The following is a 57,476-nucleotide window of genomic DNA, read 5'->3' on the forward strand; positions in this document are numbered from 1 at the left end:
GGAGTCGCCGGGTTCGCCTTCCCAGTGGATGGCGACCTGGTCGCCGTGTCCGTCCAGGACGTGGCGGTCCAGGCAGTTGTAGGCGACGTTGAGTTTGCCGCCGACGAACCATTTCGCCACCGGCGCCGCACTCCAGTCCAGCACCCGGGTGAACGGTTCGTGCCAGTGCAGCCGCCCGGCCTGTTCGGCCCAGAACGCGTCACGATCGGCCGCCGCCCGCTCATAGAGCGTGGCGTCGGCGTTCGCCTGCGCGGCGAACTCCGCGGTCGGCGGGTACGAGTCCCTGTGGTCGGCGCTGGTTTCAGTCATCTCGTCTCTTCTTTCCACGTAGCCTGAGCGCACGATTCGACGCAGCCGAACTCGACAGTAATCAACTGTGACCCATGCCGCGTGCGGTGTGCCGAGCGGGTTCGGTGGGCGGGCGCACCGCCTGGCGCCCGACCCGCAGCGGGGCTGTGGTCCCCGCCGTTGCGGAAGCAATGTTCCGGCCGGACGCGCATTTGCGCACGAAACTTGGGGTGTTTCGGCAATGTTGCCGGATCGGTAACAAGTGCGACGAACTCGGATCAATCAGGTGACAGTGCCCGCCCCGGTGGCTACTCTGCCAACCACACAGGGGGATCGTGTCGGCATGCGCTGATGGATCTCGCGCGGGTGCCGGTCGGCTCCCCCCTTCTCGCACCGGGAGGACGCGTTGAAATTCCACAGAGCGATGGCGTTGACCGCGGCGGTCGTCCTCGCCACGAGCTTCGGGCTGTCCGCATGTTCCTCGGGCGACGGCGCGGATGCCGACATCGTCACCGTCAACGCCGGCGAACCGCAGAACCCTTTGGTGCCCACCAACACCAATGAGAACATGGGCGGGCGCGTGGTCGACCGCCTGTTCGCGGGCTTGAAGTACTACGACTCGGACGGTCGGGCGCACGACGAGATGGCGGAATCGATCCAGACGACGGATCGGAAGAACTACCGGGTGACCATCAAGCCCGGTTGGAAGTTCACCGACGGCACCCCGGTGACGGCGAAGTCGTTCGTCGACGCATGGAACTACGGCGCGCTCGGCGCCAACGCGCAGTTACAGAGTTATGTGTTCGGTCCCATCGTCGGTTTCGACGAGGTATCCACGGAAAAGCCGACAGCGCAGACGATGTCGGGCCTGAAGGTCCTCGACGACCGCACTTTCACCATCGAATTGAAAGCGCCTTCGATCGACTTCGAGACCGAACTCGGGTACGCGCCGTTCTATCCGCTGCCGGAGGCCGCGTTCAAGGACATGAAAGCGTTCGGGGAGAACCCGATCGGCAACGGCCCCTACAAGTTCGCCCGGACCGGGGCGTGGGAGCACAACGTCAAGATCGATCTGGCGCCCAACCCGGACTACCCCGGTGGCCGCCCGGCCAAGAACAAAGGACTGCGGTTCGTGATGTACCAGTCCTTCGACACCGCCTACGCAGACCTGCAGGCGGGCAATCTGGACGCGCTCGACACCGTGCCCGACAGCGCGCTCAGTTCCTATCAGCAGGATCTCGGCGACCGCGCGATCACCAAGCCGACGGCGCAGAACCAGCACATCGGCATCCAGTCCAATGTCGCGCATTTCGCCGGTCAGGAAGGGCTGCTGCGCCGCCGTGCGATCTCGATGGCGATCAACCGGGAACAGATCGCGCAGAACATCTTCCACGGCACGCGGATCCCGGCGCGCGACTTCACCGCCAGCACGTTGCCCGGCTTCGACCCGAACCTGCCCGGCTCGGAGGTGCTGAAGTACAACCCCGACGAGGCCAAGAAGGTGTGGGCGCAGGCCGACGCGATATCGCCGTGGTCGGGCCGCTACGAGATCGCCTACAACTCCGACGGCGGCCACCAGGCATGGGTGGAAGCGGTGGCCAACAGCGTCAAGAACACCCTCGGCATCGATGCCGTCGGCGCGCCGTATCCGACGTTCAAGAACATTCGCGACGAGGTGAACGCGCGCACGATCAACAAGGCGTTCCGCTACGGCTGGCAGGGTGACTACCCGACCATGCTGCAGTTCCTCACCTCGCAGTACTACAGCTACTCCGACACCAACAACGTCGACTACAAGAACCCTGAATTCGACCGCCTGCTCGACGCCGCCTTGGCGGCACCGACCCAGGAGGAGTCCTACAAGACCGTCGCGCGGGCGCAGGCGCTGCTGATCAAGGACCTGGCCGACATCCCGGTGTTCGACTACGTGGCCGCCGCGGGCCGCTCCGACCGGGTCCGCAAGGCCGAACTCGCCTGGAACGGTCTGTTCGACTTCGAGAACATCGAGAAGTAGCCGCTGGCCGCCGGGCCCGATGGTGCTCGGCGGCGCTACCCAGGAGGCGAAATGGCCTGGTATGTCGTACGGCGTCTGCTTCAGATGATCCCCGTGTTCCTCGGTGCGACGCTGCTCATCTATGCCCTGGTGTTCCTCGTCCCGGGCGACCCGATCCACGCCCTGGCCGGTGACAAACCGATGACGCCCGCGGTGGAAGCGCAACTGCGGGCGCGCTACCACCTGGATGAGCCGTTCCTCGTGCAGTACCTGCTGTATCTGAAGGGAATCGTGACGCTGGACTTCGGCACCGCCTTCTCCGGCAGGCCGGTGCGGGACGAACTCGCCCGCGCGTTCCCGATCACGATCAAGTTGGCGTTCATGGCGGTGCTGATCGAGTCGGTCTTCGGCGTGCTGTTCGGTTTGATCGCCGGGCTGCGTAAAGGCAGGTTGTTCGATTCGACGATGCTGGTGGTGAGCCTGGTCGTCATCGCGGTCCCGGTCTTCGTGGTGGGCTTCCTCGCGCAGTATCTGCTCGGCGTGAAGTGGGGAATCGCTCCGGTGACCGTCTCCGGGAAGGCGACGGTCGGGGAACTGCTGGTGCCCGCGATCGTCCTCGGCTCGCTCTCGTTCGCCTACGTCCTGCGGTTGACCCGTAATTCGGTGGCGGAGAACATGTCCGCCGACTACGTGCGCACCGCGACCGCCAAGGGGCTCGGCAGGCCGCGCGTGGTGACCGTGCACATCCTGCGTAACTCGATGATCCCGGTGGTCACCTTCGTCGGCGCCGATCTGGGCGCGCTGATGGGCGGCGCGATCGTTACGGAGGGCATCTTCAACATTCCCGGCGTGGGCGGCACGCTGTATCAGGCCATCATCAGGGGCGAACCGCCCACCGTGGTCTCGTTCGTCACGGTGCTGATCGTCATCTTCCTGCTCACCAACCTGATCGTCGATCTGCTCTACGCCGCACTCGACCCGAGGATCCGCTATGCCTGACCCCATCCAGGGCGCCGCCCGCCGCGGCCAGGAGCACTTCGTCGCACCGCCCGGCGAGGTAGAGGTGCTGGGGACCGACGCCGTGCTGGATGCGGGCGCGCCGACCAGCATCTGGCGCGACGCGTGGCGGCAGCTGCGACGCAACCCGATCTTCGTCGTCGCGGTGGCGCTGATCGCCTTCGTGCTGCTCGTGGTCATCTGGCCGGGACTGTTCACCGACCAGGATCCCCAGTACTGCAACGGCGACTTCAGCATGGATCCGCGCAGCGCGGGCCACCCGTTCGGCTTCGACAAGCAGGGGTGCGACATCTACGCGCGGACCGTCTACGGTGCGCGCGCCTCCGTCCTCGCCGGGATCGGCGCGACGCTTCTGTTCGTGCTGATCGGGGGAACGCTCGGGGCGCTGGCGGGGTTCTACGGCGGGCCCCTGGACTCGATCGTCTCCCGCGTCGCCGAGATCTTCTACGCGATCCCGTTGATGCTGGCCGCCATCGTGATCATGCAACTTCTGGATGCCCGCACGATCTGGACCGTGATCGTCATCCTCGCCGCGTTCACCTGGCCGCAGGCGGCGCGGATCGCCCGCGGCGCCGTGATACAAGCGAAGAACAGCGACTACGTCATGGCGGCGAAGGCGTTGGGCGTTTCCCGGATACAGACGCTCTTGCGTCACGTGCTGCCCAACGCGGCGGGCCCGCTGATCGTGGTGACCACGCTCTGGCTGGGCGTCTTCATCGTGACCGAGGCGACGCTGTCCTACCTCGGCGTCGGGCTGCCGCGCACGGTGGTGTCCTGGGGCGCGGACATCGCCACCGGTCAGAAAGAGATCCGCACGTCGGCCATCCTGTTCTACCCGGCGACGGCACTGGCGCTGACCGTACTGAGCTTCATCATGCTGGGCGACGCCGTGCGGGACGCCCTCGATCCGAAGGCGAGGAAGCGATGAGCGACGCCGACCGGCCGCTGCTGGAGATCACCGATCTGAACGTCGGATTCACCGCCGACGGCAGGCCGGTGCCCGCGGTCCGGGACGTGAGCCTGTCGGTCTATCCGGGGCAGACCGTGGCCATCGTCGGCGAATCCGGATCAGGAAAGTCGACCACCGCGCACGCCGTCATCGACTTGCTGCCGGGCACGGGCCGAATCACCTCCGGCTCCATCAGGTTCGACGGCAGGGAGCTCACGACCGCCTCGAAACGCGAGATCGTCGCGGTCCGCGGCAGCGGCATCGGCTTGGTCCCGCAAGACCCGATGTCCAACCTGAATCCGGTGTGGAAGATCGGCTTTCAGATCCGGGAGACGTTGGAGGCCAACGGTATCGCGAAGGGCTCGGCCGCCGCGAGACGGGCCGTGGAACTGCTCGAGGAAGCGGGCATGCCCGACGCCGAACGCCGGGTGAACCAGTATCCGCACGAGTTCTCCGGCGGCATGCGCCAGCGCGCGCTGATCGCGATCGGCTTGTCCTGCCGGCCGAAGCTGCTCATCGCCGACGAGCCGACCTCGGCGCTCGACGTGACGGTGCAGCGGCAGATCCTCGACCATCTCGAACGGCTGACCGCCGAACTCGGCACCGCGGTGCTGCTGATCACCCACGACCTCGGCTTGGCCGCCGAGCGTGCCGAACACCTGGTGGTGATGTATCGCGGTCGCGTCGTCGAATCAGGGCCCGCCTTACAGATATTGCGGGATCCCCAGCACCTGTATACGAAGCGGTTGGTGGGCTCGGCGCCGTCGCTGGCCGCGCGGCGGCGGTCGGCGCGCCGGGCGGAGATCCGCGCGCAGGCCGTGCAGGTGGCCGAAGAGGTGGCGGCGGCCGACACGGAACTCACGGCGGCTCCGGACGAGGTGCTGGTCGCCGAGCGCCTGACGAAGGCATTCCGCATCCGTGAACGGGCGCCATGGAAGTCGGCCGAGTTCGTCGCGGTGGACGATGTGTCGTTCCGGCTGCGGCGCGGGTCGACCACGGCGATCGTCGGCGAATCCGGCTCGGGTAAGACGACGGTGGCGCAGATGGTGCTCGGGCTGCTCGCGCCGAGCTCCGGCACAGTCACCTTCGACGGCAAGGACGTGACCACCCTGGAGCGCAAGAGCGCCTTCGCTTTCCGGCGCCGGGTGCAGCCGATCTTCCAGGACCCCTACGGCTCGCTCGACCCCATGTACACGATCTACCGCACCATCGAGGAACCGTTGCGCACCCATCGCATCGGTACTCCCGGGGAACGAGAGGCCACCGTGCGGGAACTGCTCGACAAGGTCGCGCTGCCGGCCGGCGTGCTGCGGCGCTACCCCAACGAGCTGTCCGGGGGACAGCGGCAGCGCGTGGCGGTCGCGCGTGCGCTCGCGCTGCGGCCGGAGGTGGTGGTGTGCGACGAAGCGGTGTCCGCGCTCGACGTGCTGGTGCAAGCGCAGATCCTCCGGCTGCTCAACGACCTGCAAGCCGAGCTGGGGCTGGCGTATCTGTTCATCACCCACGATCTGGCCGTCGTCCGGCAGATCGCCGACGACGTGCTCGTCATGCAGCGCGGCAAGGTGGTCGAAGCGGCGACGACCGACGAGGTGTTCGACCGTCCCCGGCAGGAGTACACGCGCAAGCTGCTCGACGCGATTCCGGGACGCGACCTGCTGGCCGGGTAGGCGGATCGGCCCACGCGGGCGCAAGTAGCCTCGTATGCCGTGACCGATCCGCTCCAGCCCCTCGTCGATCTTCCCGGTGTCCGGGACGCGGCCGACCGCGCCCGCGACGCGCTCGCCGCGGTGCATCGGCACAAAGCCAACCGGCGCGGGTGGCCGACCACGGCGGCGGAAGCCGCGGTTCGCGCGGCCCGGTCGTCGGCGGCCATCGACGGTGGCAGCACCGACATCCCCGCCGACGGGCGCGTGGCGGACCCGATCCTGGCCGGGGCGCTGCGCGTCGGTCAGGCATTGGACGGCGACGCGCTGCGGAACCTGGTCGGCACCTGGCAGCGCGCTCCGCTGCAGGCATTGGCACGGCTGCATCTGCTCGCCGCGGCCGATCTGGTGCCGCAGGAGGAATCGCTCGGCAGGCCGCGTTTCGACGGGGGCGTGGCGCAGCGGCTGGATCTGCTCGCGCAGACGGTGCTCGGCTCGCGCGCGCCCGCCCCGGTGCTCGCCGCCGTAGTACACGGTGAGCTACTGGCGCTGCGACCGTTCGGAACGGCCGACGGCGTGGTCGCGCGGGCGGCTTCCCGGCTGGTCGCGGTGTCCAGTGGGCTGGACCCACACAGCCTCGGCGTGCCGGAGGTGTTCTTGTTGCGCAGGCGCCAGGCGTACCTGGACGCGGCCGCCGGTTTCGGCACCGGTGATGCGGAGGCCGTGGGCGGTTGGGTGATCTTCTGCTGCGGGGCTTTCGAGGACGGCGCCCGCGAGGCCACATCGATCGCCGACTCGGCGGCAGGATAACCCCCGACACACCAAAGCGGGCGGCGTTGTCTGTCGACCTCACCGCCCGCTAGCACGGACTACCCGGTTACCAAGCGTGCTAGGTGGGTTGTGTTCTGCGGCCTCGGCGATAATCCGGATATCGGCCGGTTCATCCCCGCAACCTGTGCGAGGCCTTCGCCGTCGACTACCCGTATTTCGCAGGCCCACAACGCTTCTGCCCTTGTCGCGGCGCGCTCCGCGTGGGTGCCTGGTGTCCGTGCTGGGAAGGAGGGTCGGGAGACAACGCCTTCTCTTCCGGTGCTGCCTTGGCCTTCCGTCCTTCCGTAGTTACCTTTTTACACTGTGACTGCACTCACAGCAAGGGGTCACAAGACATTGAATAATCGGCGTTTTTCCCGGCGTTTCGTGGTTAAATGCCTGGTCCGCTGCTCTGTCTGCCCAGTCGGCGAAGTGCCCCGCAAGCATCTGGCGACCGGCCATGCCGAGGAGTTGCGGCCGTCCGGATCTCAACGCTTGCGGCGCAGCATCCGGTAGCTGATCGCACCGGCCAGTACCGCGCCCAAGCCGACCGCGGCCGTGGCCGCGAGGGTCGTCGAGGACGGCGTCTGGAAGCGCGCCCACAGCGAAACCGGGTTGGAGAAGGTCAGGATGGGCCATCCGCGCGCGGCGGCCTCGCGGCGCAGATTGCGATCCGGATTCACCGCGGTGGGGTGTCCCACCGCGCCGAGCAGCGGCAGGTCGGTGATCGAGTCGGAGTAGGCGTAGCAGCGCGACAGGTCGTAACCCTCGCTCGCGGCGAGCTTTTCCACGGCCGCGACCTTGCCCTCGCCGTAGCAGTAGAACTCCACCTCGCCGGTGTATCTTCCGTCCGCCACGACCATCCGGGTGGAGGCGGTGTGCGAGGCGCCGAGTGCTTCGGCGATCGGGGCCACGATCTCCTCGCCGGAGGCCGAGACGATCACGACGTCGTGGCCCCGGATCCGGTGGTCGGCGATCAAGTCGGCCGCCTCCGCGTAGATCAGCGGATCGACCAGCTCGTGCAAGGTCTCGGCGACAATGGATTTCACCTGTTCGACGTCCCAGCCCGCGCACATGCTGGTCAGGTGGGCGCGCATCCGTTCCATCTGATCGTGGTCGGCGCCGGACAGCAGGAACAGGAAATGGGCGTAACTGCTCTCCAGGACGGCGCGGCGGTTCAACAGCCCTTGCGCGTAGAAGGGCTTGCTGAACACGTACGTGCTCGACTTCGCGATCACGGTCTTGTCCAGATCGAAGAAGGCCGCGACGCGTGCACCGGTGGTGGCTGAGTGGTCCACCCGACCAGGATAGGCGGGGGCGCCGCCTCCGCATCGTCCCGGCAGCCCGGCGCGACTCTCGGCGGGCGGACGGATGCGCCCCGCCGCGCCTGTCGTGTGGTCTCGTTGCCTTCGATCGGCCGCAGGTGGGCGGCGGATGGACTGCGCCCGCCTCCCGTCGGCACGTGTGTCCCGAGCGGCGGCGTGGCTGCGACCGGCGCGTCCGTGAAGTTTGCCCCGTAGACGCCGACGCCACGACGGCCGCAAAGATGTCCGTCAGCAGACTTGCGTTCTGGGCGGGGCTTGGGTGTAGTATTGCTGGCACCTGGACATGGTCCAGGCGCGTTCAGCCCGACCCCCCGGGGCTGAACCCGACGGCCCCAGCCTCCTCCCCCCCCGGCTGGGGCCGTCCTCTATTTCCGGGACAGTGCGGTAGGACGCCGGCCCTGGAGGGTTGTCCACAGCCCCGGAGTTATCCCCATCCGGCATATCGCCCCTTCTTTCCCAGCCCGCGTTCGGCGACGCTGACCTGCATGAACCTCGAAGCATCGGAGCCGCCCGGGCTGCCGCCCGCCCTCGTGCTCATCGATGACGACCGCCTGCGCGACGAAGTCCGCCGTATCGCGGCGGCAGCGGAACGGCCGCTCGACGAGCGAGCGCAACCCGTCGGCCGGCATGCGTGGACGGGCGCTCCGCTGGTGATCCTGGACACTGTCGCGGCGCGAGCGGCGGCCGCCGCGGGCTACCTGCGCCGGACCGGCGTGGTGGTGGTAACCGATGGTGAGCCAGGTTTGCTCGACTGGCAGTCCGCCGCCGCGGTCGGCGCGGAACGGGCTATCGCTCTGCCTGGCGCGGCGGTGGGGCTTATCGAGATGTTTGCTGAGTACGGCGAGCGGCGTGCGGGCGACGGTGTGGTGGTCGCCGTCGCGGGCGCGAGCGGCGGGGCGGGGGCGTCCACCCTCGCCGTCGCGGTCGCGCTGCGCGCCGCCGCGGAAGGGTTCCGCCACGACACCTTGCTGGTCGACGGCGCACCCTTCGCGGGCGGCCTCGACCTGCTGCTCGGTATCGAGAACACGGCGGGCCTGCGCTGGCCCGAGCTGGTCGTCGAGGACGGGCGTGTCTCCGCCACCGCCCTGCACGGCGCGCTGCCCCGCGCGGCGCCCGGGCTTGCGGTGCTGTCCTGCGGGCGTTGCGGTGCGGGAAGATTGCCACGCGAACTCGGCGCGGCCGGAGTCCGCGCCGTGATCGAAGCGGGCCGGGCCGCAGGCGATTTCGTAGTTTGCGACATTTCCGGTGAGCGGGGGCCGCATGCCGACCAGATGCTCGACTCCGCGGACCTCGTCGTGCTGGTCGTTCCGGCGCGGCTGCGGGCGATCGCCGCCGCCGAAGCGGTGTCCGCGCACATCGCGCGGCGAAACCCGAACCAGGGCCTCATCGTTCGTGGCCCGGCGCCCGGCGGACTGCACGGATCCGAGGTCGCCGAAGTACTCGATATCCCGCTGGTGGCCGCCGTCCGCGCCCAGTCCGGGCTGGCGCACCGGCTGGAGCGCGGAGGGCTTTCGGTGCGTCGTCGCGGGCCGCTGCGCGATGCCGCGGACGCCGTTCTCGGTGTGCTCAGCGCGCCACCCGGGCAACGACGGTGAGGAGGGGACGATGAGCGCGATACTGACCAGCGAGCTGCTGGATCGGGTGCGGGAGCGCCTGGCCGGCGAGACCGGTGATCCGGATCCGGCGCAGGTCGCTGCCGCGATCCGCGCGGAGGCCGGCGGGGTCCTCGGGGACACCGACTTGCTGCGTGCCCTGCGGCTGTTGCAGACCGAGCTGACCGGCGCGGGCGTACTCGAACCGCTGCTGCACGACCCGCACGTCGCGGACGTCTTGGTGACGGGTCCGGACGCGGTGTGGATCGATCGCGGGCACGGCCTGGAACGGACCTCGATCACCTTCGCCGACGAGGCCGCGGTCCGGCGGTTGGCGCAGCGCTTGGCACTTTCGGCGGGGCGACGACTCGACGACGCACAACCATGGGTGGACGGCCGTCTATCCGGAACTGGTACGGCACTGGGTGATTCGTTCGGTGTCCGGCTGCATGCGGTCCTCGCCCCGGTCGCGCACGGCGGCACCTGTCTGTCCCTACGCGTACTCCGTCCGGCCACCCAGGGGCTCGACGCACTCGCCGCGGCGGGATCGATGCCCGCCGACGCGAAGCTCCTGCTGGAGCGCATCGTCCGGGCGAGGCTGGCCTTCCTCGTGGTCGGCGGCACGGGAGCCGGGAAGACGACGCTGTTGTCCAGCCTGCTCGCCACGGTGGACCCGGCGGAGCGGATCGTCTGCGTCGAGGATGCGGCTGAGCTCGCGCCACCGCATCCGCATGTGGTCCGGCTGGTCGCCAGGACCGCGAACGTGGAGGGCGTCGGCGAGGTCACCGTGCGCGACCTGGTCCGCCAAGCGCTGCGCATGCGTCCGGACCGGATCGTGGTCGGCGAGGTCAGGGGGGCGGAGGTGGTCGACCTGCTGACCGCGTTGAACACCGGTCACGACGGCGGGGCCGGCACCGTGCACGCCAACTCGCCGCAGGAAGTCCCGGCCCGGCTGGAAGCCCTCGCCGCCCTGGGTGGAATGGCGCGAGCCGCCTTACACAGTCAACTCGCCGCCGCGGTGCAGGTCGTCCTGCATGTGCACCGCCGGGCGGACGGCTCGCGCGGCCTGCGCGAAATCGGTCTCGTGGACCGCTCGGGCGACGGCTGTGTGCGGATCACGCCGGCCTGGCGCCACACCGGCGCGGCCCCCGCCGCCGCAGACCTGGCCGGCCTGCTCACCGAGCGGCTCGACCGATGAGCGGCGCGGTGTTGTGTCTCGCGCTGGCGATGGTCGTGGTGCCCGCGCCGCGATCACGCCGCCGGTTCGGACAGCTGTTCATCGCCAGGGCCGCGTATCGAATGCCCGAGCCGGAGCTGGTGTTCGGCCTCGGTGCGGGCATCGGCATGGTCTTCGCGCTCGTGGTCTTCGGGCCGGGTCCTTTTCTCGCTGCCTGCATGATCGCCGGAACGGTAGGGCTGCGGGCTCGCCGGGTGGCGCGGGAGCGCCGCAGGAACCTCGAGCAGGGGCGCCTGCTCGATGCGTTGGAGGCGGTGATCGCCGAACTGCGGGTGGGAGCGCACCCGAGTGCCGCCGCCGAGTCCGCCGCGCGTGAGGCGCAGGGCGCTTCGGCACAGGCGTTCGCCGTCGGTGCCGCCCGCAGCCGCCTCGGTGGATCGGCGGCGGCGGGTCTGCGCCGGCCGGATTCCCCGATCTCGGCGGAACTCGCCCGGGTCGCGGGCGCGTGGCAGGTGGCCGAGCAGCACGGCCTGGCACTGGCCGAATTGCTGTCGGCGGTCCGGACGGATCTTGCCGGGCGCCTCCGATTCCACGGCCGCACGACCGCCGCGCTGGCCGGGGCGCGCGCCACCGCGGCGGTTCTGGCCTGTCTTCCGTTTCTCGGGATCGCACTCGGCCAAATGATGGGCGCCGCGCCGCTGCACGTTCTGTTCGTCTCGTCGGCGGGGACCGTGCTGCTCCCACTCGGCGCAGGTTTGGCCTGCGCCGGCTTGCTGTGGACCGATGTGATCACGCGAAAGGTGCTGCTATGAGGTCACTTTCCTCGGTCGGGCGTGGGCGGTCGAAGCAACTGCCGCCTGCGAGCCCGGCTCCGGTCGGTAAACAGCGAAGGTTCGCACACCTGCCCGTTTCGGCGGTGTCGGCCGACCTCGTCGGCTCGCTCGCAGGAGGCCGTACCTGCGATGCCTGCGCCTCGGTGACGCAGGGTGTGCCGCCGCGCCGCCCGACGGCGGCTTCTGCAAGTGGTTCCCGCGCAATACATTCGGGGAGGAAGGTCGATGATGGGATGCACCCCGGGAGCGGCACTGCCATTGCTGCTGGTGGCGGCCGCGCTCGTACTTCCGCCGGGACGGGTGGCTGTGAACCGGCGGCTGCATGCCCTCGGCCGAAGGTCGAACGCACCGGCCGAGCCATCACACCGAGCGAACCACGGGACGGATCCGCTGGCTGTCGCCTCCGTCCTCGACCTGCTGGCGGCCTGCCTGCGCGCCGGGCTGCCCATGGCAGGGGCCGCCCGGGCCGTGGCGCCGGAAGCACCGGAAGGGCTCGGCGACGCACTGCGACGGGCGGCGGACTTGCTCACACTGGGAGCGGACGCGTCCACGGCCTGGACTCAGGTGGCTCGAGATGCCAACGGGCGTTCCGGAGCCGAGGAGGTCGAGTCGCTGGCGCGGATGGCGTGGCGTTCGGCCCGATCCGGGTCGTCACTGGCGGCCGCGGTGTCGGAACTGGCCGAGCAGCGCCGGTCCGCGGTCGAAGACGTGGCAGCCGCGAAGGCGGAGCGGGCGGGCGTCCTGATCGGCGGCCCCTTGGGTCTGTGCTTCCTACCGGCCTTCGTCTGCTTGGGCATAGTGCCGGTGGTCATCGGCTTGGCCGGCCGCGTGCTGGAGGGCGGCCTGCTGTAACCGCACACCCACCCACGCCCGAAGCTCGTACGAGGCCGGCCATGCCACGTTCGCGCGGAACATCCGCCCAGCTTCGTTCGGGCACGGCTGGACGGCCAGCTCCGGCGGCTGTCCCTCCCGCTGGATCGGGGAACATCCGACGCGGCGCCACCCCGCTGATCTCCGGTGAGCCGCAACTGGTGAAAACCGCCCCGGCGCCGCGTCGCGACAGATGTTCGCTTCCGCGGCAGCCCGCTGGCACGTACAACGCGAGCGGTGCGGCCGCCCGGCACATCGGTTCCACGCCGGTTCCGCGGGCGGGCGAGATTCTGTCGTCGGGGGCACCACCGGGCGCGTACTCGCCGGACGTGGACGTGCCGCTTATCGGCGGTCGCGGTGTGGTCCCTCGGCGCGTTGGGTCGTCGGCGATTGAGCGGTTGGGCAAGAAGCCGTCGGTTGACCCGCAAGGCGCGGACTGGCCGGATGCGGGTGCGTGGGTTCCCCGTGGGCGCGGAGTGGTCGCTTGGCGCGTTGGCTCCTCGGCGGGTCTGCGGGAGGGAGAGGTGCTGTCGTCAGGGTCGTCGCAGCGTGAGTGTTCGCCGAATGTGCCGGTTTCCGGAGGGCTGTGTGCGGTCGCGTGGTGCGTGGACTCATCGACGGTCAGGGAGCGGGGCGGGGTTCTGTCGTCGGGTGTGTCGCGGGGCATGCGCTTGCCAGTTCTGGACCTAGGGGTTGGCGGTGGGCAGCGGGGTTCGGGGCAGCGGTGTGCGGTCGCGACGCATTGTTCATCGGGAGAAGCGTGCTCGTGCGGAGCGGCCGCACGGGCTGGAAAGGAGGAATCGGGTGCGTATCCAGGGGGTAGCGAGGTCCGTGGGCCGGCGGATGAAGGCTGTATATATGGCCTTGCGTGCGCGAGTGCTACGGGCGGCGGTCGCGGAGGACGGCATGAGCACGGCCGAGTACGCGATCGGCACGATCGCGGCGGCAGCGTTCGGCGCGGTGCTCTATGGCGTGGTGACAGGCGACAGCATCGTGAACGCGTTGACGAAGATCATCGATCGGGCGTTGAACACCTCGGTGTAGCCGTTGACGCGGTACGGCCGTGCCGTCGCGCGCCGGGGCCGGGTTGTGATCGGGGAGCGGTGACGATCGAGGCGGCGCTCGCCCTCGTCGCGGTCGTCGCCACCGTGGTGCTCTGTCTCGGGGCTTTGCTGGCGGCGTCGGCCCAGGTCCGCTGTGTCGACGCCGCCCGCGAGGCCGCCCGCCTCGTCGCACGGGGCGATGAGGCGAACGCCCGCCCGGCGGCCGCGCGCATCGCGCCCCCCTCGGCCGACATCGTGCTCCGCATCGAGGGCACTCGTGCCGTAGCTGTGGTTTCCGCGCGAACCCCCCTGCTACCCCTGCTCACCCTTCGTGCCGAAGCGGTCGCGACCCTCGAACCGGGGGCTGCCGAATGAAGGCCGCGGCCGCGGTCGGCCTCGCGCGAAGACCGACGCGCACCGCCCACGGCGCTCTGGCCGCGGGTACGGTGCCGACCGGTCGCCCGGGAGGCTCGAGCGAAGGGCCCGATCATGGAAAGGACGTCACGCGGTCGGCCCTACCGACTGCCATCCTGTCGGCTGTCGACCAGGTTGTCGTCACCGATGCCGTCGGAACGTGCTCGGGCGCTGATCCGTCCTTTTTGACAGCTGGCAGTGACGATGCGCTCGGAAGCCGACGTCGCGGTCACCGAGCGCCGATGCGCGGATCATGGCGGGGTGGGCGCGTGAGTGGTCGGAGCGGTTGCAGTGAGTGGGGTCGTCGTGGTCGGCATCCCGCGCTGTTGGTACCGGTGCTGTCGGTGGTCGAGGGGGTCGGTGTGCGGGTGCCGAAGCGCGGATCATGGCGGGGTGGGCGCGTGAGTGGTCGGAGCGGTTGCAGTGAGTGGGGTCGTCGTGGTCGGCAGCTCGCGCCGTCAGTACAGGTGCGATCACTGGCCGAGGGCTCGGTGACGACGGGTGGACGATGGCCGGGTTGGCGCTTGACCGGTCGGATGGGCGGTGCTGAGTGGGGGTTGTTGTCGGTAACCCGCGCTGGCAGTACCGGCGTGGTCGGTGGCCAAGCGGGTCGTGGTGACTGGGTGCCGACGCGCGGACGGTGGCGAGGCCGGCGGTTGTGCCGAGTGGATGGTTGTCCTTGTCGGCAGCCGTCGGTACCGGTGCGGTCGATGACCGGCGCCGATGCGCGGTATACGTCAGCGTGTGACGTGGATGCGCGCGGTCGCGGTGAGTCGGTCGAGGTCGGTGGCCGCAGCGACCGGGCCGGGTGGCGCATGCGCCTCGCGTACGGGCTCCGTGTATCCGGGGACGAGGGGGTGGCCACCATCTTCGTGTGTCTGGCGCTGGTCGCGCTGATCGGTGTGACGCTCCTGATCGCGCAGGTGGGCGTCGTGGTGGTCGCACGGCATCGGACGCAGGCGGCCGCCGATATGGCAGCGCTGGCCGCGGCGGGTGCACTGGTCGAGGGCGTCGACGCCGCGTGCGCGGAGGCGGACGGGGTGGCGCGGCGGATGGGGACGCGAATCCGCGTCTGCGAGGCCGCGGAGTGGGACGCCACGGTCACCGTGGAAAGGAATGTACCAATAGGTCTGTATGGGGATCGCGTCGTTCGGGCGAGCGCGCGTGCCGGACCGGTGGAAGAGTGACGGAGTTCGATACACGATCGCGCTTACGTCGCTTCTGCTAGCGGAAATCGGCAATTCTACTGGCTGGTTAAAAAGCGGGCTCGCAGAATTCCGTGCACGGACCGGGATATCAAAAACCGATGAATGCGCATGTCCGCAATGGAGGGGGTGGCAATAGTCTAGTTAACATGAATCCAATCCTTTTTATTCCGGCGGGGTGAAGCGGAGCCATTCCACTGGGAGATCTCACGGCTTGTCCAGCATGTGCGCTGGCAAGGTCGACAATTGGTCACATGTCCGGCTCTGCGTCGTCACGAATCGGCGGCGCGTTCTGCTCAGGGGGCAGCTCGGCCAGCACGGCGGTGAGCAGGCGCGCCGCTGCTGCCTTGTCCAACGGGTGGTTCCCGTTGCCGCACTTGGGGGATTGGACGCAGGACGGGCAGCCGGCCGCGCAACCGCACGACTCGATGGCCGACAGGGTCGCCGAAAGCCACTGTCGCAGTAGCGCGAACCCGCGTTCGGCGAACCCGGCCCCACCGGCTTGGCCGTCGTAGACGAAGACGGTGGGCAGCCCGGTGTCCGGATGTTCCGCGGTGGAGACGCCGCCGATGTCCCACCGGTCACAGGTCGCCACCAGGGGCAACAGTCCGATCGCGGCGTGCTCGGCCGCGTGCAGCGCTCCGGGTACGTCCTGCGGCTCGATACCCGCCAGCCCCAGCAACTCCGGCGTCACGGTGTACATGACGGCCTTGGTGGGCAACGTCTGCGGCGGCAGGTCGAGTTCGACCAGGTCGAGCACTTCCCCGGTGATCAGCGTGCGCAGGTAGCCGATCACCTGGCTGGTGACCCGCACCTGGGCCAACCCGGCCGTCACGTGACCGTGCGCGCGGTATTCGGTCACCGCGTCGACGGCGATCGAGGTCACCTGACGCGCGCTGGTGGTCCACCCTGGCTCGGCGGCGTGCACGAAGGCCACACCGTCCTCCATATCCAGCTCGTCGACCACATAGGTCTCGCCCTGGTGCAGGTGAACGGCGCCCGGGTGCAGCGTCGCCCGGGCCCGTCCCGCGTCGGCGGTGCCCAGCAGCCTGCCGGTTTCCCCGTCCACGATGGCCACCGGAGCGCCGATTCCGCCCCGGACGTCCACCCCGTCGTGCGGCTGCGTCTCCGCGGTCACGTACCAGCGTGCGCGTTCCCCGGTGCCGCGCCGCCTGATCAAGCCCTTCTCGGCCAGCTCGCCCAGTACCGTGCGAGCGCCGAACTCCTCTACTTCGCCGTCGGTGAGCGGCAGTTCCAGCGCGGCGCACAGCAGTTGCGGACCCAGCACATAGGGATTGCGCGGATCGGTGATCGACGCCTCGACCGGTTTCTCCAGCAGTGCTTCGGGGTGGTGGACCAGGTAGGTGTCCAACGGATCGTCCCGCGCCACGAGCAGCACCAGGGAACCCTGCGTGCGTCGTCCCGCCCGTCCTGCCTGCTGCCAGAACGACGCCACCGTTCCGGGAAAACCCGAGACGACCACGGCATCCAGGCCCGCGATGTCGACCCCGAGCTCCAACGCGCTGGTCGTCGCCGCACCCAGCAGCGATCCGTCCGACAGAGCCGCTTCCAGATCGCGTCGATCCTCCGCGAGATATCCCGCTCGATAGGACGCCACGCGCGCGGCGAGATCCGGATCGACCTCGAACAACAACCTTTTGGTCTCCATCGCGGTCACCTCCGCGGCCCGCCGGGAACGCACGAAGGTCAAGGTCCGCGCACCTTCGGCCACCAGGTCCGCCATGATCCGCGCCGACTCCGCGGTGGCGGGTCTGCGCACCGGTGCGCCGTTCTCGCCGGTCATCGCGGTGAGCAACGGCGGTTCCCAGAAGGCGACGGTCCGTGGCCCCTGCGGCGATCCGTCCCGGGTGACCGCGGTGCAGGATGCGCCGACCAGGCGCGACGCGGCGGTCGCCGGTTCGGCTGAGGTCGCCGAGCACAGCACGAACACGGGATCGGCGCCGTATCGTGCGGCGATGCGTCGCAGCCTGCGCAGCACCAGCGCGACGTGCGACCCGAAAACGCCGCGATAGGCGTGGCATTCGTCGACCACAACGTAGCGCAGCCTGCGCAGTACGCGCGCCCAGCGCTGATGTGATCGCAGGATGCCCAGGTGGAGCATGTCCGGATTGGTGAAGATCCAGCGTGCGTTGGCGCGCACCCACTGCCGGATCTCGGCCGGCGTATCGCCGTCATAGGTGGCCGGATGGATATCCCGCAACGGCCCTTCATGGGTGATGGCGCCGATGGCACGCAGCTGATCAGCGCCGAGCGCTTTCGTCGGGGACAGATACAGCGCGGTCGCCTTCGGATCTGCTTGCAGTGCGGTGAGTACCGGAAGCTGGTAACCAAGGGATTTGCCGGACGCGGTACCGGTACTCACCACCACGTGCTGTCCCTGGAACGCCCGATCCGCCGTCTCCACTTGATGGCTCCACGGCGCCTCGATGCCCGTCTCCCGCAACGTGGCAACCACTTCCGGCGATGCCCAGGCAGGCCAGGCGGAGTGGTCGGCGGCTCGTGCTGGGAGTTCGACCACTTGGGTCAGCCTGGGGTCGTTGTCCGGCGCCCCGGTCAGGACACGATTCAGCAACGATGTCCCATAGCTGAGCTCGGTTCGCGGCCGTCCGCGCAGCGCTGAGTCGGGTGGATTCACCGCTGGAACCCCGCAACACGCTCGGGAAGTGTGAAACGTGTGTGTCCCGGAACCTCTACCTGCCATTTCGATACCAAATAGCGACCTGGGTCACAGCTTCTTTGCTGAACGTCCACTCGGTTATCACCAAGCAAACGAACCCCGAGTCCGGATTCCGCCATTGTGTCCCTCACCTGCGCATTCGCAAGATCAACTTTTTTGCAAATTGTCGGTAACTCGACTGTTGAATTGCCCGGAGACATGGTTCACTGGTTCCTGGTCGCAAGCTTCTGTGTTCGAGGGACGGATCCAAAGTCCAAACCGTCAGCAGGATCGATGTTGCGAACGGTGTGCTTGGTGCTTTCCTGCAGGGGGAACCAACAGTACAGCGGTCGGAACGGACCCGGTGGACGAACCCAGTTGTCCGCCGTTCCGGTAAGAAAAGAGAAGGAACAGAATGGCACAGGGAACTGTGAAGTGGTTCAACGCGGAGAAGGGGTTCGGCTTCATCGCGCCGGAGGACGGCTCCGCTGACGTCTTCGTCCACTACTCCGAGATCCAGGGTTCGGGTTTCCGCACCCTCGAGGAGAACCAGAAGGTCGAGTTCGAGGTCGGCCAGGGCACCAAGGGCCCGCAGGCCACCGGAGTGCGTGCGCTCAGCTGAGCGGCGCAAGATCCACAGCTCGTCCCTCACCACCGGCAACGGGGTGAGGGACGAGCTATATCTGGGGTAGTCACGGCCCGTGTGAGCCGGCGGTGCGGACCGCCGAAGCATGCCGCGGCGCAGGTGTGGCGAAACGACAAGGCATACTGATTCGAACTGACGGGCGTACGCTCGGTGGTTCGAGTCGCAAGCACTCGACCACCCGCGGCGTCACGGTATAAACGTGTCTGGTGCGACATTCAGCCGTCGCAGCCGCTCACCCCAAGCCGCGCACAGCGGAAATACGCAGCGCGGGTCGATCAGGAAAGGTGTATTCGCCGGTGGCAACACGAGACCGCGGTGCAGCCGACCAGGGCCGTCCCCTGCGTCGTCTCGTGATCGTCGAGTCCCCGACCAAGGCCCGCAAGATCGCGCCGTACCTGGGTCGCAACTACACGGTCGAGGCGTCGGTCGGTCATATCCGGGATCTGCCGCGCGGAGCGGCCGACGTCCCGGCCAAGTACAAGGGCCAGTCCTGGGCGCGGCTCGGCGTGGACGTCGACAACGACTTCGAACCCATCTATGTCGTGAGCCCGGACAAGAAGGCCAAGGTCACCGAGCTCAAGAGCCTGCTGAAGGACGCGGACGAGCTCTACCTGGCCACCGACCCCGACCGCGAGGGCGAGGCGATCGCCTGGCACCTGCTGGAAACGCTCAAACCCAAGGTGCCGGTCCGGCGGATGGTGTTCCACGAGATCACCGAACCCGCGATCCAGGCCGCCGCCGCGGACACCCGTGACCTCGACAACGATCTGGTCGACGCCCAGGAGACCCGCCGCATCCTGGACCGGCTCTACGGCTACGAGGTCAGCCCCGTCCTGTGGAAGAAGGTCATGCCGCGGCTGTCGGCGGGCCGCGTGCAGTCGGTGGCCACCCGGGTGATCGTGCAGCGCGAGCGTGACCGGATGTCGTTCCGTTCGGCCGAGTACTGGGACATCGCCGCGAAGCTCGACGCGGGCAATGGCGAGGAGAGCGACGCGACCAACCCGAGGACCTTCGGCGCGCGTTTGGTCAACGTCGACGGCGCGCGGGTCGCCACGGGGCGCGACTTCGGATCGGACGGGCAGCTCAAGGTTGCCAACGGCGTTGTCGTGCTGGACGAAGGCCACGCGCGGCGGCTGGCCGAGGCGCTGGACGGCGCCGACCTGATGGTCTCCTCGGCAGAGGCCAAGCCGTACACCCGTAAGCCCTATCCGCCGTTCATGACCTCGACGCTGCAGCAGGAGGCGGGGCGCAAACTCCGTTTCACCTCCGAGCGGACCATGCGGGTCGCGCAGCGACTGTACGAGAACGGCTACATCACCTATATGCGCACCGACTCGACGACGTTGTCGGAGTCGGCCATCGCTGCGGCGCGCGCGCAGGCGACCCAGCTCTACGGGTCGCAGTTCGTGCACCCGACCGCGCGGCAATACAACCGCAAGGTGAAGAACGCGCAGGAGGCGCACGAGGCGATCCGTCCGGCGGGCGACACGTTCGCCACGCCCGGCGAACTGCACGCGCGGTTGGACAACGACGAGTTCCGTCTCTACGAACTCATCTGGCAACGCACCGTCGCCTCCCAGATGGCCGATGCCAGGGGCACCACGCTGACGTTGCGCATCACGGGCGTCGCGGGCACCGGTGAGGAGTGCGTGTTCTCCGCTTCCGGCCGCACCATCACGTTCCCCGGCTTCTTGAAGGCCTATGTGGAGAGCGTCGACGAGGAGGCCGGCGGGCAGTCCGACGACGCCGAGTCCAGGCTCCCCGCATTGGAGGAAGGCCAGGCTGTCACCGCGGTCGAGTTGAATCCCGATGGGCACAGCACGAATCCGCCGGCGCGTTACACCGAAGCGTCGCTGATCAAGACGCTCGAAGAGCTCGGCATCGGCCGTCCGTCGACGTATTCGTCGATCATCAAGACGATCCTCGACCGCGGTTACGTCTACAAACGCGGCAGCGCGCTGGTGCCGTCGTGGGTGGCGTTCGCCGTGATCGGTCTGCTGGAGGAGCATTTCGGCCGACTGGTCGATTTCGACTTCACCGCTGCCATGGAGGACGACCTCGACGCCATCGCCGGTGGACGCGAGCAGCGGGGAAACTGGTTGTCCAGCTTCTACTTCGGCGGCGATCACGGCGTGGAAGGGTCGGTCGCGCGCTCCGGCGGTTTGAAGAAGATGGTGGGGGAGCGACTCGACGACATCGACGCGCGCGAGATCAACTCCATCAAGCTGTTCAACGATGCCGCCGGGCGCGACGTCGTGGTCCGGGTGGGCAAGTACGGGCCGTACCTGGAGCGGATGGTCGCCGATCCCGATGACCCCGAAGGCAATTCGGTATCCCAGCGGGCCAATCTCCCGGACGATCTGCCACCGGACGAACTGACTCCCGAGGTCGCCGAGAAGCTGTTCGCGACCCCGCAGGAGGGCCGTTCGCTCGGTGTGGATCCCGGGACGGGGCACGAAATCGTTGCCAAGGAAGGCCGTTTCGGTCCGTACGTCACCGAGATCCTGCCCGAACCGCAGGCCGAGGAAGGGCAGGAACCGGCCAAGAAGACCGCGAAGAAGGCCGCTGCGCCCAAGCCGCGCACCGGTTCGCTGTTCAAGTCCATGGACCTGGCCACGATCACGCTCGACGACGCGCTGAAGCTGCTGTCGTTGCCGCGCGTGGTGGGCACGGACCCGGACAGCGGCGAGGAGATCACCGCCCAGAACGGACGCTACGGGCCGTACCTGAAGAAGGGCACCGACTCGCGTTCGCTCAACACCGAGGACCAGATCTTCACCGTCACGTTGGAGGAGGCGCTGAAGATCTACGCCGAGCCCAAGCGCCGTGGGCGGCAGGCTTCCAGCGCCGCCCCGCTGCGGGAACTCGGCAACGACTCGGCCTCCGGCAAGCCGATGGTGATCAAGGACGGCCGCTTCGGCCCGTACGTCACCGACGGCGAGACCAACGCGACGCTGCGCAAGGGCGACGAGATCGAATCGATCACCCCGGAGCGGGCCATGGAGTTGCTCGCCGACCGGCGGGCGCGGGGACCGGTGAAGAAGACCGCGAAGAAAGCCGCGGCGAAGAAGGCGCCCGCGAAGAAGACGGCGGCCAAGAAGACCGCGACCAAGAAGGCGACCACTACGAAGACGGTCGCCAAGAAGACCGCGGCGCAGAAGACGGCGGCGAAGAAGACCGGCGTCGGAAAGTCGTGAGTTCTCGCTCGTGGCGACAGCCGTAGCCTGAGCGGCATGGCTACCGAACAAGAGCGCGAGGATCTGATCGCGATGCTCGCCGACCAGCGTGCGCTGTTCCGTATCACGCTGCGCGGCATCGATGACGAACAGGCGCGGCGGCGGACCACTGTGAGTGAGCTGACCCTCGGCGGGCTGCTGCACCACCTGGTCAGCTGCGAACGGCACTGGACGACGGTGATCGTGCGGCGGGACGAGAACGCGGAACTGGACGTCTCGAAGTTCGGCGGCGAGTACGTCATGGCGGCCGACGAGACCGTGGCGGGCTTGTTGGCCGACTGGGACGAGGTGGCCGCGGCGACAGCGGAGCTGATCCGCACGGTGGACGATCTCGACGTCTCGATACCGACTCCGACCTCGCCGTGGGTCCCGGAGCGGATCTGGCAGTCGGTCCGCTACACGGTGCTGCACATCCTGCGGGAGATCGCGCATCACTCCGGGCACGCCGACATCATCCGCGAGGCGCTGGACGGGGCGAACAGCACGCACCAGCGCGCGTCTTAGCTCAGGGTTGTCGAGGGGCTGTCCGGTTCGCCGGAACGGCCGGCAGATCACGGCGGCGCGGTGACGAAGGCGTTGTCCAGTGAATGAGACCCGCAAAGGCCCCCTGGGCGGGCGCTCCATGTCCGGCCTGCTCGCGCGGCCGGTTTCGCTGCGGGCCGATCCGAGTAGTTCACCGAACGGTGGGCGGGGACAGACGCGATCCGCGTACGGATGGCTCGCCATGCAACGGGTTCTTCGGGCCGGAAAGTCGAGGTCGGCTGCCCGCTGGTGATTCGCGCACATCTCGTGGCAGGGGCCAGGATCCGTCGCCCCGCAGGCTGTCGGGAGCCGGACCCGGGGTGCGGGGAGTGCGCACGTCGCTGTTCTAGCGGAGGGCCGTCCGCCGCGGACCCGGAACTGTCGGGAGGGGCCGATAGGGTGTACGCCGTGGCGGGAGTCTTCGATCGGTTGGTCGGCCAGGAGGCGGTCGAGTCCGAGCTGACGGCTGCCGCCGTCGCGGCGCGCGGGGGAGCGGTCGAGGGCGCGATGACGCACTCCTGGTTGTTCACCGGCCCGCCGGGGTCGGGCAGATCCGTCGCGGCGCTGTGTTTCGCGGCGGCGTTGCAGTGCACCGACTCGGGGACGCCCGGGTGCGGCAGGTGTCACGCCTGCACCACGACCATGGCGGGCACACACGGCGACGTTCGCCGCGTGGTGCCCGAGGGGCTGAGCATCAGTACCAAGGAGATGCGCGAGATCGTGCAGGTGGCCTCGCGCAGGCCGAGCACCGGCCGCTGGCAGGTGGTGGTCATCGAGGACGCCGACCGGTTGACCGAGGCGGCAGGCAACGTGCTGCTCAAGGTCGTCGAGGAGCCGCCGGACCGGACGGTGTTCCTGCTCTGCGCGCCCTCGGTCGACCCCGAGGACATCTCGATCACGTTGCGCTCCCGCTGCAGGCACGTGCACCTGGTGACGCCGTCGGTGCCCGCCATCGCGCGGGTGCTGCGCGAGCGCGACGACCTCGACGAGAAGACCGCGAGCTGGGCCGCCTCCATCAGCGGCGGCCATGTCGGCCGCGCGCGCAGGCTCGCCACCGACGCGGAGGCGCGCGCCCGCCGTCAGCGCGCGCTGGCCTTGGTCACCGCGGTCGGGAAACCCGGCGCGGCCTACGCCGCCGCCGACGAGCTGGTCCGTGCGGCCGACGACGAGGCCAAACAGATGAGCGCGGCCCGCGACGAACGCGAGCGCGAGGAACTCGCGACCGCGCTGGGTGCGGGCGGCACCGGCAAGGGCGCGGCGAGCGCGACCCGCGGCTCCGCCGGCGTACTGAAGGATCTGGAGCGGCGCCAGAAGTCCCGCGCGACCCGCACCGGCCGCGACGCCCTCGACCGCGCCCTGATCGACGTGGCCGGCGTCTACCGGGACGCACTGGCCGTCCGCTTCGGCGCCACTCGGCTGGGCTCCGGCGTCGCCCTCACCCACCCCGACCTCTCCGACGAGATTCACGACTTGGCCGACCGCATGCGACCCGAGGGCCTGCTGCAGTCCATCGAAGCCGTTCTCGCCTGCCGCACGGCGCTCGACCTGAACGTCAAACCCCGTTTCGCCCTCGCCGCCATGGCCGCCGCCCTGATCGCGGCCCGCGCACAGTGACCGTGACCTCCCGTTTTCGCGATCGGGCCGCGAGACGATAGACTGCCCTGGCCGAAAGGCACGCCGCCTTAGCTCAGTCGGTAGAGCGCTTCACTCGTAATGAAAAGGTCGGGGGTTCGATTCCCCCAGGCGGCTCAAACACAAGTCCAGGTCAGCAGTGGTTTCGGTATCCTGGAACGGACCTGGTCTCATCTACCGACACCCGCCGCGGCCCGTAGCGCTCGGGCAGGTCCCGCCACGCGACGCCGGCCTCGGCCTGTACAACATGCCGTTGATCACCCGTCGGTCATCCACGCGCGGACGACCCGTCGCCCGGACACCGGCTCGATCACCCCCGCCACGGTTCTTCGGTCAACTCATGCCTACGCAACAACCGAGACACACCACACACCACGTCAACCGCACCGACTTCGAGGACAGCTAGGAGCACATCTGGTAGGCGGCAGTCCAGAAGTCCTGGTGCAGGCGCGGTGTGTCGGCCGAGTCCATGGCGGTCTGGGTCAGCAGGATGCCGACCAGATCCTCCGCCGGGTCCGCGTACGCGGTCGTGCCGAGGCCGCCGTCCCAGCCGAACTGGCCGGGGGAGGCCAGGTCGCGGCGGTGTGTGCGCACGGCCATGCCGAAGCCGAAACCGCCGTGGCGGCCGAAGTGGTCGCCGAACTGGTCTTTCTCGACCTTCTGCGCCGGCGTGAGGTGGTCCATGGTCATCAGCTCGATCGAGGCCCGCGACAGCACCCGCTCGCCCTTGCCCAACAGCATGCGGAAGAATGCGTGGTAGTCGTCCACGGTGGACACCAGGCCGTCGCCGCCCGCCTCGAATGCCGGTGGGCGGCTGTATTTCCCGGTCGGCCGGTCCCACACGGTCAGCTCGCCGGTGGTCGGGTCGTGGGCGTAGCTGGTGGTCAGCCGGCTGAGCTCGGCGGCGGGCACGTGGAAGCCCGTGTCCACCATGCCGAGCGGCGCGAACAAGCGCTCGGCCAGGAACGCCCCGAACGGCTGGCCCGCCACCCGCGACACGAGAACACCGAGCACGTCGGAGCCGACGTGATACTGCCACCGGTCCCCGGGCTGGTACACGAGTGGGAGCGTGCCCAGCCGACGCAGCCACTCGTCCTGGTCGATGGCCGGCCAGTTCGCGGTGCCGTCGCCGACGACGCCGAGCTCCACCATCGCCGCCTGGATCGGGCTCGGCGTGAACACGAGCCCGAAGCCGAAGGTCAGCGTCAGCAGATCCCGCACGGTGATGGGCCGGACCGCGGGGACGGTGTCGTCGAGCTCGGCGTCGACGCGGCTGAGCACCCGGCGGTTGGCCAGTTCCGGCAGCCAGGTCTGCACCGGGTCGTCCAGTCTCAGCCGGCACTCCTCGACAAGGATCATCACGGCGGCGGCCGTGACCGGTTTGGTCAGCGACGCCATGCGGAAAATCGTGTCCCGGCGCATGGGGGCGTTCACGTCGTCGTGCAGGCTGCCGAGCGCCTCGACGTGCACGTCGTCGCCCCTGCTGACCAGCGCGACCAGCCCGGGAACGGTGCCGACCTCGACGTGGCGCGACAGCACGTCCCGCAGCCTGCCTGCGTTCGCCAGCCCCCTGCCGCCGGCCATCGTCCAGTTGCCCTGCCGGTCCCAGCTCACAGTCTGTGACATCTCGTGTACTCCTTGCCTTCCGGTTTGAGACAAGCTTTGGCTCCCACCGCGTTCGAAACAACGAGAGTTCTCGTATCGTGGCGATAACACGGCGGTTATAGATCAAGGAACACGTTGGAGCTGCGGGACATCGAGATCTTCCTGACGCTGGCCGAGGAGCTTCATTTCGGAAGGACGGCACAGCGGCTGCACGTGAGCCAGGCGCGGGTCAGCCAGGCGATCAAGAAGCAGGAACGCGGCGTCGGCGCGGCGCTGTTCGACCGCACGAACCGGTCGGTCCGGCTGACCGCCGTCGGTGAGCAGCTGCGCGCGGACCTGCTGCCCGCCTACCGCGGTCTGCGTGAGGGCATGGCGCGGGCGAGGCTGGCGGCCGAAGGCAAGACGGGTGTGCTGCGAGTCGGGATGCTGCCCGGCAACGCTCACGACCTGCGCCCGTTCTGGGAGGCGTTCCACGCGCGGAACCCGCAGTGGGGCCTGAGAATCCGGCACAACCCATTCGCCAACGCGTTGAGCCCCATCCGCAGCGGTGACATCGACGTGCTGGTCGCGTGGCTGCCAGTGGAGGAACCGGACCTGACCGTGGGCCCGATGATCTACACCGAGCACAGCGTGCTGCTGGTGGCGGCCGACCACGAGTTGGCTGAGGAGAAGTCGGTGTCGATCGAGGTGTTCGCGGGCCGGGGCATCATGCAGGGTCCGGAAGGCCCCGAATACTGGGGCGACGCGTTCACCCCGTTCTACACCCCGAGCGGCCGGCCGATCGAACGCCATCAGCCGAACATCGCGAGTCTGGACGACATCTTCCTCCACGTGGCCAACGGCGAGGGCATCCACAACCTAGGCGCGCACGTGGCACGGTACAACGCCCGCCCGGACATCGTGTACCTACCGATCCACGACTGGAACCTGCGCTGGGCACTGGTTTGGCGCGAGGAGACGGAGATGGTCCGCGCGCTGGCCGACGTGGTCCGGGACCTGGGCACCGCGACAAACCTGTACACGTAACGTCAACGGAGGTTCCGAGCGCTGAAACATGCCGGGTCTGATCGTCGTAGTCGGATGGCCAGAAGATCATGGCGAACACCACCGCCAAGGGGACGGCGATCGCAAACACCAGGCCGACCTGCGCCCAACTCATCGGCGCACTCCGCGGACGACCGCCCACCGGCCGAAGGATGCACGGGGCGCGGCGCATTCGACGTCGACCACGACCATCAGCCGATCCAAGGTCACCGCGTCGATGTGCGCCGAAGACGGCAGCAACACCACGTCGACACCGTAAGCCGTGACCTGCTCGACCAGACCCAGGACCGAACTGGTGTCGGCCCAGTGCAGTGCGTAGCCCAACCGCCGCGCCAGGCGCCGCACCTGGGCCGCGTCCCATTCCGGTATCGGCGAACACGGATCTATCCAGCCGATCGCGTCCAACGCATGCCTCCCCTGCTGTTCCGGTGGATGGTTCGCACCCACCGCCGGGGACCGAGTCGACCCAGCGGCGGGGCTGGGAATCAGCTTGACGTTCCTGCACGGAAACGCCCTTGCCCTAGGGTTTTCCTATGTTTACCGATGGTGGGTCGGTTTCGGGGGGACTGTTGCGGGAGCTGCGCACCCTGGCGGGTATCGGGCTGCGCACGATGGCAACACGTACCTGCTTCACACCCGGCTACCTGTCTTTGGTGGAGACCGGAAACAAGCCGATCACCACGGCCGTGCTCGACGCCTACCGCAGGGTCCTGGGCGATCCAACTTTGGGGCTGGCGGGTGTCGATCCTGAACGGCTGGCGGCAACGGTGACCGATCCTGCCGCCGCCGGGCGGTCCAGCCTCGAGGACGTGTCGGTGATTCTGGAACGCACACGGCACCTGGAGGACTCGGCAGGCGCGGCACTTGTGGCCCCGGTGATACGGGGCATCGACGGCGTAGCGCGGGCGCTTGCGGGGGAGCGGGTCGGTGGGGCCAGCGCTGCCGCCCTCGCCTCAGAGGTCGCCCGCTACCGGGGGTGGCTGGAGCACGCGGTGGGCTCACCTCATACCGCGAACCGGGCACTCGAGCACGCGGTACACCTCGCCGAGGCTGCGGGAGACCGCGACCAGCTCGCGCACTCGGTGAGCTTCCGTGCCTACACCGCCCGTCATCAGGGCGATACCGCGCGAGCTGTCGCGCTCACCGACGCGGCCATTGCCGTAGACGGTGCGCACCCGATCCTGGGGGTATACGACCGCTATCAGCGCGCCGAACTGCTGGCGGTGCGCCGTGAGGCGCGGCAGGCAGGTAGGGCGCTGGCGGCGGCCGACAAGGCGGCGGAGGCGGCGGCCGAGGTCCCGTTGCCCAGCTTCGGCTACTGGTACACCGGTGGGTTCTGGGGCGTGCAACGCGGCATCGTGTTGGCATTGCTGGGGCGGCAGGCCGACGCGGTGAAGGAAGCCGAGCAAGGGGTGGCGGCCATGCCTGCCGAGCATCGCACCGCCGGGTGGCTGGCGTCGATGCTGCGCCAAGTCCACCCGGAGATGGACGCGGGCGGCGGTGCGTGAACGGCGGCAGTGGATGCGCTGAGTCAACGCAGCAATCACCGCTCGGCGCGGCGACTGGTGAAGTCGAAGGATCCGCCGTCGATGCCCCAGGAGATGATCCGGTCGGGGTGGATCCGAATGATCGAGCGTTCCTGGGGAGGGAACGGCGGTTCCTGGTCCTCGAGCGCCTCGGCCGTGCCGCGTACTTCGATGCCGCGAATCACGTAAGGCTCCAACGAGACTTGCTGATCGACAACGAAAGACACTCGACTGCCCGCTTCGACGTTGCGGTACTTGCGGCTGTTGCGCATGCGCATACCGCCGATGTCGATGGTGCCGTCGGCATTCACTCGATAGCTGGTCGGGTTGTTCTGCACAACGCCGTCAGGCGACACCGTGGCCAGCCGACCGATCCCGGCCTCCGCGAGAAACTGCTGTTCATTGATGGTGAATGTCATGTCGGTATTCCTCAGTGAATTCGATATCAGGCCTGCTCCCGGCGATCAGCCGGAAGCTGTCGGGTATGGGAAACGCAAGCTGCCGCCTGCCGCGCGCTGTGAGATCAGAACAGAATCAGCGCTGCGCACAGGCCGGCGATGGCAATGAACTGCAGGCTGACCCGGTACTTCAGAATGCTGTCCCACTTGTCTTGCAGCGCACGGGCATCGGCCGGGATGATGCCGCTCTGCGCAGCGGCGGTCTGCTGGGAATTGATCGGCTTGGCGATGCGGACGTAGAACGCGAGCCAGGTGAGCAGTGCCGCCACCGTGATCCCCGCCGCGACAGCAGCGCCGATTTCCCCGGCCCACAGCGCGATCAGCAGCGTGAGCACCGCGGTGACCACACCGACCGCCCCGACGACCGGCATGCGCTTGTCGCCGTAGTAGTGACCCCATCCCGCGCTGATGGTCACGGTCGCGTCATCGAGCTTGCGGTACACGGACCGGGTGATCACGGCGACGGAGACATCGGTGCCATAGACGATGGCGTTGGAAAGAACGGCTGCGGCGGCGATGAGCTGGCCGGTGACGATGAGCATTGTAGGCTCCCTTCAAAAATTCTAGCATCGTTAGAATCTGGAGCAACGGTAACATTAGGTCGCTATATTGTCTAGCCTTGCTAGATTTTGCATCGCTGCTCAGGGAGCGCGCTCGGTGTCAGCCGCGCATGCCGTTCCGGCCGAGCGGACGTCGTCGCCCGGCAGGCCGGTCATCGAACGCCGGCAGATTCGGTCTGTGGATCCCTGGGCTGGGGCTCGATTGCGGCCCCGTTCTCGTCGCCGGGTTTCGGGCAGCTGGCCGCGCCGGGGTCGGCAATCGACGGCGCCTCCCAACCCCTGCCTCGACGCCGGTGACCTGACCTATTGCTCCGCTGGTATCGCCGCAGCTCAGTCGGCGGCACTACTGGCACGCGGAGGCTACCCGTAGAAACGCGCACACGAACGGGGGTGTCTGCTCTGAGGCTGAGCGTGTCCAAAATCTAGTGACACTAGATTGTCAAGCGATGCTAAAGTCGGCTTCATGGGGATCCAGACGCGGCGAGAGCGGGAACGCGCCGAACGGCACCGGCTGATCATCGACACCGCTCGGGAATTGGCCGAGTCGCAGGGCTGGGACGCGGTGACCGTGCGCAGGCTGGCGGAACGGATCGAATACAGCCAGCCCGTGCTGTATTCACACTTCGCGGGCAAGGACGAGATCGTCACGGCGGTCGCCGAGGAGGGCATCGCGGAGATGGCCGCGTGGAGCCGCGCGGCATTGGAGTCGGCGGGCGGCGAGCCGCGCGCAGCGTTGGCGGCGGTGGCGCGGGCTTACCTCGACTTCGCGACCGCGCGGCCCGCGCTCTACGACGCGATGTTCCTGATGAAGGTGAACCTCACGTTCGGCGAGAATGCCTCGCAGCCGCTGCGGGACGCGTTCGCCGTCATGTTCGCCGCCTTCTCGCCGTTCGCGGGCGAGCACGATCCGGAGACCTTCACCGAGGTCGGCTGGAGCGCCCTGCACGGCCTGGCGACCCTGGACCGCGGCGGACGTCTGCGGCCGGCTCAACGGGACGCTCGCCTGGCGGTGTTGGTCGACCAGTGGACCCGGTAGACCTCTGTCGTACCAGTCACTGTGCCACCGGCGGCGAGGCCCGCATACGGCGCATGGCCCTGATCGCGAGATTCGATCGAGCACACGGAGGAGGAGGACGGCGAGGTGGTTGCGCTCGGTAGCCGATAAGGCGTTGAGCAAGTCGTCCTGAACCGCCGAGAGTGCCGAGTCGAGTTCTTCGAGCCGCCGTTTCCCCGTTCGGGTCAGGGTGATCAGGTTGCGGCGTCGGTCGCGGGGATCCGAGGTGCGTGTGCCATGACCCTGCTCGGTCGGTTCCGCGAGCATGGTGTGCATGTCGCTCTGGTCGATTCCGCACCGTTGACCGATCCGTACCTGACTGTCCGGACCGAACTCGTCGAGCGCGGCGAGGATCGCGAAATGGTAGGCGCGTCCGCCGACCGTGGCCGTCGTCTCGCCGATGAGCCGGTGCGCGCGTGCCGCAGCCTTGCTGATCAGCCAGCTCGGCTTGCTGCGCAGGCGGGTAGAGGTTTCCTCCAGCTGGTGCGCCACCGTTGTCGGCTCGTGTGGCCCCGGCGAAAACGTCCGGTGTGGCGCTGTTCCACCGCGACGGCAGCGAGTTGGCGCGACTGCAACAGGCGTGGCCGGCACTGTTCTCGCAGATGGATCAGGTGGCAGGGATACCTGTCATCGCGGCCGCGGGTGCATGGTTGATACGTCGCACGGCGATGCCGTGGTCGGTGCGATCGCAGTCAGTGGCGGCTCGCCCGAACACGACGACGAGTGCGCCGAGGCCGGGATAGCCGCGCTCTCGGCCGCACGGGCCGTTCGCTGACCCGACCACGGCCGCGCGAGGCGGCGATCAGACGGGAAAGGTGACTCCGGTCAGTTCCTCCGAAACCTTCCACAAGCGTTGCTGGATCGCCGTGTCGTGCGATTGCGAACTGGATTCGACGATCTTCGGGTAGCCGCGGGTCTCCAGGAATCCGCCCGGTCCGTAGTACTGACCGCCGCGCACGCCGGGATCGGTGGCTGCGCGGAGTATCGGCAAGGCGCCCATCGCGGGGGTCTGTGTGACGATGGGCGCGACAACAGGTACGAGCGCACGCAGCGCGGCGGGCATATTGCGCATCAAGTCGGTGTTCGCGGCGCCGGGGTGGGCCGCGACCGCGATCGTGGTACCGGCACCGGACAGGCGGCGTTGCAGTTCGTAGGTGAACAGTAGGTTCGCCAGCTTGGACCGGCCGTAGGCCGCCACCCGATCGTAGGAGCGCTCCGCTTGCAGATCGTCGAAGTCGATCCGCGCCCGGAGCCGATGTCCCACACTGCTGACCGTGACCACCCGTGAGCCCGGCATCGGCAGCATGCGGTCGATCAGCAGGCCGGTGAGCGCGAAGTGTCCCAAATGATTCGTGCCGAATTGCAGCTCGAATCCATCGCTGGTGGTCTGCCTCGGCGGGTACATCACCCCGGCGTTGTTGATCAGGAGGTCGATCGCGGCATGGGCGGATTTCAGCTGTTCGGCAGCGGTCCGCACGGATGCCAGCGAGGTCAGATCGAGCTGTTGGACGGTGGTGTCCGCGCCGGGAACCGCGTCGGCGATCCGGTCCGCGGCATGTTTGCCCTTGTCCACATCCCGCACCGCCAACACCACCGTCGCGCCGTGCGCGGCGAGCGCCCGGGCTGCCTCGAACCCGAGTCCGCTGTTGGCGCCGGTGACGACCGCAAGCCGTCCCTTCTGGTCCGGAATGTCGTGCTCGGTCCACCTGTTCGCCATTTTTCCTCCCGAAGATGGTCGGTCCGTTGGTTTCCTCCGACGAGCCCGGCGGGGGTGGAACCCACACTCCCACCGTCGCGCGCCCGGTGCGGATGCGCAAGGGCGGCGCCCCCACGTTTCAGGCTGACGTCATAGACGCCCGGGGCACAGAAACATCTCATGCGTCGGTCAGGCAGGAGACCGAGGCCGAGGTCGGTCGTGATCGACGCCGTCGACCGGTCGAGATCGGCGTCAAAGGCTCGCGCGGCGGGCGCCGCGGCGGCGGGGGCGCAGTTGATATAGGCGGTACCAGGCCAGCGCGAGGAAGATGGCGCCAAGCCCGGCGACGACTCCCATGTCCAGTAGCCACGTGCCGAGGGTGTGTTTCCACAGTGGGTCGGGGGGGCCTTCGTGCGGGGAGAGAGTGTCCAGGTCGACGGTGGCGGCTCCCGCGCCGTAGCCCCACCGTGACGGCGACAGGTAGGACAGTTGCTCCAGAACGGGTGTGCCGGGTAGCCGCACAAGGCCGCCGGTGAGCACCAGCTGCGCCATCGACAGCACGATCAGCAGTGGCAGCGTCTTCTCCGACGTGTTCACCATCACCGACACCAGCAAGCCCAGCGCCAGCGATGCGATGCCGAGCATCGCCATCGCCAGGATCAGCTCCAGCTCGGCCGAGGTGAACACACCTTTCGCGGGCATGCTCACACCGATGGTGCCGATCACGAACAACACCGCCGCCTGCAAGGTGGTGATCACGCCCAGGACCAGGACTTTCGACATCAGATAGACCCCGCTCGACAGGCCGGCCGCGCGTTCTCTGCGGTAGATCGTCTGTTCCTTGACGATCTCGCGAATCGCATTGCCGGTGCCGACGAAGCAGGCGCCGAATGCCAGGATCATGAGCTTGGTCGGGGCATCGACGTTGCTGCCCGGCGCTCCGGCGAAACCCTCGCCCGAGGGCACCGCGGCGATCAAGCCACCGAGAATCAGCGGCATCACGCCGAGCAGCGCCAGATAGCTTCGGTCCGAGGCGATCACCGCCAGGTAGCGCCTGCACAGCGTGCTGAGCTGACTGAGTTTGGACTGCGGCGCGGGCGGCGGCGCTGGGGGCCGCACTTCCGCCGGACCGACCTCGTCGGTCAGTCCGACCGCCACGTAATCCTGGAAGCGTGACGAAGTCTGGAATTCTCCGGCCCAGTCGCGTTCCTCGTCGCGGTCGAATGCCTGGAACACCTCGGCCCAGCTGCGCTGCCCGAAATGCTGCAATCCCTCCGCGGGGGGCCCGTAGTAGGCGAGCCGGCCGCCGGGCACCAGAACCAGCAAGCGGTCGCAGGCATCGAGATTCGCGACGCTGTGCGTGACGACGATGACGGTGCGTCCGTCGTGCGCCAGCTCGGCCAGCATTTCCATGACCGTCTTGTCCAAGCCGGGATCGAGGCCGGAGGTCGGTTCGTCGAGGAACAACAAGGACGGTTTGGTCAGCAACTCCAGCGCGACGCTGACGCGTTTGCGCTGCCCGCCCGAGAGCCTATCGATGCGGGTGTCGGCGTGCCGTGCCAGACCGAGTTCGTCGAGGACCTCGTCGACCCGCTGCTCCCGCTCCTCGCTCTGGGTGTCACCGGGGAAGCGCAGTTCGGCCGCGTACAGCAGGGCGCGCCGCGTCGCGAGCTGGCTGTGCAGGATGTCCTCCTGCGGAACCAGCCCGATCCGGTGCCGGAGCTCGTCGTACTCGGTGTACAGGTCGCGTCCGTCGTAGCGGACCGTTCCCTCCGTCGCGGGCCGTAATCCGGTGACCGCGCCGAGCAGCGTGGACTTGCCCGCTCCACTGGGGCCGATGACGCCCACGAGCGAGCGCTCCGGGATCGGGAAACTCACCTCGTCGAGCAGCACCTTGCCTTCCGCGGTCCGCACCACCAGGTTCTGCACCGACACCGACACGTCGCCGGTGTCGACGAATTCGCGCAACTCGTCGCCGACCAGCCGGAAGGTGGTGTGTCCCATGCCGATCAGATCGGACTCGGACAGTTCCATGGACTCGACCCGGGAGCCGTTGACGTAGGTTCCGTTGTGGCTGTCCAGGTCGACGATCCGGTACCGGCCCGGGCCGATCACCTGCAGTTCGGCGTGCCGGCGGGAGACCATGAGATCGGGCACGACGATGTCGTTGTCGGCGGCGCGCCCGATCCGCAGCCCGCCCGTGGTGATCCGGACGACCGCGCTGGGCGGCGCTGCCGCCGAGGATGCTCGCGAAACCCGCCGGGGCAGCGCGGAATGGAACTTGGTGACCGTCGCTTCGTCGTCGAGGGCGTAGCCGGGATCGCGGACGACCATCGTGTCGCCACCGGGATCGCCGTCGGTCGAGGGGCCTGCCGGTGACTCCAGTGAGCAGCTCAGCTGCTCACCGTCCATGGCGTGACCCAGCTGGAACGTCTCGTCGTGGTCGATCACCATCCGGTCGACCCGATGACCGTCGAAGAAGGTCCCGTTGAGACTGTGCGCGTCCTCGATCTCCCATCCCTCCGATCCCCGCTCGAGGACGGCGTGCAGCGAAGAAACGCGAGGATCGGTGACGACGATATCGGCGGCCGGGTCGCGGCCGATATTGTATGAACCTCCGGCGCGAAGCCGATAGACGCGTTCTCGCGTCTGCACCACGAGGACCGGCGCTTCGGGGAATTTCGTGGAGGATCCTTCACCCGCCATTACGCGAGTATACGACTCCGCCACACTGTCGCCGCAATAGTCGGATCGTCGCGCAGGCGACCGTCGCGGACCTCGCGAGCGGCGTGGAAATATATCGCCACCTGCGTGAACCCTGTCCTGGAACGGAAACTGAACGACACTTTCCTTGGCGGCGGATGTCGGAGAACGAGTCACCCTGTTCGGCTGGAGAGGAATTCCGATGCAATTCTCAACGAATTCGGAAGCCTGGCTCGACGAGGTGGGATGCGGTAGCGGCTCCGAAGGTTTTCCGATTTGTTCTCGTAAACCTGATCGGATTGCTTATCGGCATCCGGCGCAGGAGCTGATATCGAATCGTGTCCATGGGTTCCCGGAGATTGCGTCTATCGCGCCGCCGCCCACGATCCCGGCTCGGGCTGCCGTTGACTACGGCCGCCGCGGCGCAGGGCGAGTAGCCGCTGCCGGGCAGAATGCCTGTGACGGGCGTTCCCGCGAATTTTCTGCGAAGGTGTCTGTGTGGAGGTACTGAGCAGGAACCACGTGACCGTGCGCGGCAAGACCGGCGCGCCGGTGGTCGTGCTCGCCCACGGCTTCGGATGCGACCAGCACATGTGGCGGCTGGTCGTACCGGTGTTGGAGCAGGATTTCACCGTCGTCCTGTTCGATCACGTGGGCGCGGGTCGCTCGGACCTGTCGGCGTGGAGTCCGCGGCGTTACTCCAGCATGGACGGCTATGTCGAGGACGTTCTGGCGCTCGTCCGCGAGTTGGGGCTCGGCCCGGTGATCTTCGTCGGGCACTCGGTGAGCGCGACGATGGGAGTGCTCGCCGCCGCTCGCGAGCCCGCGGCATTCGCCGGGCTGGTGCTGGTGGCTCCCTCGCCCTGCTTCATCGACGATCCGGTCACCGGATATCGCGGCGGCTTCAGTGCCGCCGACATCGAGGAGCTGCTGGAGGCGCTGGATGCGAACTACCTGGGATGGTCGGGTGCGATGGCGCCGGTCATCATGGGCAACCCGGATCGGCCGGAATTGGCCGAGGAACTCACCAACAGTTTCTGCCGCACCGACCCGGAGATAGCGCGAGTTTTCGCCCGCGTCACGTTCCTCTCCGACAACCGGGCCGATCTCGACGCGGTGAGCGTGCCCACGCTGATTCTGCAATGCTCCGACGACGCCATCGCCCCGCGCGAGGTGGGAGCGTTCGTCCATGAACGAATCCGGGGTAGCAGCCTGGTCATGCTCACCGCGACCGGCCACTGCCCGCAGCTCAGCGCTCCGGCGGAGACCGCCGCCGCTATCGCCGCCTTCGCCGCAGAAACCGGATGACGAGCACGGCGGGCGACCGAGACGGCGGCAGTACGCTCGGCGCGGGTACCGATGACGACGCGGCGTTCGCCGCGTTGCTCGAAGACAGCGTCGAGGACCTGTACGAGAACGCGCCCTGCGGATACCTCTCCACTTCGCTGGACGGTCGCATCGCCAAAGTGAACGCCACGTTGCTGCGCTGGCTGGGCCGGCAGCGCGACGAACTGGTCGGCCGCGCACACTTCTCGGACCTGCTCACCGTGGGCGGTCGCCTCTATCACGAAACCCATTTCGCGCCCTTGCTGCGCATGCAGGGCGAAGTCCGCGGCATCGCGCTGGAGATGAAAGCCGCCGACGGCCGCCGACTACCCGTCCTGGTCACATCGCAGGTCAAGACCGGCAGCCAGGAACAGCCGCTGCTGATTCGCACCACCGTTTTCGATGCCCGCGAGCGCCGCGACTACGAGACCGAGCTGCTGCGGGCGCGGCGCGAAGCCGAGCAGGAGCGCGAACGCCTCCAGCGTCTGAACGCCACTCTGCAGACCACGCTGCTGCCACCCGAACTTCCCCAGGTGCCCGGGCTCGAGGTCGCCGCGTACTACCACATCGCCTCCGCCGACGAGGTCGGCGGCGACTTCTACGATCTGTTCCCCATCACCGGCGACACGTGGGGAATGTTCCTGGGTGATGTCTGCGGAAAAGGCGCTCCCGCGGCATCACTCACCTCACTGGCCCGCTACACACTGCGGACGGCCACCGCCTACACCCACGACCCGGCCGCGGTGCTCGACAGGCTGAACACCACCCTGACCGAGCGGTACCACGGCCACAACCCCCGGTTCTGCACGATCATCTTCGGAATGATCAGACCCACTCCCGAGTGCGGGGGTTGCGCCGTCACCCTGGCCGGCGGCGGCCACCCGCCGGCGCTGCTCTTGCGTGCCGACGGCAGCGTTGAGGAGATGCACACCCGCGGCGGACAGCTCATCGGGGCGATTCCGCACGCGCGGATCGTGACCAGGAGCTTCCGGCTGGAGGTGGGGGACACGCTGCTCCTCTACACCGACGGGCTCACCGAAGCGCGCACGAGCCCGAATGGCGATCGCTATGGCGACCGCGCCCTCCTCGAATTCGCTCGAGCACTGGCGCCCGTCACGGCTTCCGGCGGCGTCGAAGCCCTGCGAGAACTGCTCGCCTCCTTCGGGTCCGGAGTGGAGGACGACACCGCTCTGCTCGCCGTGCACGCGCTACCCCCCTTGCCGGGTACGGCGCGCTGAGTCGCGGGCGGGCCCGACCGCCGATGGGTCCGACCTGGGTGGATACCGGCAAACCGGCTGCGCGGTAACGACATAGGCGCCGCGGCCGGCGTCAGCAGGCGCTGTGACGGGGTTTAATGTACCGCTAGATGGTGGCACAATTCACAGCGACGCAATATTCCATGTAACCGGGCGTTACCAGGTCCGCTCAGGGCGGTGAGGAGCGAAGCCAGTGCAGAGCGGGCCTGTGCGCGAACCGGCTCTTCCGAATCAAGGTGATCATCAAGTGCTGGAAACGCGAACCAAGGTAGTCCGAAGTTTGGTGCCGGCCCGGATGGACCGGCTGCCGTGGACCAAGTTCCACTGGCTCATCGTCGTCGGGCTGGGCGTCTCCTGGATCCTGGACGGGATCGAGATCCAGATCGTCAGCAGCATGGGCGGACCGCTGCAAGACGCCGGAACGCTGCATCTGACGTCCGGACAGGTCGGCGCGATGGCGTCGTGGTATCTGGCCGGTCAGGTCGTCGGCGCGCTCGTCTTCGGCCGGCTCACCGACCGGCTCGGTCGCAAGAAATTGTTCATCCTGACCCTGGCGATCTATCTGATCGGCAGTGGCTTGGCCGGTTTCTCCTGGAACGCGTGGTCGCTGTACTTCTTCCGCTTCATCGCGGGCACCGGAATCGGTGGCGAGTACACGGCGATCAACTCCGCGATCGACGAGATCATGCCGTCCAAATACCGGGGCCGGGTCGACATCGCGATCAACGGAACGTACTGGGGCGGAGCCGCTCTGGGCGCGGCCGCCAGTCTGGTGCTGTTCAACGAACAGCTCATTCCCACCGGCTGGGGATGGCGAATCGGGTTCTTCATCGGACCCGTCCTCGGGCTCATCATCATCTTCCTGCGCAGGCACATCCCGGAGAGCCCCCGCTGGCTGCTCACCCACGGTCGTGCCGAGGAAGCCGAGCGGACCGTCGACGAGATCGAAGCGCAGGTCCGAAGCCGGGGAATCGAACTGCCTCCGGTAGACGAGAGCAAAGCACTGGACATCGTGGACACGGATCGACTGTCCTATGTGCAGATGGGGCGCATCTTCTTCGGACGGTATCCGTCTCGCTCCTTCCTCGGCTTCACGATGATGGCCACGCAGGCATTTCTGTACAACGCGATCTTCTTCACCGTCGGGTTGGTATTGATCAACTTCTACGACGTGCCGGCCCACCATACGGGTTACTACTTCTTCCCTTTCGCCGTCGGTAACCTGATCGGTCCCTTGGTGCTCGGGCCGCTCTTCGACAGCATCGGCCGCCGGAAGATGATCTGCGCAACGTATCTCGGATCCGGGTTGCTGCTTTTCCTCTCCGCGTGGGCATTCAACGCGGGCATCCTCAATGCCACCACCCAGACCCTGTTCTGGTGTGTCATCTTCTTCTTCGCTTCGGCGGGGGCGTCGTCGGCCTATCTCACGGTCAGCGAGATCTTCCCGCTGGAACTTCGCGGTCAGGCCATCTCGTTCTTCTTCGCCATCGCGCAGGGCGCCGGTGGAGTGGTCGCGCCCTTCCTGTTCGGGCACTTGGTCGGCGGCGCCGACAACCCGAACCCGGACCGGTTCCCGCTCACGGTGGGGTACCTCATCGGCGCCGGATTCATGATCTTCGGCGGGCTGGTCGCCTGGTTCTTCGGCGTGAACGCCGAAGGCAAGTCCCTCGAGGACATCGCCGATCCGCTCTCGGCGGCCAAACCGGCGGATGCGACCGCGGAACCAGCCGCCGTCGAGGACCCCGCCCTCGCGGTCCGAACGCCCGCAGCAGTAATCAGCGAGCCGCTACCTGACGGCTCGTCCGATATCGATGCATTGAAGGCGGACTAGCGATGGTGCAGCCGACTCCTTGGCAAGGGGCAAACAATCCGCACTCCCGGGCGGGCTCTCCCCGCCGTTGGGCGGGCCGCCTCCGGAAACCGCGAGTCGATGTGGCGAAACTGCGGGGGCGGATGCGACCGGTCGGGACTTTGCTCCAGGACAACTGGGGGTTCATGCTCGCGGCCGTCGGAGCCGCCATCACGTTCACCCTGTTGTTCAAGCCCTGGCTGACCACCGGGGGACCGGACGGCACGATCTGGAGTAACGCTTTCGGCCAAACCCACATCACCACCACCCTCGTGGGTCTGTGGTCGAAGAACCCCCCGGCCCACTCCAACCTCAGCGGCAAGTGGGCACTCCTCGCCACCATCGCGATCTTCCTCACCGTCCTGGCGGCGCTGATCAATCTGTGGGCCCGCACCGAAGCGCTTGCCCGCTTGACGACGGGCGCCGCGGTGGCGATGGCGCTGTTCATCGCGTTCACCCTGATCTACCTCAACGGCAAGGGGCCGGAGCTGCGCTCCATGATCGGCTCCGGCCCGCCCACCGATCTCGGCACCCAGGTCGGCTTCGTGATCCGATGGGCATCGGGCAACGGGCAATACCCGCTGCCGGGCCGGCGCACGGTCGAGTTCTCCACCGCGAAACTCACGGGCACCGCGCTGGTGGCCGGGGCAACGGCGATGTTCTCGGCCGTGGCGGCCATCGCCCAATGGGTTCGGCGAGAGAAGGCCCGCCGGAACTCCGGCTGAGCCTGCCCCTCCGGCTGAGACGCTGCCACGCGCTTCGACCGCCAGAGGCGGAACCGGCTAGGCGGCCCAGGGGCCGATGCCGCCGACTTTGTCGATCCGGATACGCGTGAGGTAACCGGGCGGGGCGTCCGGCGGAGGAAACTCGACGCCCGGGGCGGCCAGAGTCTCGGCGAGCTGCCTGAGCAATTCCGGTGCACCGCCCTCGACGACGCGGGCGGTGCCGGTGATCGAAAGGTAAGGGCGCATGACTTCGCCGCGTTCCGGGGAAAGGATGGTCACCGCCACGCGCGGGTCGCGGCGGACGTTGCGGATCTTTTGATAGACGCCCAGGTGTGCGGTGACGAGTTCGTCGCCGTCCGGTGTCGACCGCAGAGCCACCCAGACCACCGAGACCTGCGGGCTGCCGTCCGGGTTGAGCGTGACCAGCGTGGCGTCGGCGCCGGACCCGATGAGTGAACGAGCGTCGTCGTCGAGTTTCATGTCTGGTTCTACCGCGTGGTCGGCGTATTCATTCCCCGCACGGCGGGACTGGTTGCCGTGTCGGTGCTTCGCGGATGCCGATCGCATCGATCCGGCAGAGTCCGTGCGGGGGACTCGATCCGGCTACGTGACTACGAAGACTCCCTTTCCCGGCACATGGGGAGCGTCGGTCGCGATGAGGACTTCTACTCGGCCGAGACCGGACGGAATGCTCACCGGCACCCACGAGCCGGCGACGTTCTCCTCGGCCGGTGTGTTGTCGTCGAGCCGGATCGGGGGCAGGGTGCCCAGCGCGCCGGTGTCGGAGTTGCGCCAGGAAACCGTCACCGTCACGCCGCAGGTGCCGCCGGGACGGTCGGGTGTGTAGACGAACTCCGGGTGGATCCACAGGGTGGGCACGCCGGAGTAGTTGCGGTTGGAGTCGTAGTAGGCGGCGATCATGCCGATGCCCGCGCCGCCGCCCCCGCAGAGCGTGCGCGCAGGGGGGACGCCCAGCGGAAGCGCGGAGGCCGCCGGAATGCTCGCACCGAGTGCGCCGAAGGCCAGAACAAGGACAGCCACACCACGCCAGACACCCACCGCTGCTCCCTTCGTCGGAACCCGAAACTGTCTGACTGCTGTGTCGACCTGAGTTCGCTGAATGTTAACGGGAGTAGAGGAAAACGCGCCGGAGGCCTCGAATTCGGCGTGGACACGCCGGAATTACGTGGTGAGCGACCGGAGCTTCAGAATTCGATCTTGTTGCAGTATCGAGGCGGCAAACGTAGGAGCGTAGTCGGCCTCGGGCTTCGTGGAAGTCCGCTCTCGGACCGGGTGTCGTCGACCGGCCCAAGAGCAACGGTCAGGGTCAGCCCGCGGCCGCGTCGCGCAGGTGGGCGCTCTGGGCGATGGCGGCCAATTCCGCGTTGAAGCGGTCGGCAGCCTCGATGTTGCCCAGGTGGCCGGTGGGCCACACGTGGTACGCGGCCAGGTGGCCTGCTTCGGCGAGCGCGTCGGCGATGCGGCGTGACATGCGCTCGGGCAGCAAGCGGTCATGGGCTCCCGCGATCACCGTGGTGGGCACGGTCAGGGAAGCGGCGGCCTCGGCGAGGTCCATGTCGGCGAGCGCGGCGGCGTGCCTGCCGCGAGTGAGCGGTCGGCACGATCGCACGATGCCCAGTGCGAACTCCACCTGATCCGCGGTCGCGTGCGGCGTCATCACCCGGGCCTTGAGCAGCGCACTGGTGGGCCAGCCGCCCGGTAGCGGGACCGGGGCGGTGAGCAGCGTCTCGGCGACGATCATGGGTATGCGCACGGCGGCTCCGAACACGGTGATCGGGCGGTCCGCCAGCGTGAGCGGCTTGTTCAGCAGCGGGAGCAGATCGGTGTCGTAGCGAATGTTGCCCGACGTGGTGTTCAGCAGAACGGCGGCCGCGGCCTGCTTGCGGACCTGCTCCGGATACCGCGCGGCCCAGGCTTGAATGGTGATGCCACCCATGCTGTGGCCGACCAGTACGGCTCGCTGGCCGGGGCGGAGCGTGGCATTCAGCACGGCCGACAGATCGTCGGCCAGCGACTCTTTGCTCGGGGCGGTCTTGCCGGGTTCGCTGGCGCCGTGGCCGCGCTGGTCGTAGCAGACCACGCGATACCGGTCGGCGAACGCGTTGATCTGCGGGTTCCAGTACTCGATGCTGCAGCTCCAGCCGTGGATCAGCACGATGACATCGCCTTGGGCGGGGCCGTAGGCATGTACTCGCAGGCGGGCGCCGTCCTTGGTGGTGACCGGGATGACCGCGTGACGGGCGGTGGGCCTGTTCAACGACGTGGTCCGGAAGGTCCGGGACCGCAGTGCGGCACGGTAATCGGCGGTGAGCGCACCGTTATGCGCGTCCGCCAGCGTCCTCATCGACTTCGCCAGCATCGAGCACTCCTTTGTGTTCACCGTCACCGTACAGTGCAAGCAGCGCTGCTTGCTAGTGTTAGCGCCGTACGACGGTGTTCCTGGTCTATATCGGGGAGTACCCCCGGATTCGATACCCCAAAAGATCATTCCGGCAGAAAAAGTCGTCAGTGCTTTTGTTTCGGTGCGCATCACGGTCGCGCAGCCACAGGACCGCGCAGCTGCCGTGGCGGCCGTCCGCACTGCCCGGTTACGGTTGATTCGTGGACATAGCGCACCCTGCCTCCGGCCCCGTGGCGGACCTCGGAACTCAGCCGAAGAGCGGTTGGCGCGGGGCGGCGCTTCCGCTGCTCGTCGCAGGTCTCGGCGTGGGCGTCGGTGTACTGCTGCACGTCCGTGATCCGCACGTCGAAGGCTCCTACGGCACCTGTCCGGTCTACGCGCTGACCGGCTGGTACTGCCCCGGATGCGGCGGGATGCGCGCGGTGCACAACCTCACCGACGGGCACCTCATCGATGCGTTGCACAGCAACTTGCTCGCGCTTCCGCTGGTCCTCGCCTTCGCGGTGTGGGTGCTGGATTGGACCGTCCAGGGGTGGCGCGGCCGGAAGATGCGGCTGCCGTCGATCAGCCGCACCACCATGTGGACGTTCTTCGCCTTGCTGGCGATCTACACCGTCGTACGGAACACGCCGTGGGGAACCTTGTTTACACCGGTGTAACAACCCGGTCTGGGGGCATCCGGAAGTATGAACGATTCGCTGAAGACCAGGGTGCGCCAGAAGTTGCAGCGCCAGCTCATCGAGGACCCGCGCGATACCGAGCACGACGATCCGCGCCAGATCGCGGTGGCGACCGATCTGGACGCGCTGGCGAGCGTGCCGGATGACGATCCGCTCGTCGAGGAACTCGCCACGCGTTACCTGGTGTTCTGATCAGGCCGTCGACGCGCCGCCGTAGGGCGGCAGCTGCGGTAGCCGCTCGGCGAGCAGCCAGCTGTCCCACAGCGGACGCAGCGACACCAGGCTGTAGTGCCCCGCCAGGTCGGTGAATTCCTCGGTGGTCACCGACGAGTGGCGATAGCGAATGGTCCACTCCCGCAGCAGGTCGAAGAACGTCGAGTCGCCGAGTTCGAGGCGCAAGGCGTGCAGTGTGAGCGCCCCCCGTTTGTAGACGCGATCGTCGAACATGCGTCGCGGTCCGGGATCACCGATGACGATGTCCTGGGGCTCGCGGGAGAGATTGTGGCGCGCGGCGCGGGCCAGCTGATCGGCGGTGGGTCCGCCCGCGGCCTCCGACCAGATCCATTCCGCGTAGCAGGCGAAGCCCTCGTGCAGCCAGATATCGCGCCACTGGCGGATGGTCAGGCTGTTGCCGAACCACTGATGGGCGAGCTCGTGCGCGACCAGTCGTTCGGCGCCGCGGCGGCCGTCGCAGTGGTTGGCGCCGAAGATGGACAGACCCTGCGCCTCGATCGGGATCTCCAGCTCGTCGTCGGTGACCACCACGGTGTAGTCCGCGAACGGGTACGGGCCGAACCTCTCGCTGAAGACCTCGAGCATCCTCGGCTGACGCGCGAAGTCGTGATCGAAGTTCCCCCGCAGCCGCGGGGGCAGGATCGCGTGCATCGGCACCGCGGAATGCGAGGAACCGATGCGGTGCCTGCGATAGTGACCGATCTGGATGGTGGCCAGGTAGCTCGACATCGGTTCGGGCTGCTCGTAGACCCACGTGGTCTGACTGGACTTGCTCTGCTTGCGCACCAGGGTTCCGTTGGCCACCGCGTGATACGGCGAATCGGTGGTGATCGAGATCCGATAGCTGGCTTTGGAACTCGGGTGGTCGTCGCACGGGAACCAGGAGGCCGCGCCGTTGGGCTGGCTGGCAACGAGCGCGCCTTCGGTGAGTTCTTCCCACCCGACCTCGCCCCACGGCCCGCGCACCGGTTTCGGCGTGCCGCCGTACTGCACCACCAGCGAGAGCACGCCACCCGCCGGAATCCGCTGCTGCGGCGTGATCACCAGTTTGCCGTGCTGATGGGTGTACTTCGCGGCCTTGGCGCCGTTGACCGACACCTTCGAGACGCTCAGCGCCTGGGAGAGATCGAGTGCGAACCGGGGGCGCACCTCGGTGGTCACCGCCGTGATCGCGGCGCGGCCGGTGAGCCGGTTGGCGGAGACCCGGTAGGCCAGCTCCAGCTCGTACCGGGAGACCCGATACCCCCGGTTGCCGTTCTGCGGGAGGTACTCGTCGATGGGGGCTTCGTAGAACTTGCCCGTCATCAGCGCGCCCCGGGATCGCCCGTGAACCAGGGCGCGATCGGGTTGCCCCACCAGCGCGTCGAGGCGGGCACCGCGTCACCGCGCATGACCAGGGAGGCCGGGCCGATGGTCGCGCCGTCGCCGAGCGCCGAGGCGGGCAACGCCACGCAGTGCGGACCCAGGGTGGCGCCCGCGCCGAGGGTGACGGTATCCATGGCCATGATCCGGTCGTGGAACAGATGGGTCTGCACCACACAGCCGCGTTCCACGGTCGCGCCGTCGCCGAGAGTCACCAGATCCGCCTCCGGTAGCCAGTAGGACTCGCACCATACCCCGCGCCCGATCTCGGCGCCGAGGCCGCGAAGCCAGAGGTTCAGTACGGGCGTCCCGGTCGCCGCGCGCGCGAACCACGGCGCGGCAACCGTTTCCACGAAGGTGTCGGAGACCTCGTTACGCCAGACGAACGAGCTCCACAGCGGATGCTCCCCGGTGCGTATCCGCCCGACCAGCAACCATTTGGCGGCCACGGCGCTCGCTCCCGCGACGGCGCCCGCGGCCAGCAGCACCACTCCGCTGAGCAGCCCGGCGGCGAGGTGGCCGAAGGTGTGCGCGAGCCACGCGAGGGTGCACAGCACGCCGAGTCCGATCGCGAAGGTCACCAGCACCGGGAGCAAGCGGCAGGTCTCGACGAGGGCGCGGGCGACGCGCAGGCGGGCCGGTGGATCGAAGGTGCGCGCGGTGTCGGCGTTCTCCGCCGCGCGGCGCAGCCGGACCGGCGGGCTGCCCAGCCAGGACGAGCCCGGCTTGGCCTTGGACGGCGCCGCCGACAGCACCGCGACCAGCCCGTTCTTCGGGACCCGGCGGCCAGGGGCGGTCATTCCGGAGTTCCCGAGGAAGGCGCGCTTGCCGACCTTCGCCGCACCGATGTGCAGCCAGCCTCCGCCGAGTTCGTAACCGGCGATCATGGTGTCGTCGGCCAGGAAGGCCCCGTCGGCGACCGTGGTGAACTTCGGCAGCAACAGCACCGTGGATGCCTCCACGCTCTTGCCCACTTTCGCGCCGAGCAAGCGCAGCCACACGGGGGTGAGCAGGCTGGCGTACAGCGGGAACAGGAAAGTGCGCGCGGAGTCCAGCAACCGCTCGGTGGCCCATGCCTGCCAGCCGACCCGGCTGCGCACCGGGTGGTAACCCTCGGTCAGGCCGATGCTCAGCAGGCGGACCGCGACGATGGTCGCCGCCGCGTAGACGCCCAGGCTGAGCAGCGTGGCGAGGGGGAGGACGGCGAACGCGCGCGCGGCGCCGCCCGCCAGGGTGCGGGTGTCGCGAACGAACCAGGCCAGGAACGCGCCACCGGCGCCGATGCCGAGAATGGGCATGGCGGCCAACGCCATCGACGTGACGCCGAAGATCGCGACCCAGTGCCGGGCTCGATCGGGCGTGTGCGCGGGCCAGCGGTGCTGGGCCTTGCCGACCTTCACCGCGGGCGAACCGGCCCATTCCTGTTCGGCCTTCACCTTGCCTGACACCGCCGAACCGGGCGCCACCTCGGCGTTCCTGCCGATCTTCGTGCCGGGCAGCAGAATCGAACGCGAGCCGACCACCGCGCCGGGGCCGACGGTGATCGGGCCCAGATGCACCACGTCGCCGTCGATCCAGTATCCGGACAGGTCGACTTCGGGTTCCACGCTGCATCCGTCGCCGAGCTCGAGCATCCCCGTGACCGGCGGAAGGCTGTGCAGGTCGACGCCCTTGCCGATCTTCGCGCCGAGCGCGCGAGCGAACGGCACCATCCACGGCGCTCCGGACAGGTTCTCGGCGCCGCTGGCCTCGGAGAGACGGACGGCCGCCCACAGCCGCAGATGCATCGAACCGCCGCGCGGATAGCGGCCCGGCCGGATGCCGCGCAGCAGCAGTCGCGCGCCGGCCACGCAGATCGCCATGCGGCCGGGCGGTGAGATGAACAGCAGGAACGCGGTCAGTGTCCACCACCAGGACAGCTGCGGCAGCCACGGCAGCGAGCCGGACCAAGCGGCGATGTTGCCGACGATCGCCAGCCAGGTCAGCCATTGCAGGCCGGTGAGTGTGGTGAGCGGGATGGTGGCGAGCACCTGCGCGGCTTGCGCGAGCACCGGCGTCGGCCGCACCGTGCGCTCGGCGACCGCCACCGCGGGCGTGGTCTGCTCCAGCAGGTCGGCCAGCGCGCCGAGGCGGGGATGGTCGTAGACGTCGGCGACGGCGATCTGCGGATACCGTTCGCGCAGCGCGGTGACCAGCTGCGCCGCCGCGAGGGAACCGCCGCCCAGGTCGAAGAAGTCCGCGTCGAGGTCGCTCGCCTCCGCGCCGAGGATGGCGTCCCACAGTCCGGCGACCCACAGGGCCGTGCCGGTCAGCTCGTTGTCGTCGTCCTCGGCGGCGTTGGGCAGCGGCCACGGCAGCGCGTCCCGGTCGACCTTGCCGGAGGTACGGGTGGGCAGCTCGTCCACGACCGCGAGCCGGGGCACCAGCGGCGCCGGAAGACGCTCGGCGAGGACGGCACGCGCGGCCTTGGCATCGAAGTCCGGGCCGGGCCCGGTCAGATAGCCGACCAGAAGCTTGTTGCCCGCCTTGGTGGTTCGAATGGCCGCCGCCGCGCCCGTGACGCCGGGCAGATGCTGCAGGGCGTTGTCGATCTCGCCGAGTTCGATGCGCCGCCCACCCAGCTTGATCTGATCGTCGGCGCGGCCGAGGAAAACGAGGCCGGCGCTGTCGTTGCGCACCAGGTCGCCGCTGCGGTACGCGCGCTCCCAGCCGACGGAGGCCAGTGGCGCGTATTTCTCGGCGTCCTTGACCGGGTCGAGATAGCGCGCCAGACCGGCGCCGCCGATGACCAATTCCCCGGATTCACCCTCGGCCACCGGGTTACCCGCCTGGTCCACCACGACCAGGTCCCAGCCGTTGAGCGGCAGGCCGATCCGGATGGGCCACCGGCCGTCCAACCGTGCGGCGCAGGCGACGACCGTGGCTTCGGTGGGGCCGTAGGTGTTCCACACCTCGCGCGCCGAATCGCCGCTGCTCGCCAGACGCTCGGCGAGTTCCGGCGGTACGGCCTCGCCGCCGAAGATGAGCAGGCGCACCGCCTCCAGGGCCTCCACCGGCCAGGTCGCCGCCAGGGTCGGGACGGTCGAGACCACGCTGATCTCCCGCCGCACCAGCCAGGGACCGAGATCCGCGCCGGTGCGCACCAACTCGCGCGGGGCAGGCACCAGGCAGGCGCCGTTGCGCCAGGCCAGCCACATCTCTTCGCAGGACGCGTCGAACGCGACCGAGAGCCCCGCGAGCACCCGGTCACCGGGACCGATCGGAGCATCGCGGAGGAACAGGTCGGCTTCGGCGTCGACGAAGGCGGCCGCGTTGCGGTGGGTGACGGCAACGCCTTTCGGCGTGCCGGTGGAACCGGAGGTGAAGATGATCCAGGCGTCGTCGCCGGGGCTGGGCAGTGCCGACCAGGTTTGCTCGCGCTGTTGCTCGGCCGCGCGGATGCCCGCGGCCGTGGTCTGGATGCCCGCCGCGGTCACGATCGCGGTGACCTGCGCCTCGCCGAAGACCAGCTGCGCGCGCTCGTCCGGGTCGTCGGCGTCGACCGGCACGTACGCGGCGCCGGAGTACAGGACGGCGAGGATGGTCACGTAGAGGCCGCGGGTGCCCGAGGGCATGCGCACGCCGACCCGATCGCCCGGTCGCACGCCCGCCGTGGCGAGACGGGCCATGGTCTTCTCGATCTCGACGACCAGCTCCAGATAGGACAGCACCACCTCGCCGTCATCGATGGCGGGGGCGTCGGGATGGGCGAGCGCCGTCGCGGTCAGGATGTCGACGAGCGTTCTCGGTTCGGGTGCGCGGTCGCCGCGCGACAACGGGCGCGCCGGCGCGTCGACGTCTGTCTCGAGCATGGTGCTCTGCGCACCTCCCATCGACTTGCCTCACACTTCCCGTTGTTGTGTCATATCTGGGTTACCAAAGGGCAAACGCCGCGTTGGCCAGTTGTCCACGGTACCCGGGGTTGTCGTCGTTTGTTGTTCACCGGACTGGCCGTCGGATCGGCCGGTCGCGTGCTCGTTGTTGCAGGTGGGCCGGGTATTTGCCGCTCCGGCAGGGCAACTCGCTGGTCGGGGGTTCGCCTTCGGGTTCGCCGGGAGATCGCTGAATCGAAAGTGTGATTCCGCTCATCGAAGCGGACGTGAACTACCCCCTGTGTCCGGGCTCGCGGCGACGTATGTTTCAGCCGGTCGCGGAGGGAGTCCGAGCAGCCCGACGCCGATCGGATCGGTCGGCCCAAGCGGATCCGACGAGGGCGCCAGGAAGTCACGCCGCGCGGAATCGCACTCGCGTCGGGGTCGCAGCGGCCCCGCGGTAACCGCCGAGCGAACCGCGCGGGAGTATGCCGTCCGCGCGGCCCCCGGTTGCCGAGCGACGCGACGAATCCCGCGGCGGGCGCGGCTCGCGTGTCATCGTGGGGGTGCTTGTAATGGCTCGCGCGCGGTGGTTATCTCCACGCGGTGCTCGTGCGGACTCGGGGTCCAATGTGGTTGACAGTGCCGGGGCGCGTCTGCCACTCTCGGGTCAGGTCATGAGTGCCAGCGCGAAGCCCCGGCTTGCTGGCCGGCAACCCCCCTCCGCGGTGGGGTGCTCCGGGTGACGACCCGGCCGCCGCCCGACCGGGCGCGGCAAGCGCGGACTCGATGAATCATTCGATCGCGGGTCCTCTAGCCGACGGGATTCACGTGATGACTACTGCTGTCGACAACACCTGCGCCGCACTCGCCCGAGTCTCCGGTGACGAACTGCGCGTGCCCTTGGTGCAGGGCGGAACCGCCACCTACGCCAACTTCGACTACGCGGCAAGCGCGCCGGCATTGGCCCAGGTCACCGACCGGGTGCAGCAGCTGCTGCCGTTCTACGCCAGCGTGCACCGCGGCGCGGGATACGCCTCCCGGATCTCCACCGAGTGCTACGAGGCCGCCCGCGGGTCGGTCTCCCGCTTTCTCGACGCCGCCGACGATCAGGTGGTGGTCTTCACCCGCAACACCACCGACTCGCTGAACCTGCTCGCGTCCTGCGTCCCCGGCGACACGGTGGTGCTCGACATCGAGCACCACGCCAACTTCCTGCCCTGGACCAGGCGAGGCAGGCGCGTGGTGCAGGCCGCCGACACGGTCGAGGAGACCATCGGCAGGCTGGTCGCCGAACTGTGCAGCAGGCCCGCCGCATTGCTCGCGGTGACCGGTGCGTCGAACGTGACCGGCGAGGTGCTGCCGCTGGAGCGGCTGGCCACCATCGCGCACCAGTGCGGCGCCCGGATCCTCGTGGACGCGGCTCAGCTGGCGCCGCATCGGCGGATCAGTCTGCGCGACACCGGGATCGACTATCTGGCGTTCTCCGGGCACAAGCTCTACGCGCCGTTCGGCGCGGGTGTGCTGGTGGGCAAGCGGGATTGGCTCGACGCGGCGCGGCCCTATCTGGCGGGCGGCGGCGCGGTCCGCGAGGTGCGCACCGACGAGGCCGAATGGGCGCAGGCGCCGCAGCGGCACGAAGCCGGATCGCCGAACGTGCTCGGCGCCGCCGCGCTGGCCGCCGCCTGTGATGCGCTCTGTGCCATCGCCGCCGAAACCCTTGTCGCGCAGGAACACCGGCTCGCCGACCGCCTCCGCGACGGCTTGGCCGCGATTCCCGGCGTCCGATTGTTGCGCATCTGGATCGACAGCCTCGACTCCGTCGGCATCGTCGCGTTCACCCTCGACGACTTCGCTCCCGGCCACGTCGCCGCCTATCTCTCCGCCGAACACGGCATCGGCGTCCGCGACGGGCGTTTCTGCGCCCACCCCCTGCTCACCCGCCTCGGCTTGGACGGCGCGCTGCGCGCCAGCATCGGCCTCGGCACCACGTCCGCCGACGTGGACCGCCTGATCGAGGCGATCGCCACCCTGGCGCGCACGGGCCCCGCCTGGGATTACGCCGCCGAGAACGGCGTCTGGAACCCCACCCCGGAAACGCGTCCCTTCACCTCCACCGCCCCCACCGGCGCGGCTCCCTGCCTCGTCGGCTGAGGACGCCCGGGGTCAGTCGCCGAGGGCGGTCGGCCGGTAGTAGCGCCCGTTGTAGTACAGCAGTGGCGCGGCGGCGGGCTTCTCATCGGTGTTGTCGTGGACTCGGGTGACCAAGCCGACGACGAAGGTGTGGTCGCCGATGGGGATCAACTGGTGCACGGTGGCGCGCAGCCAGATGGGAGTGCCGTGCAGGACCGGTTCGCCCGTGTCGAGTGTCGTCCACAGGCTGCGGTCGGTGAAACGCTCCTCGGCGGTCCGGGAGAACCGGTGGGCCAGGTGCTGCTGGTGTTCGCCGAGGAAGTGGATCACGACGGACGCGGCGTCCAGCATGGCGGACAAGCTGGAGGAGGTGTGCGCGATGTTGAACGACACCAGCGGCGGGTCCAGCGACAGCGAGGCGAAGGAGGTCGCGGTGAAGCCGACCGGCCCCCGTGGCGAAGTCAACGTGACGACGGTGACGCCGGCCGGGTAGTGGCGCATGGAGGCGCGATATTGCTCCGCGGTGATGCCGCTCAGATCATCGGGGACCCGCAGATCCGTCTCGGGTCGTGGTGCGTCGGTCACACCACGAAACTACGCCCCACCCCGGTCGGCGAGTGGCGGCATACGTTGCCCGACCGTCGGCACAACGCCGGACCGGCGACTCGCGGGCACCGGCAGCGGGGTACGCGCCCGACGTGATTCGCGCGAGTCAGTCGACGTCGATGGGCAGCCCCGCCGTGATTCGCAGCAACTCCGGAAACGAGGTGCGGAAGATGGTGTTCGGATGCCCGCCCGCGGCCCAGAGCTCCCGGTGGCGCGCCAGCGCGTTGTCCACCCAGGTAGGCAGATTGGTCGGGTGGCCGACCGGTGCGACACCGCCGATCGGCTGGCCGGTCGCTCGGCGCACCATGTCGGCGGAGGCGCGGGTCAGTGTGCCCTCCAGGCGCGCGCCGGTCTTCGCCAAGTCGACCTGATGCGCCCCCGAGACCAGCAGGAGCACCGGGTCGTCGTCGAGCAGGAACACCAGGGATTTCGTGATCGCCCCCACATCGACGCCGAGCGCTCGCGCGGCGTCCGCGGCGGTATGCGTCGGCTCCGGCTTGGCGACGATGAGACCGTGATGACCTCGGGAGATGAGGGTATCCGCGACCCGGCAGGCGACCGGTGGCAATGACGACCTGCGCATCTCACCAGGGTAGAGCGAGTGCGGGCGGTATGCCGGGCGAGTCGCGCGGTCCGTTCAGTATTCCGGGTAGCCCTCGGGCGGCCCGAGCATTCCGGCGATCCGCGCACGGGTGATGCGCGCGAGTTCCGTCACCACGCGCGCGGAGACCGGTTCGTGCGCAACGGCTTCGAAGGCCCGCTCGAGATCGCGCTGGGACAGTGCGAGCAATTCGACGTCCGCCATGGTCAGCAGCGCGTCGTGATCCGGATAGGGGCGGGCGTCGGCCAATCGCTCCGCCCACGTGACATTGCAGCAGCATTCGTACAGTGCGTGAATCGCGCGACCGCGCGGCAATTGGTTGAACCGGTCCAGGCCGATTCCCCGGTGCATCAGCATGAGCTTCTCCGAACCCGATGACTGAGGTCTGCCGATGGGACAATGATCCGCCGTCGCCGTGGCAGGCAACCAGCGCACCGCAGGCGAATTTGCACAGGATTTACACGCTAGGCGATTTTGCCGGTGAGTCCGGAAGCCACGCAGGTCACCGGGTCGGGACACGGGCGAGGATCTGTCTCGATACGCTGTACAAATGACAGATTGGCAGGCTTTCACCGTCGAAACCAAGGATCACGTCGCGCAGGTGACGTTGATCGGGCCCGGCAAGGGCAACGCGATGGGTCCCGACTTCTGGCGCGAGCTGCCGGAGGTCTTCCAGCAGCTGGACGCCGATCCCGAGGTGCGGGCGATCGTGCTGACCGGGTCGGGGAAGCATTTCTCCTACGGCTTGGACCTGCCCGCGATGAGCGGCACGTTCGGCCCGCTGCTGGCCGATCGCGCCCTGGCCGCGCCGCGCACCGACTTCCTCACCGAGGTGCGCAAGATGCAGGCCTCGATCACGGCCGTGGCGGACTGCCGCAAGCCGGTGATCGCGGCGGTGTCCGGCTGGTGCATCGGCGGCGGACTGGACCTCATCGCGGCGGCCGACATCCGCTACGCCAGCGCGGAGGCCAAGTTCAGCCTGCGGGAGGCCAAGGTCGCGATCGTCGCCGACGTGGGCTCGCTGCACCGGCTGCCCGGCATCATCGGCGAGGGACACCTGCGTGAGCTCGCTTACACGGGCAAGGACATCGATGCCGCTCGCGCGGAGAAGATCGGCTTGGTCAACGACGTCCTCCCGGACCAGGAAACGGCGCTGGACGCGGCGCACGCCACCGCCCGCGAGATCGCCGCGAACCCGCCGTTGGTGGTACAGGGCGTCAAGGACGTGCTGGATCAGCGGCGCAAGGACGAGATCGCCGCGGGACTGCGCTACGTCTCCGCGTGGAACGCCGCGTTCCTGCCCTCGGAGGACCTCACCGAGGCGATCAAGGCCGTCTTCGAGAAGCGCACGCCCGAATTCCGCGGCCAGTGACACCGGCGGTGCGCCCGCACCCGGCGAGCGCGCTGTGCCGAGCCCCCAAGGGGTGGGTATCGAGGGTGGGCAAGGTGATTCGCCTCAGGGTTGCCTTGCCCTCACCCTAGGGGTGGCTGTGCGGGGCGCCGATCGTCCATATCGTTTGGGACGTCGGAAATTTCGCCTCGCATTCAGGAGCAAGAACAATGCGTATCAAGTCCATCCTCGCCGCTGGTCTGCTGGCCACCGCTGCCGTCGCCGGGGTGTCGACGGCCGCATCGGCCTCTGCCGCGCCGGTTTACCAGGAGGTCGCCTACGGCGGCACCTACGTCGGCACGTACGCCACGCTGAGCGCCTGCCGGGCCGACGGCGAGTCGCCGAGCACCGGCGGCTACTACTGGGAGTGCATCGAGTCCTGGGACGGCTGGGACCTGTACATCTACTACTGAGCCAACTGACACCGAGAAGGGGCATCCGGTATCCGGGTGTCCCTTTTCGCCTTTCGCAGCGCGAAAGGCAGAGCGGGGAGTCCGGCCTACCGGTCTCCCCGCTCGCGTCGTGCCCGAAAGGCTTTCAGTGCCCGCCCTGATCCTTCAGGCGCTGGATGGACGCTTCCACCTCGGCCTCGGCCTCGGCCCGGCCCACCCACTCCGAACCCTTGACGTACTTGCCGGGCTCCAGGTCCTTGTAGCGCTCGAAGAAGTGCTTGATCGCGGCCAATTCGAACTCCGGGACGTCCTTCAGATCCTGGATGTGGTCCCAGCGCGGGTCACCCGCGGGCACGCACAGGATCTTGTCGTCGCCGCCTGCCTCGTCGACCATCTTGTACATCGCGACCGGGCGGGCCTCCACGATCACGCCGGGAAACACCGAATCGGGCAGCAGGACCAGCGCGTCCAGCGGGTCACCGTCCTCGCCGAGGGTGTTCTCGATGTAGCCGTAGTCGGCGGGATAGACCATGGACGTGTACAGGAACCGGTCGAGCCGGACCCGGCCGGTCTCGTGATCGACCTCGTACTTGTTCCGGGAACCCTTGGGGATCTCGATGGTGACGTCGAACTCCACGCCATCTCCTTCGTGCGTCGGGGCCGAGCTCGGCGACTCGGCTGCTTTTCGGCGACTGCCGACTCGGCCGCTGCGGAGTGTGCCGACTCGCCAGGTTGTTCGGGGGAACGGTTGCGCAACGAGGATAGTGTGGTCGTCGGGGACATGGGTGCGGCAGGCGGCTGCTGCGGGAATCGGTCAGGAGAGCGGCGGCGACGTGTTTGGTGGCAACGAGAACATCGGTGGGCTGGCCGCCCGGCGGCGCCGCAACAGATGGATCTGGATCTCGAGCTCGATGGTCGTACTGATCGTCGCCGCCGCCGTGGCGCTGCTCGCGGTGCGTCCGTGGACCCCCGAATTCCGGCACGGTGGTCTCACCGTCGCCGCCCCGCCCGATCCGGTGGAGCCCTCGCCACAGGTCGGCCCGGCCCGGTCCACCGATTCCGCGCCGAGTCCGGCCGGTGTCGCCGCGGCGCTGGCCCCGGTGATCGCCAACCCGGACCTCGGCGCGTTCGCCGGGCAGGTGACCGACCCGGGCAGCGGGACGGTGCTGTGGAGCGGTGACGCGAACCGTCCGATGATCCCGTCGTCCACCGCGAAAATCCTCACCGCGGCGGCCGCTCTGCTCACCCTGCCTGTCGAGCACCGGGTGACCACGAAGGTCGTCGCCGGTGCGGCGCCGAACGAAGCGGTGCTGGTCGGCGGCGGCGATCCGACGCTCACCGCGCAGCCGGACGGCAAGGGGTACTACCCGAACGGGCCGCGCCTGTCCGATCTGGTGAGCCAGATCAAGTCCGCGGGTCGCGCGATAGACACGATCGTCGTCGACATCTCCGCCTACACCGGCCCGGCCATGGCGCAGGGCTGGGACCCGGTCGACATCCCCGAGGGTTCCATCGCCCCGATCGAACCGGTGATGATCGATGGCGGTCGCCTGCAGCCCTTGGTCGAGTACTCGCCGCGCACCGCCACGCCCGCGCTGGACGCCGGTCGGCGGCTGGCGACCGATCTGGGATTGGACCCCGCCAAGGTCAGGACGGGTGTCGCGCCCGCAGGCGCCGCCGAGATCGCTTCCGTGCAGTCGGCGCCGCTGCGCGACCGGCTGCGGGACATGATGGTCTACTCCGACAATGTGCTGGCCGAGACGATCGGCCGGGAGATCGCCACGGCCACCGGCGCAGCGGCGTCCTTCGCCGGTGGGGTCACGGCGGTGCGTGCGGCGCTGAGCAAGGCTGGTTTCGATCTGTCCGGGCTGGATATGCACGACAGCAGCGGGCTTTCGGTCGACGACCGGATTCCCGCGCGGTTGCTCGACCGCGTCGTGGCGACCGCGGCCGAGCCCACCGGCGCCACGGCGGTGAAACCGGCCGGTACCAAGGCCGAGCCCGAGACCGACCGGGTCGCGGCCACCTTGGCGCCGATGCTCGACGCCCTGCCGGTCGCGGGCGCTACCGGGTCGCTGACCAGCCGCTACGTCACGCGAGATCGCCAGGGTGCGGGCTGGGTGCGGGCCAAGACCGGAACTCTGTCGGTCTCCAGCGCGTTGGTCGGGTATGTGCTGGACGCCGATGGGCGGGTGCTGACCTTCGCTCTGATGTCGAACGATCGACCACCGGAGGTGAGCAGGCCCGCGTTGGACGCGATCGCAGGCACGCTGCGAAACTGTGGATGCTCCTGACGGGTGGTTGATCATGACCCAGCAAGGTTCCGAGACAGCCGAATTCGGCTCCGCCGGCGCGGACGAGCGGCGTAAGGGCCGCTCGGGTCTGTCCGGTGTGGTGGATTGGCGTCTGGCGGCGCGAACCGGCTCCGCGCTGGTGCCCGCCGGTCCGCGCACCTCGCGCTATTCGGCCGAACAGGTGGTCGCCGAACTCGCCGAATCCTCCGTGCGGGCCGAGGCGCCGGTTCGCGAGGTCAGCGGGTTGCTGGACGACCGGCCGGTCCCGGCGGCCCGGATCGTCGACCGCCCGGGTTGGATCACGGCCGCCGCCGACTCGATGGCCCAACTCACCGGGACCGGCGAGGTGCGGTTGGACCGCAAGCTGGCGGGCAAACCCGCCGGAGTGCAAGCGGGTGCGATGCTCGCCTTCTTGTCCACCGCGATTCTCGGTCAATACGACCCGTTCACCGGCTCCGACGGCACCCTGCTGCTGGTCGCGCCGAACATCGTGGCGGTCGAACGGGCGCTCGGGGTCTCGCCGAGCGATTTCCGGCTGTGGGTGTGCCTGCACGAGGTGACCCACCGGGTCCAGTTCTCCTGCGCGCCCTGGCTCGGCGACTACATGCGCGCCAACGTCGAGGTGCTCGGCGAGGTCGCCGACGAGCCGCTGAGCGACATGTTGTCCCGCTTGGTCGACGAGGTGCGCGACCGCCGTCGCGGGACCACACCCGACGACCCGGCCGCGCGCGGCGTGGTCGGTCTGCTGCGCGCCACGCAGGCGCCGCCGCAGCGCGCGGCGCTGGACCGTCTGCTCATGCTCGGCACCCTGCTGGAGGGGCACGCCGATCATGTGATGGATGCCGTCGGTCCCGCGGTCGTGCCATCGGTCGAGCAGATCAGAACCGCGTTCGACCAGCGCCGCAGGCGTCCGACCAACCCGGTGCAACGGATCCTGCGGGCACTGCTGGGTGTGGACGCGAAGGTCGCCCAGTACGTGCGCGGCAAGAAGTTCGTGGACGAGGTGGTCGGCGCGGTGGGGATGACGCGGTTCAACACCGTGTGGACCGACGCCGAGACCTTGCCACGCCCCGATGAGATCGAGCATCCGCAGCGCTGGATCGAGCGCGTGCTGGTCTGAGTGAGCAAGCCGGTTCCGCGCCCCGTGGTGGTTCGCCGCTCGTCGTCGGGCCGGTAGGCTGCGCCCATGGGGCGTGCGCCAGGAACGACACCCGGGCGCTTCGGATCGGAGACCGGGTCTTCCGGTTCCGGGCGTCCGTCCGCGCCCGCCCGGTTGCCCGAGACCGCTGCCGTGCTCGCCATCCGCCGTGCGGTGCGAGACTGGCTGGGCAGGTTCGGGCCGCCCGAGACCGGGGAACAGGCCGTGGCGGTCGCGTTGTCCGGTGGCGCGGATTCGCTGGCCCTCACCGCGGCGGCGGTAGTGGAGACGAACGCGGTGGACGCGCTGGTGGTCGATCATCGCCTGCAGCCCAAATCCGGCGCGGTCGCCGCCGAGGCGGCGGCGCAGGCGCTGACGCTCGGCTGCCGGTCCGCGCGCGTGCTCGCGGTCGAGGTCGGCACCGAGGGCGGCATGGAAGCCGCCGCGCGCCGGGCCCGCTACGCCGCGCTGGACTCGGCGCGCGCGGGTTTGCCGGTGCTGCTCGGTCACACCCTCGACGACCAGGCCGAAACGGTGCTGCTGGGCCTCGCGCGAGGCTCCGGTGGCCGTTCGATCCAAGGGATGGCCGCCTGTGCCGAGCCGTGGGGACGGCCGCTGCTCGGCGTGCGCCGGGAAACCACCTGGCAGATGTGCGCCGACCTGGGCGTGACGCCGCACGACGATCCGCACAACGCGGCG

At 68.6% G+C, this 57,476-nt stretch carries 50 protein-coding genes, 1 tRNA gene, 2 pseudogenes and 1 riboswitch (1 of these 54 running past the window's edge); of the genes and pseudogenes, 33 read left to right on the forward strand and 20 right to left on the reverse strand.

Going from position 1 to position 57,476, the window contains the following annotated elements:
- Positions 1–309 (reverse strand): acetyl-coenzyme A synthetase N-terminal domain-containing protein (locus tag ACWEKR_RS21505; RefSeq protein WP_452355984.1); only part of this gene is annotated, 309 nt, incomplete at its 3' end.
- Between the two features lie 403 nt (positions 310–712).
- On the opposite strand from ACWEKR_RS21505, the gene ACWEKR_RS21510 reads away from it, so the two are divergent.
- The 5 genes from ACWEKR_RS21510 to ACWEKR_RS21530 are packed head-to-tail and all read left to right on the forward strand — an operon-like array spanning position 713 to position 6,700.
- Entirely contained in the window at positions 713–2,302 is a 1,590-nt protein-coding gene (locus tag ACWEKR_RS21510) for a peptide ABC transporter substrate-binding protein (RefSeq protein WP_452356115.1), read from the forward strand.
- A gap of 51 nt (positions 2,303–2,353) precedes the next feature.
- The gene (locus ACWEKR_RS21515) at positions 2,354–3,280 is read left to right on the forward strand and encodes an ABC transporter permease (RefSeq protein ID WP_452355985.1); all 927 of its coding nucleotides are present in this window, start codon (positions 2,354–2,356) and stop codon (positions 3,278–3,280) included.
- Positions 3,273–4,226, forward strand: coding sequence for an ABC transporter permease (locus ACWEKR_RS21520; RefSeq protein ID WP_452355986.1), 954 nt, complete (start codon positions 3,273–3,275; stop codon positions 4,224–4,226). The genes ACWEKR_RS21515 and ACWEKR_RS21520 overlap by 8 nt, the downstream gene beginning before the upstream one ends.
- The gene (locus ACWEKR_RS21525) at positions 4,223–5,914 is read left to right on the forward strand and encodes a dipeptide ABC transporter ATP-binding protein (RefSeq protein ID WP_452355987.1); all 1,692 of its coding nucleotides are present in this window, start codon (positions 4,223–4,225) and stop codon (positions 5,912–5,914) included. Before ACWEKR_RS21520 ends, ACWEKR_RS21525 begins: the two co-directional genes overlap by 4 nt.
- A 39-nt stretch (positions 5,915–5,953) precedes the next feature.
- Positions 5,954–6,700, forward strand: coding sequence for a Fic family protein (locus ACWEKR_RS21530; protein WP_195088713.1), 747 nt, complete (start codon positions 5,954–5,956; stop codon positions 6,698–6,700).
- Between the two features lie 488 nt (positions 6,701–7,188).
- Here ACWEKR_RS21530 and ACWEKR_RS21535 read toward each other — a convergent pair whose 3' ends face one another.
- Positions 7,189–7,998 (reverse strand): HAD family hydrolase, encoded by an 810-nt coding sequence (locus ACWEKR_RS21535; protein ID WP_452355988.1) that lies wholly within the window; start codon positions 7,996–7,998, stop codon positions 7,189–7,191.
- A gap of 512 nt (positions 7,999–8,510) precedes the next feature.
- Here ACWEKR_RS21535 and ssd point away from each other — a divergent pair.
- The 7 genes from ssd (at position 8,511) to ACWEKR_RS21570 (ending at position 15,141) form a co-directional block, all read left to right on the forward strand.
- Positions 8,511–9,620, forward strand: a complete 1,110-nt coding sequence (gene ssd / locus ACWEKR_RS21540; RefSeq protein WP_452355989.1) for a septum site-determining protein Ssd — start codon at positions 8,511–8,513, stop codon at positions 9,618–9,620.
- Between the two features lie 10 nt (positions 9,621–9,630).
- The gene (locus ACWEKR_RS21545; protein ID WP_452355990.1) at positions 9,631–10,815 is read left to right on the forward strand and encodes a TadA family conjugal transfer-associated ATPase; all 1,185 of its coding nucleotides are present in this window, start codon (positions 9,631–9,633) and stop codon (positions 10,813–10,815) included.
- Entirely contained in the window at positions 10,812–11,606 is a 795-nt protein-coding gene (locus ACWEKR_RS21550) for a type II secretion system F family protein (RefSeq protein WP_452355991.1), read from the forward strand. The genes ACWEKR_RS21545 and ACWEKR_RS21550 overlap by 4 nt, the downstream gene beginning before the upstream one ends.
- 246 nt (positions 11,607–11,852) lie before the next feature.
- Complete coding sequence (locus ACWEKR_RS21555; protein ID WP_452355992.1) at positions 11,853–12,479, forward strand: type II secretion system F family protein; 627 nt, start codon at positions 11,853–11,855, stop codon at positions 12,477–12,479.
- Positions 12,480–13,355: 876 nt separating this feature from the next.
- A complete protein-coding gene (locus ACWEKR_RS21560) occupies positions 13,356–13,541 on the forward strand; it encodes a DUF4244 domain-containing protein (protein WP_228830191.1) in 186 nt (61 codons plus the stop codon).
- A gap of 59 nt (positions 13,542–13,600) precedes the next feature.
- A complete protein-coding gene (locus tag ACWEKR_RS21565) occupies positions 13,601–13,915 on the forward strand; it encodes a TadE family type IV pilus minor pilin (RefSeq protein ID WP_452355993.1) in 315 nt (104 codons plus the stop codon).
- A gap of 896 nt (positions 13,916–14,811) precedes the next feature.
- Positions 14,812–15,141 carry an Rv3654c family TadE-like protein gene (locus ACWEKR_RS21570; RefSeq protein WP_452355994.1) on the forward strand — a complete coding sequence of 110 codons (330 nt, stop codon included), beginning with the start codon at positions 14,812–14,814 and terminating at the stop codon, positions 15,139–15,141.
- 268 nt (positions 15,142–15,409) lie between these two features.
- Here the strand turns inward: ACWEKR_RS21570 and ACWEKR_RS21575 are convergent, their stop codons facing one another.
- Complete coding sequence (locus ACWEKR_RS21575; protein ID WP_452355995.1) at positions 15,410–17,815, reverse strand: DEAD/DEAH box helicase; 2,406 nt, start codon at positions 17,813–17,815, stop codon at positions 15,410–15,412.
- A 436-nt stretch (positions 17,816–18,251) separates the two neighbouring features.
- On the opposite strand from ACWEKR_RS21575, the gene ACWEKR_RS21580 reads away from it, so the two are divergent.
- The 5 genes from ACWEKR_RS21580 (at position 18,252) to ACWEKR_RS21600 (ending at position 23,989) form a co-directional block, all read left to right on the forward strand.
- On the forward strand, positions 18,252–18,458 hold the full coding sequence (locus ACWEKR_RS21580; protein WP_011206895.1) for a cold-shock protein: 207 nt from the start codon (positions 18,252–18,254) through the stop codon (positions 18,456–18,458).
- Positions 18,459–18,832: 374 nt separating this feature from the next.
- Entirely contained in the window at positions 18,833–21,679 is a 2,847-nt protein-coding gene (topA, locus tag ACWEKR_RS21585; protein ID WP_452356116.1) for a type I DNA topoisomerase, read from the forward strand.
- A gap of 36 nt (positions 21,680–21,715) precedes the next feature.
- Positions 21,716–22,222, forward strand: a complete 507-nt coding sequence (locus ACWEKR_RS21590) for a mycothiol transferase (protein WP_452355996.1) — start codon at positions 21,716–21,718, stop codon at positions 22,220–22,222.
- 426 nt (positions 22,223–22,648) lie between these two features.
- Positions 22,649–23,854 (forward strand): DNA polymerase III subunit delta', encoded by a 1,206-nt coding sequence (locus tag ACWEKR_RS21595; RefSeq protein WP_195088685.1) that lies wholly within the window; start codon positions 22,649–22,651, stop codon positions 23,852–23,854.
- A gap of 62 nt (positions 23,855–23,916) precedes the next feature.
- Positions 23,917–23,989, forward strand: a tRNA-Thr gene (locus tag ACWEKR_RS21600).
- 49 nt (positions 23,990–24,038) lie between these two features.
- On the opposite strand, the pseudogene ACWEKR_RS21605 reads toward ACWEKR_RS21600, so the two are convergent.
- Positions 24,039–24,245: pseudogene (locus ACWEKR_RS21605) on the reverse strand (transposase); the annotation flags it as partial.
- Positions 24,246–24,274: 29 nt separating this feature from the next.
- Positions 24,275–25,498 (reverse strand): serine hydrolase domain-containing protein, encoded by a 1,224-nt coding sequence (locus ACWEKR_RS21610; protein ID WP_452355997.1) that lies wholly within the window; start codon positions 25,496–25,498, stop codon positions 24,275–24,277.
- 114 nt (positions 25,499–25,612) lie between these two features.
- On the opposite strand from ACWEKR_RS21610, the gene ACWEKR_RS21615 reads away from it, so the two are divergent.
- Positions 25,613–26,503, forward strand: a complete 891-nt coding sequence (locus ACWEKR_RS21615) for a LysR family transcriptional regulator (RefSeq protein ID WP_452355998.1) — start codon at positions 25,613–25,615, stop codon at positions 26,501–26,503.
- Positions 26,504–26,632: 129 nt separating this feature from the next.
- Here the strand turns inward: ACWEKR_RS21615 and ACWEKR_RS21620 are convergent, their stop codons facing one another.
- Positions 26,633–26,926, reverse strand: coding sequence for a hypothetical protein (locus ACWEKR_RS21620; RefSeq protein WP_452355999.1), 294 nt, complete (start codon positions 26,924–26,926; stop codon positions 26,633–26,635).
- Between the two features lie 128 nt (positions 26,927–27,054).
- Between ACWEKR_RS21620 and ACWEKR_RS21625 the strand changes: the two genes are divergently transcribed.
- Complete coding sequence (locus ACWEKR_RS21625) at positions 27,055–28,029, forward strand: helix-turn-helix domain-containing protein (protein ID WP_452356000.1); 975 nt, start codon at positions 27,055–27,057, stop codon at positions 28,027–28,029.
- A gap of 35 nt (positions 28,030–28,064) precedes the next feature.
- Here the strand turns inward: ACWEKR_RS21625 and ACWEKR_RS21630 are convergent, their stop codons facing one another.
- Together ACWEKR_RS21630 and ACWEKR_RS21635 are read right to left on the reverse strand one after the other, a co-directional pair.
- Positions 28,065–28,466: a PPOX class F420-dependent oxidoreductase gene (locus tag ACWEKR_RS21630; protein ID WP_452356001.1), complete on the reverse strand. Its 402-nt coding sequence runs from the start codon at positions 28,464–28,466 to the stop codon at positions 28,065–28,067.
- Between the two features lie 104 nt (positions 28,467–28,570).
- Positions 28,571–29,047 carry a DUF1772 domain-containing protein gene (locus tag ACWEKR_RS21635; RefSeq protein WP_452356002.1) on the reverse strand — a complete coding sequence of 159 codons (477 nt, stop codon included), beginning with the start codon at positions 29,045–29,047 and terminating at the stop codon, positions 28,571–28,573.
- A 481-nt stretch (positions 29,048–29,528) separates the two neighbouring features.
- Here ACWEKR_RS21635 and ACWEKR_RS21640 point away from each other — a divergent pair, with 481 nt between their 5' ends.
- The gene (locus tag ACWEKR_RS21640; protein ID WP_195088678.1) at positions 29,529–30,101 is read left to right on the forward strand and encodes a TetR/AcrR family transcriptional regulator; all 573 of its coding nucleotides are present in this window, start codon (positions 29,529–29,531) and stop codon (positions 30,099–30,101) included.
- A 231-nt stretch (positions 30,102–30,332) separates the two neighbouring features.
- Here the strand turns inward: ACWEKR_RS21640 and ACWEKR_RS21645 are convergent.
- A pseudogene (locus tag ACWEKR_RS21645) lies at positions 30,333–30,611 on the reverse strand (MarR family transcriptional regulator); the annotation flags it as partial.
- On the opposite strand from ACWEKR_RS21645, the gene ACWEKR_RS21650 reads away from it, so the two are divergent.
- Complete coding sequence (locus ACWEKR_RS21650) at positions 30,520–30,894, forward strand: heme-binding protein (protein WP_452356117.1); 375 nt, start codon at positions 30,520–30,522, stop codon at positions 30,892–30,894. The pseudogene ACWEKR_RS21645 and the gene ACWEKR_RS21650 sit on opposite strands and share 92 nt — an antisense overlap.
- Positions 30,895–30,921: 27 nt before the next feature.
- Here the strand turns inward: ACWEKR_RS21650 and ACWEKR_RS21655 are convergent, their stop codons facing one another.
- The gene (locus tag ACWEKR_RS21655; RefSeq protein ID WP_452356003.1) at positions 30,922–31,836 is read right to left on the reverse strand and encodes an SDR family NAD(P)-dependent oxidoreductase; all 915 of its coding nucleotides are present in this window, start codon (positions 31,834–31,836) and stop codon (positions 30,922–30,924) included.
- Positions 31,837–32,067: 231 nt separating this feature from the next.
- On the reverse strand, positions 32,068–34,521 hold the full coding sequence (locus ACWEKR_RS21660) for an FHA domain-containing protein (RefSeq protein ID WP_452356004.1): 2,454 nt from the start codon (positions 34,519–34,521) through the stop codon (positions 32,068–32,070).
- A 495-nt stretch (positions 34,522–35,016) separates the two neighbouring features.
- On the opposite strand from ACWEKR_RS21660, the gene ACWEKR_RS21665 reads away from it, so the two are divergent.
- The 4 genes from ACWEKR_RS21665 to ACWEKR_RS21680 all read left to right on the forward strand — a co-directional run bounded on the left by ACWEKR_RS21665 (position 35,017) and on the right by ACWEKR_RS21680 (position 39,674).
- On the forward strand, positions 35,017–35,826 hold the full coding sequence (locus ACWEKR_RS21665; RefSeq protein WP_452356005.1) for an alpha/beta fold hydrolase: 810 nt from the start codon (positions 35,017–35,019) through the stop codon (positions 35,824–35,826).
- Positions 35,823–37,082, forward strand: a complete 1,260-nt coding sequence (locus ACWEKR_RS21670) for a PP2C family protein-serine/threonine phosphatase (protein ID WP_452356006.1) — start codon at positions 35,823–35,825, stop codon at positions 37,080–37,082. The genes ACWEKR_RS21665 and ACWEKR_RS21670 overlap by 4 nt, the downstream gene beginning before the upstream one ends.
- Positions 37,083–37,347: 265 nt before the next feature.
- A complete protein-coding gene (locus ACWEKR_RS21675; RefSeq protein WP_324198307.1) occupies positions 37,348–38,931 on the forward strand; it encodes an MFS transporter in 1,584 nt (527 codons plus the stop codon).
- A gap of 101 nt (positions 38,932–39,032) precedes the next feature.
- Positions 39,033–39,674: a hypothetical protein gene (locus tag ACWEKR_RS21680; protein WP_452356007.1), complete on the forward strand. Its 642-nt coding sequence runs from the start codon at positions 39,033–39,035 to the stop codon at positions 39,672–39,674.
- Between the two features lie 57 nt (positions 39,675–39,731).
- On the opposite strand, the gene ACWEKR_RS21685 is transcribed toward ACWEKR_RS21680, so the two are convergent.
- The 3 genes from ACWEKR_RS21685 to ACWEKR_RS21695 form a co-directional block, all read right to left on the reverse strand.
- A complete protein-coding gene (locus ACWEKR_RS21685) occupies positions 39,732–40,154 on the reverse strand; it encodes a PPOX class F420-dependent oxidoreductase (RefSeq protein WP_452356008.1) in 423 nt (140 codons plus the stop codon).
- A 123-nt stretch (positions 40,155–40,277) separates the two neighbouring features.
- Entirely contained in the window at positions 40,278–40,733 is a 456-nt protein-coding gene (locus ACWEKR_RS21690; protein ID WP_195088657.1) for a hypothetical protein, read from the reverse strand.
- Between the two features lie 268 nt (positions 40,734–41,001).
- On the reverse strand, positions 41,002–42,054 hold the full coding sequence (locus tag ACWEKR_RS21695; RefSeq protein WP_452356009.1) for an alpha/beta fold hydrolase: 1,053 nt from the start codon (positions 42,052–42,054) through the stop codon (positions 41,002–41,004).
- A gap of 242 nt (positions 42,055–42,296) precedes the next feature.
- Here ACWEKR_RS21695 and ACWEKR_RS21700 point away from each other — a divergent pair, with 242 nt between their 5' ends.
- Both ACWEKR_RS21700 and ACWEKR_RS21705 read left to right on the forward strand, forming a co-directional pair.
- A complete protein-coding gene (locus ACWEKR_RS21700; RefSeq protein ID WP_452356010.1) occupies positions 42,297–42,755 on the forward strand; it encodes a DUF2752 domain-containing protein in 459 nt (152 codons plus the stop codon).
- Between the two features lie 27 nt (positions 42,756–42,782).
- The gene (locus ACWEKR_RS21705) at positions 42,783–42,968 is read left to right on the forward strand and encodes a hypothetical protein (protein WP_452356011.1); all 186 of its coding nucleotides are present in this window, start codon (positions 42,783–42,785) and stop codon (positions 42,966–42,968) included.
- Here ACWEKR_RS21705 and ACWEKR_RS21710 read toward each other — a convergent pair whose 3' ends face one another.
- Positions 42,969–44,315, reverse strand: coding sequence for a M1 family metallopeptidase (locus tag ACWEKR_RS21710; protein WP_452356012.1), 1,347 nt, complete (start codon positions 44,313–44,315; stop codon positions 42,969–42,971).
- Entirely contained in the window at positions 44,315–48,223 is a 3,909-nt protein-coding gene (locus tag ACWEKR_RS21715) for a Pls/PosA family non-ribosomal peptide synthetase (protein WP_452356013.1), read from the reverse strand. The genes ACWEKR_RS21710 and ACWEKR_RS21715 overlap by 1 nt, the downstream gene beginning before the upstream one ends.
- Positions 48,224–48,896: 673 nt before the next feature.
- Positions 48,897–49,010, forward strand: a riboswitch (SAM riboswitch).
- Positions 49,011–49,057: 47 nt separating this feature from the next.
- On the opposite strand from ACWEKR_RS21715, the gene ACWEKR_RS21720 reads away from it, so the two are divergent.
- Positions 49,058–50,377 carry an aminotransferase class V-fold PLP-dependent enzyme gene (locus tag ACWEKR_RS21720; RefSeq protein ID WP_452356014.1) on the forward strand — a complete coding sequence of 440 codons (1,320 nt, stop codon included), beginning with the start codon at positions 49,058–49,060 and terminating at the stop codon, positions 50,375–50,377.
- Positions 50,378–50,389: 12 nt separating this feature from the next.
- Here the strand turns inward: ACWEKR_RS21720 and ACWEKR_RS21725 are convergent, their stop codons facing one another.
- From ACWEKR_RS21725 to ACWEKR_RS21735, 3 genes are all read right to left on the reverse strand, one after another.
- The gene (locus ACWEKR_RS21725; protein WP_442939589.1) at positions 50,390–50,941 is read right to left on the reverse strand and encodes a flavin reductase; all 552 of its coding nucleotides are present in this window, start codon (positions 50,939–50,941) and stop codon (positions 50,390–50,392) included.
- Positions 50,942–51,068: 127 nt separating this feature from the next.
- A complete protein-coding gene (locus ACWEKR_RS21730) occupies positions 51,069–51,545 on the reverse strand; it encodes a YbaK/EbsC family protein (RefSeq protein ID WP_452356015.1) in 477 nt (158 codons plus the stop codon).
- Between the two features lie 54 nt (positions 51,546–51,599).
- Entirely contained in the window at positions 51,600–51,920 is a 321-nt protein-coding gene (locus ACWEKR_RS21735) for a 2-oxo-4-hydroxy-4-carboxy-5-ureidoimidazoline decarboxylase (RefSeq protein WP_452356016.1), read from the reverse strand.
- Between the two features lie 193 nt (positions 51,921–52,113).
- Here ACWEKR_RS21735 and ACWEKR_RS21740 point away from each other — a divergent pair, with 193 nt between their 5' ends.
- Together ACWEKR_RS21740 and ACWEKR_RS21745 are read left to right on the forward strand one after the other, a co-directional pair.
- On the forward strand, positions 52,114–52,935 hold the full coding sequence (locus ACWEKR_RS21740) for a crotonase/enoyl-CoA hydratase family protein (RefSeq protein WP_452356017.1): 822 nt from the start codon (positions 52,114–52,116) through the stop codon (positions 52,933–52,935).
- Positions 52,936–53,123: 188 nt separating this feature from the next.
- A complete protein-coding gene (locus ACWEKR_RS21745) occupies positions 53,124–53,366 on the forward strand; it encodes a hypothetical protein (RefSeq protein ID WP_195088640.1) in 243 nt (80 codons plus the stop codon).
- 124 nt (positions 53,367–53,490) lie between these two features.
- On the opposite strand, the gene ACWEKR_RS21750 is transcribed toward ACWEKR_RS21745, so the two are convergent.
- Positions 53,491–53,982, reverse strand: a complete 492-nt coding sequence (locus ACWEKR_RS21750; RefSeq protein ID WP_067469153.1) for an inorganic diphosphatase — start codon at positions 53,980–53,982, stop codon at positions 53,491–53,493.
- Positions 53,983–54,199: 217 nt separating this feature from the next.
- Here ACWEKR_RS21750 and ACWEKR_RS21755 point away from each other — a divergent pair, with 217 nt between their 5' ends.
- From ACWEKR_RS21755 to tilS, 3 genes are all read left to right on the forward strand, one after another.
- Entirely contained in the window at positions 54,200–55,639 is a 1,440-nt protein-coding gene (locus ACWEKR_RS21755; RefSeq protein WP_452356118.1) for a D-alanyl-D-alanine carboxypeptidase/D-alanyl-D-alanine-endopeptidase, read from the forward strand.
- A 13-nt stretch (positions 55,640–55,652) separates the two neighbouring features.
- Positions 55,653–56,759: a zinc-dependent metalloprotease gene (locus ACWEKR_RS21760; protein ID WP_452356018.1), complete on the forward strand. Its 1,107-nt coding sequence runs from the start codon at positions 55,653–55,655 to the stop codon at positions 56,757–56,759.
- Between the two features lie 66 nt (positions 56,760–56,825).
- A protein-coding gene (gene tilS, locus ACWEKR_RS21765; protein ID WP_452356019.1) for a tRNA lysidine(34) synthetase TilS crosses the window boundary here: on the forward strand, positions 56,826–57,476 show its 5' portion. 477 nt of this gene lie beyond the right edge of the window; 651 of the gene's 1,128 nt are visible here — the first part of the coding sequence; it begins with the start codon at positions 56,826–56,828; its stop codon lies off the right edge, out of view.

This window comes from Nocardia sp. NPDC004573, assembly GCF_053602135.1.

Bases quoted from the DNA above. Each gene is read 5' to 3' on its own strand.
- ACWEKR_RS21510 (WP_452356115.1), top strand. From the start codon at position 713: ATGGCGTTGACCGCGGCGGTCGTCCTCGCCACGAGCTTCGGGCTGTCC.
- ACWEKR_RS21515 (WP_452355985.1), top strand. From the start codon at position 2,354: ATGGCCTGGTATGTCGTACGGCGTCTGCTTCAGATGATCCCCGTGTTC.
- ACWEKR_RS21520 (WP_452355986.1), top strand. From the start codon at position 3,273: ATGCCTGACCCCATCCAGGGCGCCGCCCGCCGCGGCCAGGAGCACTTC.
- ACWEKR_RS21525 (WP_452355987.1), top strand. From the start codon at position 4,223: ATGAGCGACGCCGACCGGCCGCTGCTGGAGATCACCGATCTGAACGTC.
- ssd (WP_452355989.1), top strand. From the start codon at position 8,511: ATGAACCTCGAAGCATCGGAGCCGCCCGGGCTGCCGCCCGCCCTCGTG.
- ACWEKR_RS21545 (WP_452355990.1), top strand. From the start codon at position 9,631: ATGAGCGCGATACTGACCAGCGAGCTGCTGGATCGGGTGCGGGAGCGC.
- ACWEKR_RS21550 (WP_452355991.1), top strand. From the start codon at position 10,812: ATGAGCGGCGCGGTGTTGTGTCTCGCGCTGGCGATGGTCGTGGTGCCC.
- ACWEKR_RS21555 (WP_452355992.1), top strand. From the start codon at position 11,853: ATGATGGGATGCACCCCGGGAGCGGCACTGCCATTGCTGCTGGTGGCG.
- ACWEKR_RS21560 (WP_228830191.1), top strand. From the start codon at position 13,356: ATGGCCTTGCGTGCGCGAGTGCTACGGGCGGCGGTCGCGGAGGACGGC.
- ACWEKR_RS21580 (WP_011206895.1), top strand. From the start codon at position 18,252: ATGGCACAGGGAACTGTGAAGTGGTTCAACGCGGAGAAGGGGTTCGGC.
- ACWEKR_RS21590 (WP_452355996.1), top strand. From the start codon at position 21,716: ATGGCTACCGAACAAGAGCGCGAGGATCTGATCGCGATGCTCGCCGAC.
- ACWEKR_RS21610 (WP_452355997.1), bottom strand. From the start codon at position 25,498: ATGTCACAGACTGTGAGCTGGGACCGGCAGGGCAACTGGACGATGGCC.
- ACWEKR_RS21625 (WP_452356000.1), top strand. From the start codon at position 27,055: ATGTTTACCGATGGTGGGTCGGTTTCGGGGGGACTGTTGCGGGAGCTG.
- ACWEKR_RS21630 (WP_452356001.1), bottom strand. From the start codon at position 28,466: ATGACATTCACCATCAATGAACAGCAGTTTCTCGCGGAGGCCGGGATC.
- ACWEKR_RS21635 (WP_452356002.1), bottom strand. From the start codon at position 29,047: ATGCTCATCGTCACCGGCCAGCTCATCGCCGCCGCAGCCGTTCTTTCC.
- ACWEKR_RS21640 (WP_195088678.1), top strand. From the start codon at position 29,529: ATGGGGATCCAGACGCGGCGAGAGCGGGAACGCGCCGAACGGCACCGG.
- ACWEKR_RS21650 (WP_452356117.1), top strand. From the start codon at position 30,520: ATGAGCCGGTGCGCGCGTGCCGCAGCCTTGCTGATCAGCCAGCTCGGC.
- ACWEKR_RS21655 (WP_452356003.1), bottom strand. From the start codon at position 31,836: ATGGCGAACAGGTGGACCGAGCACGACATTCCGGACCAGAAGGGACGG.
- ACWEKR_RS21660 (WP_452356004.1), bottom strand. From the start codon at position 34,521: ATGGCGGGTGAAGGATCCTCCACGAAATTCCCCGAAGCGCCGGTCCTC.
- ACWEKR_RS21670 (WP_452356006.1), top strand. From the start codon at position 35,823: ATGACGAGCACGGCGGGCGACCGAGACGGCGGCAGTACGCTCGGCGCG.
- ACWEKR_RS21685 (WP_452356008.1), bottom strand. From the start codon at position 40,154: ATGAAACTCGACGACGACGCTCGTTCACTCATCGGGTCCGGCGCCGAC.
- ACWEKR_RS21695 (WP_452356009.1), bottom strand. From the start codon at position 42,054: ATGCTGGCGAAGTCGATGAGGACGCTGGCGGACGCGCATAACGGTGCG.
- ACWEKR_RS21705 (WP_452356011.1), top strand. From the start codon at position 42,783: ATGAACGATTCGCTGAAGACCAGGGTGCGCCAGAAGTTGCAGCGCCAG.
- ACWEKR_RS21710 (WP_452356012.1), bottom strand. From the start codon at position 44,315: ATGACGGGCAAGTTCTACGAAGCCCCCATCGACGAGTACCTCCCGCAG.
- ACWEKR_RS21715 (WP_452356013.1), bottom strand. From the start codon at position 48,223: ATGCTCGAGACAGACGTCGACGCGCCGGCGCGCCCGTTGTCGCGCGGC.
- ACWEKR_RS21720 (WP_452356014.1), top strand. From the start codon at position 49,058: ATGACTACTGCTGTCGACAACACCTGCGCCGCACTCGCCCGAGTCTCC.
- ACWEKR_RS21730 (WP_452356015.1), bottom strand. From the start codon at position 51,545: ATGCGCAGGTCGTCATTGCCACCGGTCGCCTGCCGGGTCGCGGATACC.
- ACWEKR_RS21735 (WP_452356016.1), bottom strand. From the start codon at position 51,920: ATGCTGATGCACCGGGGAATCGGCCTGGACCGGTTCAACCAATTGCCG.
- ACWEKR_RS21740 (WP_452356017.1), top strand. From the start codon at position 52,114: ATGACAGATTGGCAGGCTTTCACCGTCGAAACCAAGGATCACGTCGCG.
- ACWEKR_RS21745 (WP_195088640.1), top strand. From the start codon at position 53,124: ATGCGTATCAAGTCCATCCTCGCCGCTGGTCTGCTGGCCACCGCTGCC.
- ACWEKR_RS21760 (WP_452356018.1), top strand. From the start codon at position 55,653: ATGACCCAGCAAGGTTCCGAGACAGCCGAATTCGGCTCCGCCGGCGCG.